General features: G+C 50.0%; 41 protein-coding genes (2 of these 41 running past the window's edge). 25 read left to right on the forward strand and 16 right to left on the reverse strand.

Annotation, left to right across the window (positions count from 1 at the left end; translation table 11 throughout):
* Positions 1-118, forward strand: partial view of an inositol monophosphatase family protein gene (locus ACYZZ0_RS20825; RefSeq protein WP_461538591.1) — the end only. Its footprint begins 692 nt before the window's first position; 118 of the gene's 810 nt are visible here — the last part of the coding sequence; the start codon falls outside the window, past its left edge; it ends in the stop codon at positions 116-118.
* Between the two features lie 89 nt (positions 119-207).
* Here ACYZZ0_RS20825 and ACYZZ0_RS20830 read toward each other — a convergent pair whose 3' ends face one another.
* The 8 genes from ACYZZ0_RS20830 to ACYZZ0_RS20865 all read right to left on the reverse strand — a co-directional run bounded on the left by ACYZZ0_RS20830 (position 208) and on the right by ACYZZ0_RS20865 (position 10,373).
* On the reverse strand, positions 208-1,077 hold the full coding sequence (locus ACYZZ0_RS20830; RefSeq protein WP_461538592.1) for an ABC transporter permease: 870 nt from the start codon (positions 1,075-1,077) through the stop codon (positions 208-210).
* Positions 1,077-1,916, reverse strand: coding sequence for an ABC transporter permease (locus ACYZZ0_RS20835; RefSeq protein WP_461538593.1), 840 nt, complete (start codon positions 1,914-1,916; stop codon positions 1,077-1,079). Before ACYZZ0_RS20835 ends, ACYZZ0_RS20830 begins: the two co-directional genes overlap by 1 nt.
* A gap of 108 nt (positions 1,917-2,024) precedes the next feature.
* Positions 2,025-3,176, reverse strand: coding sequence for an extracellular solute-binding protein (locus tag ACYZZ0_RS20840; protein ID WP_461538594.1), 1,152 nt, complete (start codon positions 3,174-3,176; stop codon positions 2,025-2,027).
* Between the two features lie 40 nt (positions 3,177-3,216).
* On the reverse strand, positions 3,217-4,305 hold the full coding sequence (locus ACYZZ0_RS20845) for an ABC transporter ATP-binding protein (protein ID WP_461538595.1): 1,089 nt from the start codon (positions 4,303-4,305) through the stop codon (positions 3,217-3,219).
* Between the two features lie 137 nt (positions 4,306-4,442).
* Complete coding sequence (iolE, locus tag ACYZZ0_RS20850; RefSeq protein WP_461538596.1) at positions 4,443-5,339, reverse strand: myo-inosose-2 dehydratase; 897 nt, start codon at positions 5,337-5,339, stop codon at positions 4,443-4,445.
* Between the two features lie 22 nt (positions 5,340-5,361).
* Entirely contained in the window at positions 5,362-7,215 is a 1,854-nt protein-coding gene (gene iolD, locus ACYZZ0_RS20855) for a 3D-(3,5/4)-trihydroxycyclohexane-1,2-dione acylhydrolase (decyclizing) (RefSeq protein WP_461538636.1), read from the reverse strand.
* Positions 7,215-9,149: a bifunctional 5-dehydro-2-deoxygluconokinase/5-dehydro-2-deoxyphosphogluconate aldolase gene (locus tag ACYZZ0_RS20860; RefSeq protein ID WP_461538597.1), complete on the reverse strand. Its 1,935-nt coding sequence runs from the start codon at positions 9,147-9,149 to the stop codon at positions 7,215-7,217. The genes iolD and ACYZZ0_RS20860 overlap by 1 nt, the downstream gene beginning before the upstream one ends.
* Positions 9,150-9,152: 3 nt before the next feature.
* Entirely contained in the window at positions 9,153-10,373 is a 1,221-nt protein-coding gene (locus tag ACYZZ0_RS20865) for a Gfo/Idh/MocA family protein (protein WP_461538598.1), read from the reverse strand.
* Positions 10,374-10,720: 347 nt separating this feature from the next.
* Here ACYZZ0_RS20865 and ACYZZ0_RS20870 point away from each other — a divergent pair, with 347 nt between their 5' ends.
* From ACYZZ0_RS20870 to ACYZZ0_RS20900, 7 genes are all read left to right on the forward strand, one after another.
* Positions 10,721-11,569, forward strand: a complete 849-nt coding sequence (locus ACYZZ0_RS20870; RefSeq protein ID WP_461538599.1) for a TIM barrel protein — start codon at positions 10,721-10,723, stop codon at positions 11,567-11,569.
* 21 nt (positions 11,570-11,590) lie between these two features.
* Entirely contained in the window at positions 11,591-12,502 is a 912-nt protein-coding gene (locus tag ACYZZ0_RS20875) for a sugar ABC transporter substrate-binding protein (RefSeq protein ID WP_461538600.1), read from the forward strand.
* Positions 12,503-12,576: 74 nt separating this feature from the next.
* Complete coding sequence (locus ACYZZ0_RS20880; protein ID WP_461538601.1) at positions 12,577-14,142, forward strand: sugar ABC transporter ATP-binding protein; 1,566 nt, start codon at positions 12,577-12,579, stop codon at positions 14,140-14,142.
* 50 nt (positions 14,143-14,192) lie between these two features.
* Positions 14,193-15,218 (forward strand): ABC transporter permease, encoded by a 1,026-nt coding sequence (locus ACYZZ0_RS20885; protein ID WP_461538602.1) that lies wholly within the window; start codon positions 14,193-14,195, stop codon positions 15,216-15,218.
* Positions 15,219-15,249: 31 nt separating this feature from the next.
* Positions 15,250-16,059 carry a 5-deoxy-glucuronate isomerase gene (gene iolB, locus ACYZZ0_RS20890; protein ID WP_461538603.1) on the forward strand — a complete coding sequence of 270 codons (810 nt, stop codon included), beginning with the start codon at positions 15,250-15,252 and terminating at the stop codon, positions 16,057-16,059.
* Positions 16,060-16,117: 58 nt separating this feature from the next.
* Positions 16,118-17,176 carry an inositol 2-dehydrogenase gene (gene iolG / locus ACYZZ0_RS20895; RefSeq protein ID WP_461538604.1) on the forward strand — a complete coding sequence of 353 codons (1,059 nt, stop codon included), beginning with the start codon at positions 16,118-16,120 and terminating at the stop codon, positions 17,174-17,176.
* Positions 17,173-18,000: a sugar phosphate isomerase/epimerase family protein gene (locus ACYZZ0_RS20900; protein ID WP_461538605.1), complete on the forward strand. Its 828-nt coding sequence runs from the start codon at positions 17,173-17,175 to the stop codon at positions 17,998-18,000. Before iolG ends, ACYZZ0_RS20900 begins: the two co-directional genes overlap by 4 nt.
* Positions 18,001-18,049: 49 nt before the next feature.
* Here ACYZZ0_RS20900 and ACYZZ0_RS20905 read toward each other — a convergent pair whose 3' ends face one another.
* Together ACYZZ0_RS20905 and ACYZZ0_RS20910 are read right to left on the reverse strand one after the other, a co-directional pair.
* Positions 18,050-18,673 (reverse strand): hypothetical protein, encoded by a 624-nt coding sequence (locus ACYZZ0_RS20905; RefSeq protein ID WP_461538606.1) that lies wholly within the window; start codon positions 18,671-18,673, stop codon positions 18,050-18,052.
* A gap of 358 nt (positions 18,674-19,031) precedes the next feature.
* Entirely contained in the window at positions 19,032-20,144 is a 1,113-nt protein-coding gene (locus ACYZZ0_RS20910) for a hypothetical protein (protein ID WP_461538607.1), read from the reverse strand.
* Between the two features lie 646 nt (positions 20,145-20,790).
* On the opposite strand from ACYZZ0_RS20910, the gene megL reads away from it, so the two are divergent.
* Both megL and ACYZZ0_RS20920 read left to right on the forward strand, forming a co-directional pair.
* Positions 20,791-21,984 (forward strand): methionine gamma-lyase, encoded by a 1,194-nt coding sequence (megL, locus tag ACYZZ0_RS20915; protein ID WP_461538608.1) that lies wholly within the window; start codon positions 20,791-20,793, stop codon positions 21,982-21,984.
* Positions 21,985-22,171: 187 nt separating this feature from the next.
* Positions 22,172-23,656, forward strand: coding sequence for a carboxypeptidase M32 (locus ACYZZ0_RS20920; protein ID WP_461538609.1), 1,485 nt, complete (start codon positions 22,172-22,174; stop codon positions 23,654-23,656).
* A gap of 207 nt (positions 23,657-23,863) precedes the next feature.
* Here ACYZZ0_RS20920 and ACYZZ0_RS20925 read toward each other — a convergent pair whose 3' ends face one another.
* From ACYZZ0_RS20925 to ACYZZ0_RS20950, 6 genes are all read right to left on the reverse strand, one after another.
* The gene (locus tag ACYZZ0_RS20925) at positions 23,864-26,380 is read right to left on the reverse strand and encodes an ATP-binding cassette domain-containing protein (protein WP_461538610.1); all 2,517 of its coding nucleotides are present in this window, start codon (positions 26,378-26,380) and stop codon (positions 23,864-23,866) included.
* 1,278 nt (positions 26,381-27,658) lie between these two features.
* Positions 27,659-29,329 (reverse strand): ABC transporter ATP-binding protein, encoded by a 1,671-nt coding sequence (locus ACYZZ0_RS20930; RefSeq protein WP_461538611.1) that lies wholly within the window; start codon positions 29,327-29,329, stop codon positions 27,659-27,661.
* A 2-nt stretch (positions 29,330-29,331) separates the two neighbouring features.
* The gene (locus tag ACYZZ0_RS20935; protein ID WP_461538612.1) at positions 29,332-30,723 is read right to left on the reverse strand and encodes an ABC transporter permease; all 1,392 of its coding nucleotides are present in this window, start codon (positions 30,721-30,723) and stop codon (positions 29,332-29,334) included.
* A 24-nt stretch (positions 30,724-30,747) separates the two neighbouring features.
* Positions 30,748-31,725, reverse strand: a complete 978-nt coding sequence (locus ACYZZ0_RS20940) for an ABC transporter permease (RefSeq protein WP_461538613.1) — start codon at positions 31,723-31,725, stop codon at positions 30,748-30,750.
* Positions 31,726-31,757: 32 nt separating this feature from the next.
* Complete coding sequence (locus tag ACYZZ0_RS20945; RefSeq protein WP_461538614.1) at positions 31,758-33,929, reverse strand: ABC transporter substrate-binding protein; 2,172 nt, start codon at positions 33,927-33,929, stop codon at positions 31,758-31,760.
* 294 nt (positions 33,930-34,223) lie between these two features.
* A complete protein-coding gene (locus ACYZZ0_RS20950) occupies positions 34,224-37,034 on the reverse strand; it encodes a M16 family metallopeptidase (RefSeq protein WP_461538615.1) in 2,811 nt (936 codons plus the stop codon).
* Positions 37,035-37,662: 628 nt separating this feature from the next.
* Here ACYZZ0_RS20950 and ACYZZ0_RS20955 point away from each other — a divergent pair.
* From ACYZZ0_RS20955 to ACYZZ0_RS21025, 15 genes are all read left to right on the forward strand, one after another.
* Positions 37,663-37,881, forward strand: coding sequence for a hypothetical protein (locus tag ACYZZ0_RS20955; protein ID WP_461538616.1), 219 nt, complete (start codon positions 37,663-37,665; stop codon positions 37,879-37,881).
* 738 nt (positions 37,882-38,619) lie between these two features.
* Positions 38,620-41,187: a TonB-dependent receptor plug domain-containing protein gene (locus tag ACYZZ0_RS20960; protein WP_461538617.1), complete on the forward strand. Its 2,568-nt coding sequence runs from the start codon at positions 38,620-38,622 to the stop codon at positions 41,185-41,187.
* 99 nt (positions 41,188-41,286) lie between these two features.
* A complete protein-coding gene (locus tag ACYZZ0_RS20965; protein ID WP_461538618.1) occupies positions 41,287-42,090 on the forward strand; it encodes a DUF3450 domain-containing protein in 804 nt (267 codons plus the stop codon).
* Between the two features lie 2 nt (positions 42,091-42,092).
* Positions 42,093-43,544, forward strand: a complete 1,452-nt coding sequence (locus ACYZZ0_RS20970) for a MotA/TolQ/ExbB proton channel family protein (protein WP_461538619.1) — start codon at positions 42,093-42,095, stop codon at positions 43,542-43,544.
* Between the two features lie 9 nt (positions 43,545-43,553).
* Positions 43,554-44,075, forward strand: coding sequence for a MotA/TolQ/ExbB proton channel family protein (locus tag ACYZZ0_RS20975; RefSeq protein WP_461538620.1), 522 nt, complete (start codon positions 43,554-43,556; stop codon positions 44,073-44,075).
* A 130-nt stretch (positions 44,076-44,205) separates the two neighbouring features.
* A complete protein-coding gene (locus ACYZZ0_RS20980) occupies positions 44,206-44,610 on the forward strand; it encodes an ExbD/TolR family protein (protein WP_461538621.1) in 405 nt (134 codons plus the stop codon).
* Between the two features lie 13 nt (positions 44,611-44,623).
* The gene (locus ACYZZ0_RS20985) at positions 44,624-45,244 is read left to right on the forward strand and encodes a TonB family protein (RefSeq protein WP_461538622.1); all 621 of its coding nucleotides are present in this window, start codon (positions 44,624-44,626) and stop codon (positions 45,242-45,244) included.
* A gap of 3 nt (positions 45,245-45,247) precedes the next feature.
* On the forward strand, positions 45,248-46,501 hold the full coding sequence (locus ACYZZ0_RS20990; RefSeq protein ID WP_461538623.1) for a tetratricopeptide repeat protein: 1,254 nt from the start codon (positions 45,248-45,250) through the stop codon (positions 46,499-46,501).
* 175 nt (positions 46,502-46,676) lie between these two features.
* Positions 46,677-48,638, forward strand: coding sequence for an alpha/beta hydrolase family protein (locus ACYZZ0_RS20995; protein ID WP_461538624.1), 1,962 nt, complete (start codon positions 46,677-46,679; stop codon positions 48,636-48,638).
* Positions 48,639-48,679: 41 nt separating this feature from the next.
* Positions 48,680-50,500 (forward strand): M3 family oligoendopeptidase, encoded by a 1,821-nt coding sequence (locus tag ACYZZ0_RS21000; RefSeq protein WP_461538625.1) that lies wholly within the window; start codon positions 48,680-48,682, stop codon positions 50,498-50,500.
* Positions 50,501-50,582: 82 nt separating this feature from the next.
* A complete protein-coding gene (locus ACYZZ0_RS21005) occupies positions 50,583-51,029 on the forward strand; it encodes a GNAT family N-acetyltransferase (RefSeq protein ID WP_461538626.1) in 447 nt (148 codons plus the stop codon).
* 638 nt (positions 51,030-51,667) lie between these two features.
* Positions 51,668-53,473: an ABC transporter transmembrane domain-containing protein gene (locus tag ACYZZ0_RS21010; RefSeq protein WP_461538627.1), complete on the forward strand. Its 1,806-nt coding sequence runs from the start codon at positions 51,668-51,670 to the stop codon at positions 53,471-53,473.
* A 90-nt stretch (positions 53,474-53,563) separates the two neighbouring features.
* On the forward strand, positions 53,564-55,354 hold the full coding sequence (locus ACYZZ0_RS21015) for an ABC transporter ATP-binding protein (RefSeq protein WP_461538628.1): 1,791 nt from the start codon (positions 53,564-53,566) through the stop codon (positions 55,352-55,354).
* A gap of 16 nt (positions 55,355-55,370) precedes the next feature.
* Positions 55,371-55,874 carry a GNAT family N-acetyltransferase gene (locus ACYZZ0_RS21020; RefSeq protein WP_461538629.1) on the forward strand — a complete coding sequence of 168 codons (504 nt, stop codon included), beginning with the start codon at positions 55,371-55,373 and terminating at the stop codon, positions 55,872-55,874.
* A 34-nt stretch (positions 55,875-55,908) separates the two neighbouring features.
* Positions 55,909-57,671, forward strand: the 5' portion of a protein-coding gene (locus ACYZZ0_RS21025) for an efflux RND transporter permease subunit (RefSeq protein WP_461538630.1). Its footprint extends 1,354 nt past the window's final position; the window shows 1,763 of its 3,117 coding nt (coding positions 1-1,763); it begins with the start codon at positions 55,909-55,911; the stop codon falls past the right edge of the window.

The raw sequence follows: 57,671 nt of genomic DNA on the forward strand, positions 1-57,671 counted from the left end.
TGGCTATGTAAACCACTTCCTGGAAGGTGAGGGGCTGCAGAAAGGTAATCCGATTCTGGCTTCAGGGCCGGGTGTTAAAGCAGAACTGGAAACTCTGACGGATTTGCAGCTGAACTGACGTATATCTGGACAGGTCTGTTTCACAACTAAAAAAGGCAGAGTTATCAACTCTGCCTTTTTCTTTTTGCTTTCTATTATCTACTTTCGCTATTTGCCTATTCTGGCCAGAGTATCCGGCCGCATAAACTTCTCGACGACCAGCATAAACAATACTGAAGGCACCAGCAGAATCAGGGCAGTAATCGATGCAATCTGGTAGTTACCTTCCATGCTGGCGTTATACAGCAACATTGGCAGGGTAATCACATCCGGTGCGCCGACAAAGAAGGTGCCGGTGAACTCATCCAGTGATTCCAGAAAGACAAAGATACAACCCGCCAGAATGCCTGGCAGCGCCTGGGGCAGGGTAATGGTAAAGAATGTTCTCAGCGGTGAGGCGCCCAGGTTTCGGGCTGCCTTTTCCAGGTCTTCATTAACGCCACTGAAGGCTGCGACGGTAATCCAGACCGAAAATACCAGTCCATGTACGGCGTGAACCAGTACCACCCCTGCTATGGTGCCGTTTAATCCCAGGTCGTAAAACAGCCGGGCGACATTGATATAGACCGCCAGATTGGGAAAGGCCTGAGGCATCAGGAACAGTAGCATGACAAATGCCCGAGCCGGCAGGCTGCGGCGGGCAAGAGCATAACCGGCAGGAACTGATACCAGCAGGCATACGACCACCGTAGTCAGAGCGATAATAATACTGGTAGAGAGTGAAGCCATGGCATCACTTTGCGGTCCAAAAACCTGTGCCCAGTATTTGGTGCCATAAGTCACTGGTAGTTTATAAGGAAAGTACCAGACTTCTGCCACAGCCCAGAGGATCAGGTTCAGCAGTGGGCCGAAGATCAGCAGTGCCAGTACCAGTATCAGCAGGCCTTGTAAAATAACGCCCGCAATCCCGCCTGGTAACAAGCGGGCCAGCAGGTTCCGGGCCGGCATCTGCCGCCCGTCCATTGTTGAAACCAGCATCAGTGGTGGGCTCCTGCAGTGTTGTTGCGCATGGATTGCTTCAGGTAGTACCAGGCCAGTCCGGCCACCATCAGCCAGGAAATCACACCCAGGGCATTGGCAACGCCGTAATCACCGTAAGAGCTGATTCTGAAGGCCATATCAGCGGTGAGCATGGTCGGTGTTCCGGTACCAATCATCAGTGGCACGCTGAGTACTGACAGCATGGTGACAATCGACAGAATCAAGGCCACACCCACGGTACCGGTCACCTGGGGCAGGATAATCTGGAACAGGATCCTGACCCGTCCGGCGCCCAGGTTGGATGCAGCCTGAATATGGGATTTGTCCATGGCAGCCATGGCACCGGCAATCATCAGGGTTGCGAATGCGGTCTGTTTCCACACAAAGGTGAATACAATTCCGCTCCAGTCGAGAAACGAGACGGCTTGCAATGGAGTGATCAGGTCGGCCGACATCAGGGCGTTATTCATCAGGCCGTTTTTGGCCAGAAAGGTACGCATACACTGGGCGGCGACAATAAACGGAATAAACAGTGGCCAGCGATAGAGCGCTGACAACAGGGAAACCAGACGACGGTTGCCGGAGAGTGTAAGAATGCCGGAGATAGTAATCGACAGCAGGGCAATAATCAGGGCAGAGAGCCCGACGATACCCATGGTAAACAGAATATCCCGGCCATACAGTTCAGCCGCTTTCTGAAAGTGATCCAGCCCGTAACGGTCACCGACCGCAAAGGCTGATTCAACAGATGATAACAGTGGAATAACAAACAGTCCGACCACCATCAGCAATGCCGGACATAACATCATCAGGGTGAAAATTCGCGATTGCTTCATAGTGATAACTTCAAGGAGTTGAGGATCGGGATGCCTGACAGGCATCCCGGCTTGTAGCGTGAGTGAGCGTTAAAAAGCGTCAATCAGAGTTGATTAAAAACGCTGCTGTCAGTTGGCGACTTTACGCTCGTAACTTTCCTTGATGTCGTTAAAGTAAGAAGCAATCGGGAAACTCTTGCCCTTGGTGGCCAGATCTTCAGGGGTGATTTCCAGGAACAGCTTGTCCCAGTCAGCGGCATCAAGCTCGTTTTTAACATGCTGGGCATCGATACCCGGATACCAGTTGAAGCGCTTGACGATGCCTTCTGCCTGTACCTGCGGGCTGGTGGCCAGCTCGATAAAGTCCCTTGCCAGCTTCATGTTCTCAGCCCGTTTTGGCAACACATAGTACATCGGCTGTCCCGGCATACCCGGTGCAATCAGCTGCAGTTTGACACTGGGCGGCAGTTTGCCCTGGGCTTTCCAGGTGTAGAACATATCCACCCAGACCGGACCCATATAGATCTCGCCACGGTTCAGCATATCGAGGGTTCCGGCATTGCCCGGGGTAAAGGTAACGTTTTTATTGAAATCCTTAAGGTCGGCCAGTGCCTTGTTCCAGCTGTCTTTTACCTGAGGGTCATAAGGGCCTTCAGTCAGTTTTCCGGCATCGGAACCATAGGCGTATATCCATCCGGTGACAAAGCTGACACCGGACATACCGTTCTTGATGCCATTGTAACCAAAGGTCTTGGGATGTTTTTTGGTAAACGCGATCAGTTCATCATAGCTGGAAGGTGGATTAGGAATAATGCTGCTGTTGTAGGCTAGGGCGGTCTGGCTGTGGAACATCGGCATAACATAGCCGGTGACATTGGAGCCAAGTGCATTTTCGGTAGTCGCCCGGGTTGCCAGTTCACCGGTGCGGATCTCATCCTTGTAACGCGACAGCAGGCTTTCATTAACCATCTTGCCACCGAACTTCTGGTGCACCACTGCAACATCAATGTCGTAGTTGTTGGCACCACTCCTTTCCTGCGCAACCAGCTTTTCAAAAATCTTGTTGGAACCGGAATCTCCCGGTCCGGTACCTACAACCCGGACTTTAACCCCGGGATGGCTCTTTTCAAAACGTGGTGCCAGATATTCTTTGACGTAGTCCACCATATTCTGGCCACCGGCGGTGGTGACATTAAGTACAGTCTCGGCACTGGCGAAACTGGCAGAGAGTCCCAGAGCAACTGCCAGACAGCTGCCGGCAACGGCTTTCAGTTTGAACATTATTATTTCCTCGGTTGTTTTATTACTCTTCCGTAAGCATTTATCCGGCGATAGCGCTGTTTTCGCGTGCCGGGTAGATATGCAGAGCCTCCGGTGGCAGATTGATCTGCACCAGACTCTGTTCATCCAGGGCCTTGTCATGGTCGACTATGCAGGTTGCATCACCCAGCTTGATGCTGTGTCGATAACCCTGACCCATGTAGGATCTCTGTAATACGATGGCTTCGGCGGGGAATCCCTGATCGGCTGTATTGGCTTCAGGCGCCAGTGAGACTTCATTACTGCGGAAATACACGTCAACCCTGCCTTCATAGCTGCTGGCCGAGGTATAGGGAACCGGCAGCGGGGCATCACAATGATCCAGCTTGAGCCAGTCCTTGTCCTGTTTATGGTAAACGGTACCTGTCAGTTTATTCTCTGCGCCCATAAAATCGGCAACAAAAGCAGAAGCCGGCGAGCAGTAGAGTGACTCCGGTGAACCAGCCTGTTCAATTTTGCCCTGGTTGAGAATAATGACCTTGTCAGCCATCGACATGGCTTCTTCCTGGTCATGGGTCACCATAATGGCGGTGAAACCGAGTTTTTTCTGCAGGCTCTTGATTTCATGTCGTACCGAGGCACGAACGCGGGCATCAAGATTCGACAGTGGTTCATCCAACAGCAGGATGGACGGTTCTACTGCCAGTGCTCGGGCCAGTGCAATCCGCTGCCGTTGACCGCCGGACAAACCGGTGACCGGGCGATGCTCATATCCTGTCAGATTTACCAGCTCCAGTACTTCGCTGACTTTCTGTTCAATTTCAGCTTGAGATTTTTTCCGCAGTTTCAGGGCATAGGCGATATTCTGAAACACGGTCATATGGGGCCACAGGGCGTATGATTGAAACACCATGGCCATATTGCGGTGCTCAGGCGGCAGGTTAGTGATATCGGTGGTATTGGTAACGAGACTGCCCGATGCAGGTTTAAGAAAACCGGCCAGTACCTGCAACAGTGTTGTTTTTCCACATCCGGATGGACCCAGCAGGGCAACAAACTCCCCTGGCTGAATGGAAAAGGAGATGCCATCAAGGACTGGCGTTTTGCTATAACCTGCAACCAGATCGGTTACTTGCAAGGAATCAGACATTACTTATACGACTTTTATTATGGTTATTCTGATTTGACTGTTTCGTGCGGCATTATTTGCAGCAAGAAAACAGTCGGTATCGTGAATGACTGCTGTATGTTTTACGCCCTTAAAGTTAAGGGCGTATGACAGAAATATCAGACTATGTTCAGTCCGGCTTGCTGACAATAGTTTTTCAGGTTTTCTGCTCCCATGGTTGCATAAGTCAGCGGATGGGCAATTACAGGGTCCTGTTCGGCTTCAACAACCAGCCAGCCCTGATAGTCACTCTGACTTACATGCGGAAACAGCGCGGGGTAATCGACAGAACCATCACCGGGCACGGTGAAAACACCATTCAGAACTGCATCCAGAAAACTCAGGTTGCGATTCAGGGCATCATCCAGCACATGACTGCGCACGTCCTTGCAGTGAATATGGTTGATTCTGTCTGAGTGTTTGTTAAATACCTTGACTGGATCTCCACCGGCATAGGTCAGGTGCCCGGTATCAAGCAAGAGGCCGACCGCTGATCCGGTATTTTCTATCAACAGATCAATTTCCTGTTCAGTCTGAATAACGGTGCCCATATGGTGGTGATAAGCAATTTGTACACCACGGGATTTGGTGTATTCAGCCAAAGCCGTTAACTTTGAACCGAATTCCTGCCACTGTTTCTGAGTCATGACCGGGCGATGAGAAACCGGTGCAGTCTGGTCACCGTGAATACAGCCGGTGACTTCGCAATAGACCATCACGGTTGCTCCCAGGGCTTCCAGCAAGGCCAGATGATCTTCGATGGCAGCAATTTCTTCCTCAACCGAATGCTCTAACAGGCGGCCACTGAACCAGCCGGAAATCAATGCCAGACCGTGATTATTAAGAATGGGACCCAGAGTTTCAGCCTGACGGGGAAACTTGTTACCCAGTTCAAAGCCTGAATAGCCCGCCTGCTTACCCTCGGACAGACAAACCTCCAGCGGGGTGTCTGCTCCCAGTGATGGCAGGTCATCATTGGTCCAGGTCAGTGGATTTATACCAATTCGTACGCTCATTATTATTGTTGTCCGTTAGCTTCTAATAGGGCTGATTCTGTTTGCCTGCGGTGTAGTTTTCCCGGGCCTGGTTCACCTCGGTCCGCTCGGATACTTCGGGCACAGCTACATCCCACCAGAAACCACCTTCAGAAGTGCAGAAGGGATCGGTATCCAGGGTAATAACATAGGAGCGGTCTGCAGCCCGGGCCCGACCTACGGCAGCTTCCAGATCATCAAGACTGTCGACCTTTTCGGACAGGGCACCCATTGCCGCAGCGTGGGCGGCAAAATCAATTTTCGGTGCGCCTTCGTCCACTGACTGGCAGTTTTCCAGCAGGTTGTTGAAGGAAGCCCCGCCGGTGGCATTCTGCAGCCGGTTAATACAGCCGAACCCGCGGTTATCCAGTACGACAACAGTAATCTTGTGACCCAGCATCACGCTGGTGGCCAGCTCGGAATTGAGCATCATGTAGGAGCCATCACCGACGACTACAATCACCTCGCGTTCGGGATTGGCCATTTTGACGCCCATACCGCCGGCTATTTCATAGCCCATACAGGAGTAGCCATATTCAAGGTGGTAGCCCTTGATATCATCCGTACGCCAGAGTTTATGCAGTTCGCCGGGTAAACCACCGGCAGCGCAAACGACGATGTCTTTCTTGCCTGAAGCACGCTTTACTGCCCCCAGTACCTGGGCATCGGATGGCAGACCGGTTTTTGTCTCGACTGTTGTTGCCGTGATCTCATCGTAATAACGGTTCCACTGCGTGGTCAGGGCTTGAGCCTGCTGTTGCCATGTTTCACTGATATGCCAGTCAGACAGTTGTTGCCCTAATACCTGTAGCCCCAGTCGTGCATCTGTTACCAGAGAAAAGGCATTGTGTTTGATAGCATCAAAACCGGCGACATTAAGCTGGATCAGTTTCACATCCGGATTGCTGAACAGGGTACGGGAAGCCGTGGTAAAGTCCTGCAGCCGGGTACCTACGGCAAGTACCACATCAGCCTGCTGCGCCAGTTGGTTGGCGGCTTCTGAACCGGTTACGCCAATAGCACCGGCATTATTGGGTGAATCCCATAGTAAAGCCCCCTTTCCGGCCTGGGTCTCGGTGACCGGAATACCGGTTTGTTCGGCAAACTTCTTCAGCTCTTCAGTGGCTTCTGAATAGTGAACTCCGCCGCCGGCAATCAGCAGTGGCTTTTCTGCATTGGCCAGCAGTTCGACAGCGGTTTGTAGTTCCCGTTCGTCTGCAGCCTGACGACGCATGTAGTGCACTTTGGGGGCAAAAAAGCTTTCAGGATAATCATAGGCTTCAGCCTGAACATCCTGACAGAGCGACAGGGTAACAGGGCCACAGTTTGCCGGATCAGTCAGGGTCTGAACGGCAACTGGTAGGCTGGTGATAATCTGTTCCGGGCGGGTGATCCGGTCAAAGTAGCGGCTGACCGGGCGAAAACAGTCATTGGTTGTAACCGTGGGATCACCGAAGCACTCGACCTGTTGCAGAACCGGGTCCGGAGTCCGGTTGGCAAAGGTGTCTCCAGGCAGAAACAATACCGGTAGCCGGTTAACATGAGCCAGTGCTGCGGCTGTGACCATATTGGCAGCCCCTGGGCCAATAGATGTCGTACAGGCCATCATTCGACGGCGGTTGTTTGCCTTGGCAAATGCAATAGCGGCATGAGCCATGCCCTGTTCGTTGTGGGCCCGGAAGGTGGGGAGTTGCTCCCGGCTCTGATAAAGCGCTTCTCCCAGACCGGCGACATTGCCGTGACCAAAAATAGCAAAGACGCCTTCAAACAGGGGGTGAACCTTGCCATCAATATCAACACGCTGGGCCGACAGGTATTTGACCAGAGCTTGCGCCATGGTCAGGCGTATTGTTTTTATCATACTTGCTCCGTTCTGCTGCTACGCCATGCTGCAACCAGCTGACTGTAATTGGCAGCTACTGCATCAATAAACTGTTGATCGTTTATTTCACCGGCGAACCACTGTCGACTGGGAGCTCCAAACAGGGTGCGGCCGACAGTAAACCCTTTACAGATATCGAATCCGGCACTTTGTCTGAAACAGACCGTCAGTTCGTCCAGCGGTGCATCCAGGCCCAGCATAACCACACCACGACAATGGGGGGAACGATTTTTGATAACGGCACTGACCTTTTCCCATGCGGCGGCAGGCATCGCTGGCAGCTTCCACCAGTCGGGACGGATACCCAGGTTATAGAGTCGGGTCAGGGCATCAGCCAGGGTGTCGTCATTCTGCTCGCTGCCTGCCGGTGGAATGATTTCAAGTAACAGCTCATGGCCTGACATACAGCAGGCCTGAAATAGTTCTGCCAGCTGTCGCTCCTGCCTGAGTCTGAGCTCATGCTGGTCTGCGGTGTGATAAAATACCAGACACTTGACTACATGTTCCTGAGGCCAGTTTTTCAGGCGGTCACCGATTGAATGACCTCCTTCAAGTTCCAGCGGTCGGGATGAAGGTAGTTCAACCGGGCGTGCAATCCACCATCCGTTACCGGTCACTTCATTCAGTGCATCCTGACCGTAAGTGTCGTCTATAAGAACACCGATACTGTCGCTGACACCGTTATTTTCAGCCCCGGTTTTTACCGCACTGATGAGCAACTGCTTCAGCTTGTGAATACGTTCCGGATCGGCGCCCATCTCGGTTGCCATTTCCAGAAACTGTTTGCGATGGTCAAATGCCAGACCGCAGATTTCCTGCCATTCAGGCTGAGAGCGGGTCGTTACCCGGTGCAGATAATTCAGCTCGTTGTCCAGATCCGGTCTGGGAATCGATGCGGCATGCTCGATGTAATAATCCAGCTCCTCGGATGAGGGAATAGCAGGGGTGCAGCCGTGACGGGAAACCACCAGAGCACCACAGGCATTGGCATAGGTGCAACTGGCCTGATTTGATTCATCCCGTAACCAGCCGCGTAGAAAACCAGACAGAAAAGCGTCACCGGCACCCAGTACATTCAGTACATCAACCCGAACCCCGGTAAATACTTCAAACTCATCACTGTGGTCGGGAATATCTGCATCCAGTACAGTGCAGCCAAGAGGGCCCAGCTTCAGCACAATAGTGGCATTGGTCAGTGTGCGTATGGTTTTCAGGGCAGTGATGGTATCGGTGCTGCCACCTGCAATATGGATTTCTTCTTCGGTTCCAACCAGCAGATCAAGATCGGGTAATACCGACTGCAGATGAGAAGAGACACTGCTGGATGATATAAACCGGGTTTCACCATCTCCATGCCCGGTCAGTCCCCACAGCACCGGACGGTAATCAATATCCAGAATAACCTTGGTACCTGCTGCTTTTGCAGCGGCAATTGCGGTCTGACAGGTGGCGTAAGTCTGCTCGGTAGAAAGATGGGTTCCCGTAATCAGCAGGCTCTTGCTGGAGGCTATAAACTCCGGCGTAAAGTCGCTGCTGTCCAGGGCCATATCGGCACAGTCGTTACGGTAGAATATCAGCGGAAAGGTTTCCTGATCCTTGATTCCCAGAATAACAAGTCCGGTCAGGCGCTCCTTGTCTGTTACTACATAACTGGTATCGACGCCTTCACGAGCCAACTGTTCGCGTACAAACCGGCCCATGTGCTCATCCCCGACCCGGGTCAGCATGGCTGATTTAAGCCCCAGTCTGGCAGTGCCGCAGGCTATATTCCCGGATGAGCCACCAATGTATTTGGCAAAGCTGGACATATCTTCCAGCCGGCTGCCAATCTGCTCTCCGTAGAGATCTACGGCAGCCCTGCCAAGACAAATCACGTCCAGCGGTCTTGAGCCGGAATGACTGTTTTCCATCACTTAATTTACTCCCACTGGATTACGTCCGGATAATACCCCGGTCGTCTGTTCTGATTGTTTGTTGTTGTCTTTTATACTGCCTGCAACAGTTACTGAGGCAGGAATCTTTACCCAGCGCTGTTCACGACAGGAGGCTTCTGCTGCATCGAGCACCAGATGATCCTGATAAGCAGCCCGGAAGTCAGGCCATATTGGCTGGTCTGCAGCAACACCCTGCAGCAGATCCCGGACTTCAACTGCTTTCATATCGTTGTAGCCCAGGCCATGGCCGGCGCTGACGCAGAAATTCATATAATCCGGATGTTCCGGTCCGGTCAGAATCCGTTTGAAACCCTGGCGTGCCTGTTGCTGTCCGGCCTGGTAGATATGCAGCTCGGACAGTCTTTCCTGGTCAAATATCAATGAGCCTTTGGTCCCGGTCACCTCAAACCAGAGGCCATTTTTGCGTCCCCAGGCAATGCGTGATGCTTCAATAGAGCCCGTGGCACCATTACTGAAGCGCAGCATCATCTGGATCAGATCTTCATTTTCGACCTCGGCCTGATTATCTGGCTGACCGGAGAGCGAGCGCTGCCGGTGAACTGTGCGTGAATCTGCACAAACTTCATTAATGGGTGCAACAAGGTGCTGGGCCAGATTGACTATATGCGAACCGAGGTCATTCAGTGCTCCGGAACCGGACAGCTGTCGCTTCAATCGCCATGAAAACGGGGTGTCAGGGTCAGCCAGATAGTCTTCATTGAAGACGCTCCTGAAATGGACGACTTCGCCGATCTCTCCCTGTTGGATAATTTCTCTGGCCAGTTGAATAGTCGGGTTCTTGGCATAGTTGAAACCCACCAGAGTTTTGACACCGGCCTGTTCGGCTGCAAGTGTTATCTCCAGTGCATCATTGGCGCACATGGCCAGCGGTTTTTCACAATACACATGTTTACCTGCAGCAATGGCAGCCAGCGCCATATCCTTGTGCAGATAATTGGGAGAACAGATATCAACAATATCGATATCCGGATCAGTGACCAGCTGTCGCCAGTCACCGGTTGAACGTCTGAATCCCAGTTCGGATGCTTTGGTGCTGGCAAGGTCATCATTGACCTCGGCCAGCATTTCAAAAGTCACTTCAGTGTCCAGACTGAAAACGGCAGGTGCCGTTTTGAAGGCAATGGCATGGGCTTTACCCATATATCCCGTGCCGATAAGACCTATACGGATTTTTTTCATTATTATTTTTCCGCTGCTACAGGTGCTAGCACATTCAACGCGTGCTGTGTCTTACTGTCGCTTATCTTCGACGTCAGGTTTCATAAAGTATCGAAATAGAATTTATTTTTCAAAATTATTTTTAATGAAATATAAAATTCTTATGAGTTCGCAGCTTTCTGCGGCAACAGGTTGTCATAACACCGATAAAGCTGTTGACATGATGTCGGTTTTCAAGCGAAAGTGGTGACGGAATTTTTATTCCATATTTTATTTTTTGAGAATATATTTTATCTCAATCTTGTGTAAGGCCATTCAGGCCGAATACAAATCTGTAGTGATCAGCTGTTAACCAAAAGAATAAAAGTATGAATCTGCAGTTTTCACTGAACCATATGGCAGCGGCTTCTATGCCGCTCACTGATTTTGTGGCGCTGGCCAGTGAACTCAAAATCAGCCAGATCGAAATCCGCAATGATATAGCAGGCCAGGCGATTGCTGATGGTATATCAGCAGAGCAGGTCCGGGCTGTGACCGGCAGTAAGCGGATTCTCGCTATTAATGCACTGCAACAGTTCAATAACTGGAATCAGCAACGGGAACAGGAAGCGGAACAGCTGATCCGTTTTGCTGCCGACTGCGGTGCCCGTGCGCTGGTGCTGTGTCCGGTCAATATTGCCGGCTGGGAGCCAGAACAAACCGAGCGTGATATCAAACTCCGGCAAGCATTATCCGAGCTGAAGGGCATGCTGGAATATTTTGGTATTACCGGGTTGGTAGAACCCCTCGGGTTTCCCCAGAGTTCGTTAAGACTGAAACAGCATGCAGTCGAGGCCATCAAGGCTGTTGACGGTGAACAGACTTTCCGGATTCTGCACGATACCTTCCATCACCATCTGGCCGGGGAGCAACAGTATTTCCCTGAGCTGACAGGGCTGGTTCATATATCGGGCGTCAACAACCCGGAGCTTGATACTGGCAGGATGCAGGACTGCCACCGGATACTGATTTCGGAAGCCGACTGCTTGGGTAATATCAAACAGCTCGCTGCTCTGATCAAGGGTGGTTATCAGGGCGCATTTTCTTTCGAGCCATTTGCGGCTGAGGTCTATGACCACCCGCAGCTGGCAGCTGAACTGAAAAAGAGTGTCGCATTTATCGAAGACGCGGTGTCTTCAGCCATCACCAATAACGCAACACACACAACAGTAGCCTGATAGACCAAGAGGATAATAATAATGAAACGTCTATTACTGGGAATCGCTGCATCTATGGCCATCAGTATGTCGGCCTATGCAGAAACCAAGATTGCAGTGTCTATGTCGTATTTTGATGACAATTTTCTGACTATGCTGCGACAGTCTATGGCCAAATCAGCAGCTGAAAAACCGGATGTCAGTATTCAGTTCGAGGATGCACAGGGAGATATCGGCCGTCAGCTGAACCAGGTACAGAACTTTGTCGCTCAGGATGTTGATGCCATTATCATCAACGCGACTGATACTGCAGCAACTGCCCGTATGACCAAACTGGCAAAGAAAGCCGGGATTCCACTGGTTTATGTTAATAAAAAGCCGGATCAGGAGCTACCTGCCGGTGTTGTTTATGTCGGTTCTGACGAAGTGGTTGCCGGCCGTCTGCAGGGGGAGCAGTTGGCCAAATCACTGAACGGCAAGGGCAATGTGGCCATTATGCTGGGTGAGCTCTCTTCCAGTGGTACCCGTGGTCGTACCCAGGGCGTTAAGGAAGTACTGGCCAACTATCCCGATATCAAGATCGTGGAAGAGCAGACTGCGAACTTCCAGCGCTCCGAAGCTATCGACCTGATGAACAACTGGATTGTGTCCGGTATCAAGATCGATGCGATTGCAGCCAACAATGATGAAATGGCGCTGGGAGCACTGCTGGCCATGAGACAAGCCGGAATCAGTCCGAAGGATATTGTTGTGGGTGGAGTGGATGCAACTTCCGATGCGCTGAGCTCCATGGCTGCCAAAGAGCTTGCTGTGACAGTATTCCAGAATGCTGCCGCTCAGGGCGAAGGTGCGGTAACAGCGGCCCTGAGCCTGGCAAAGGGTGAGCAGGTAGACGGTACTGTCTGGGTTCCGTTTGAGCTGGTGATGCTGGAAAACATGCACCAGTATCAGTAATTCCAACCCGAACACAGTGGTCCGGCTGGATATCACACCTGCAGCTGCAGGTGTGACTCCGCTGGGAGGTAGATATGTTGGCAGAAACTGCAGAACGGGTTGAAGCTGCGAAGCCGCACGGGCAGGTTTCACCGCACTCACAACAAGAAACAGACAGACAATATATTTTTGAAGCCCGCAATATTCGCAAGGAATTCCCCGGTGTTGTCGCACTGGACAATGTCGAACTTAAAGTCAGCCCGGGTCGTGTGTTGGCCCTGATGGGAGAAAACGGTGCGGGCAAATCAACCCTGATGAAAATCATCTCCGGTGTCTATACCCCGGATGCAGGCTCCCTTTCTCTAAGGGGACAGCCTTATAACATCAAAGGCCCCCTTGATGCACTGGAGCAGGGGGTGGCCATGATTCACCAGGAACTGAACCTGATGCCGTTTATGACGGTGGCAGAAAATATCTGGATTCGGCGTGAGCCCCTGAATAGTTTTGGCTTTGTTGATCATCAACGGATGTACCAGCAGACTCAGGAATTGTTTGAAACCCTGAAGATCGAGCTGGATCCACGGGCTGAAGTACGTGATCTCAGTGTTGCCAACCGCCAGATGGTGGAGATTGCCAAAGCAGTTTCCTATGACTCGGAAGTGCTGATTATGGATGAGCCCACATCGGCACTGACTGAGCGGGAAGTGGAGAGACTGTTTTCTATTATTGCCGACCTGAAGGCAAAGGGTACCGGCATCGTTTATATCACTCACAAGATGGATGAAGTCTTCACCATTGCTGATGATATTGCCGTGTTTCGGGACGGGCAGCATATCGGTACCGATCTGGCCAGCAAGCTGGATCGGGAGGCGTTGATCAAAATGATGGTTGGCCGGGAAATAACCCAGATGTTTCCCAAAGAGGAAGCCGAGATTGGTGAAACCGTGCTGGCGGTAAAAAATCTCGGGCTGGATGGTTATTTTAAGGATGTCAGCTTTGAGCTGCGAGCCGGAGAAATACTCGGACTGGCCGGACTGGTGGGGGCCGGACGAACCAATCTGGCGGAAACCCTGTTTGGTGTTACCCCGGCGACACAGGGCACGATTGAGCTGCATGGTCAGGAGGTTGTAATCAGTCAGCCGCATCAGGCGATGGAGCAGGGCGTTGCACTGCTGACTGAAGACAGAAAAGAGACCGGCTGCTTTCTGCAGTTGTCGGTATTGCAGAACATGGAAATGGCGGTTCTGACCGACAGTTATGTTGAAAAGGGTTTTGTTCAGCAGCAGCAAGTCAATGAACTGTGTGAGGAAATGAAACAGCTGCTGAAAATCAAAACGCCTGATCTGGATGAGACTATTGGCAACCTTTCCGGAGGCAATCAGCAGAAAGCATTGATTGCCCGCTGGCTGATGACCAAACCCCGCATCCTGATTCTTGATGAGCCGACCCGGGGCATTGATGTGGGTGCCAAAGCCGAGATTCACCGGTTGATATCGTCGCTGGCTGCAAAGGGGCTGGCGGTACTGATGATCTCTTCCGAGCTGCCGGAAATTCTGGGTATGAGTGACCGGGTCATGGTGATGCATGAAGGTACTGTAACCGGCATTCTGGAACGGAATGAAGCCACTCAGGTTGCAGTAATGAAACTGGCTTCGGCCTGAGAATAATAAAAATCACTGCTGTGCAGTATGGCAACAGGCAGGCGTTAAAAATGAATACGACAACACATCCAGCTCCGGCCTCGGTGCCGGAGGAAAGAAAACGTTTCAAGATGCCCCAGGAAGGCAGCATTCTGCTGGTACTGGTTGGCATTGCGGTATTGTTTGAAATACTTGGCTGGGCAGTCAGGGGGGATACCTTTCTTTTCAACGCCCAGCGACTGCTGATTATTGTACTGCAGATGTCCATTATTGGACTGCTGGCCATCGGGGTAACCCAGGTCATTATTACCACCGGTATTGATTTGTCCTCCGGCTCGGTGCTGGCGCTTTCAGCCATGATTGCTGCCAGTTTTGCCCAGACATCGGACTATGCCCGGGCAGTCTTTCCCATGTTTACCGATATGCCGGCGGTTGTCCCGATATTACTGGGGGTATTGGCCGGGGGACTGGCAGGGCTGGTTAATGGCGCCTTGATTGCCAGAACCATGATTCCACCTTTTATTGCCACGCTGGGCATGATGGTAACCGCCAGAGGACTTGCCCGCTGGTATACCGACGGTCAGCCAGTCAGCTTGCTGTCAGATGAATTTACCTGGTTTGGATCAGGTTATATTCCGGTGGTCGTCTTTATTGTAGTGGCGGCTATTTTCCATATTGCTTTGAAATATACCCGTTATGGCAAGTTTACCTACGCTATCGGCGCCAATATGAATGCTGCCCGGGTGTCCGGTATTAACGTTAACCGACATCTGGTTATTGTCTACAGCATAGCAGGGCTGTTATCCGGTCTGGCCGGGGTTCTGACAGCTGCCAGAGCGGCCAGCGGTCAGGCAGGTATGGGTATGGCATATGAGCTGGATGCCATTGCAGCGGCTGTTATTGGCGGTACCAGTCTGGCTGGCGGAGTTGGCCGAATCACCGGAACGGTTATCGGCGTCATTATTCTGGGGGTTATGACTTCCGGCTTCACCTTCCTCGGCATTGATGCTTACGTTCAGGATGTCGTTAAAGGCGCGATTATTGTCGCTGCCGTGGTGGCTGACCAGTATCGCCAGAAAAAGCGCAAGACTGCCTGATCCGACGATTCAGATATGGAGTAATGACTGTATGTCTCATTTATTATCTCGTCCCACAGAACCTGACACGCAGGGTCGTATTCAGCAAATTACGCCGGAATCGGCTGGCTGGGAATATGTAGGCTTTGAAGTCTTCAAGCTTCAGCCTGGTCAATCGCTGGAGCAGCAGACCGGTAATAAAGAAGTCTGTCTGGTGCTGGTCAGTGGCAAGGCCAGTGTTTCAACCCGGCATGAAAGCTGGAGTCAGATCGGTGACCGGACATCGGCTTTTGAACAGAAAGCACCTTATGCGGTATATATTCCACCCGCTGATTTTTACTCGGTTGTAGCAGAAACAGAGCTGGAGCTGGGTGTTTGCTCTGCTCCGGCAGAAGGCCAATTGCCGGCGCGACTGATTGAGCCCAAAGAGTGCGAATACCAGACCCGGGGAACCGGCACCAACCAGCGCCATGTGTGCAATATCCTGTTTGATAAAGGTACCGCGGAAAGCCTGCTGGTTTGTGAAGTTATTACGCCCCATGGTCACTGGTCGAGCTATCCGCCGCACAAGCATGATCAGGATGCCGAGCCAACAGAAACCCTGCTGGAAGAAACCTACTATCACAAAACCAATCCGCCTCAGGGCTTTGCATTTCAGCGGGTTTATACTGACGACAGAAGTCTGGATGAGGCCATTACCGTTGAAAACGACTGTGTGGTAATGGTGCCAAAAGGATATCACCCGGTCGGTGCTGCCCATGGTTATGATCTGTACTATCTCAATGTGATGGCCGGTCCGAAGCGGAACTGGATTTTTAAAAATGATCCCGAACACGAATGGATTGTTGAAGCGGGCAAGTAATATCTGGCAGTGTCATTAACGGACTGAACCCGACAAAAATAACAAAGAGAAAATAATAATGCTTAATTTCGCCATGTTTGGGGCCGGGCGTATCGCCAATGTGCATGGCCAGACCATCAGTGAACACCCGGATGTACGTCTTGTTTATGTTGTTGATCCGGTGCAGCAGGCTGCTGAAACTATTGCCAAAAAATTCGATGCCAAGGTCAGTGATGCCGCTACAGTGTTTGCCGATGCGTCGATTGATGCGGTTTTGATTTGTAGTTCAACGGATACCCATGCCGACCTTATTGAACAGGCGGCACGGGCCGGGAAAGCCATCTTCTGTGAGAAACCTGTTGATCTGGATATTAACCGCGCCCGTCATGTAGCGGACGTAGTGAAGGAGACGGGGGTTACCTGTTTTCTGGGCTTCAACCGGCGGTTCGACCCTACCTTTAACGCACTGCATCAGGACAAGCTGGCAGGCCGTATCGGGAATCTGGAGCAACTGGTGATTACCAGCCGTGATCCTTCTCCGCCACCGGTTGAATATATCAAGGTATCCGGCGGATTGTTCCGGGATATGATGATTCACGATCTGGATATGGCGAGATGGATGCTGGGTGAAGAGCCAGTTGAGGTTCATGCTACCGGTAGTTGTCTGGTTGACCCGGGTATTGCCCAGGCCGGTGATATCGATTCGGCCATGGTGATCCTGAAAACCGCCAGTGGCCGACTGTGCCATATCAATAACAGCCGTCGTGCGGCATACGGCTACGATCAGCGAATCGAAGTGCTGGGTGACAAGGGCATGCTGCAGGCAGGCAATCACCGGGAAAATGAAGTGCGCTACCTGGGCGCCGAAGGCGATGTCACCGACAAGCCGCTGTACTTTTTCCTTGAGCGCTATATGCCGGCTTACCGGAACGAACTGCGGTCGTTTATCAATACCATCACTACCGGAGCCCAGTCGGAAGTTACTATTGATGACGGGGTAAAAGCACTGGAGCTGGCTGATGCCTGCTATCAGTCGCTGCAATCCGGTAAAACAGTCCATTTGCAGTCAAGTGAGTGTGAGTCCCAGAAAGAAATCCCCTTTGCTGCTGCAGACCAGTCTGTAAAGGTATCGGCATGAGGTATGAAACCGGTGTCTGCACCTGGACCTTTGGGGATCTGTCGCTGAAAGAAATATTTCAGCGGGTTTCAGCGCTGGGTTTTGACGGAGTTGAACTGCATGGTGATTTGCAGTCCTTTACTCCGGCTTATGTTCGGTCGCTGATGGATGAGCATAATCTGAAAGTGTTTTCGCTGACCCCGGATAATGTTGATATTGTTCATTCAGATTCTGTTATCCGTAACAAGGCGATGGACTACTATCGGCAGTTAATCGACTTTGCTGCCGAGCTGGGTAATCCGGTTGTCTCCTGTCATGGTGACGTGGGCAGGGTAAAAGCCCTGACCAGTCAGGAGCAAGAAGAAGCGCTGCTGGTGGAGAATGTTCAGATCCTTGCGGACTATGCCGCTGACAGAAATATTCGGTTGGTGTTTGAAGTGCTTAATCGCTACGAAAGTCACCTGATTAACAGGGCAGGACAGGCAAAAGCATTACTCAAGGCTGTTGGTCGCCAGAATCTGGGGGTTTTACTTGATGCCTATCATATGAATATTGAAGAGCCGAGTCTGGCCAAAGCGATTAAGACAACTGATAACCAGCTGGGGCTGTTTCATATTGCCGACTCCAACCGGGAAGGTATCGGCTATGGCCATACTGATTTCAAGGCTGTTTTTGCAGCATTGGATGATATTGGTTACCGGGGGCCGGTTATTATGGAAACCACTGCACGGGGGCCGAATCCGTTTACACCGGTGAAAGGTAATGCCTATCTGCAGCAGTTGGAACAGTTTTTACAGGCTTCGCTGGGTTATATCAGAACATTATCTCCTTTAAGTATTCATTAATTGATCTTCAAACCAAAAGAAGGGTTCAACCCTTCTTTTGGTTTTTTATTCAGTGATAGGTAATCTCTTCTTTATTTCTCAGCTCTTTAAGATCATCTTTCAATTGGCTCATCAAAAACAGTGAAAACTGAGAGTCAGATTCCCACATCTGGCTATTAACGAGCTGCCATTCAAACTGATCATTGCTTTGCTCCTTGATGCCAACGTCAACGTCTTCCCACATAATCCAGCAGGAACAGATGTAAATGATACAGGCCAACAGCGAATCAACGGTGCATACCAGCTCGGTTTCCGATTTGCATTCAAGATCACCCAGATAGTCAAAATCAGGCTTGACCTCTTTCAACACCTCATCTTTTGAAGTCTGTAGTATGTAAAGCCGCTGGTGCTGTGCTTTCAGCAAGACAAGAGCCCGGAATATCGTAGCATCAAGGTTGGTTACCTTGCTGTTATCCTCCAGCATTGAGAAGAACTTGTAGGCATACTCACGCAGGAAATCGGTATCATTGTCTTTAACGATGGCATGAACAGTGGTCAGTGTCATCATATGCACCGAGTATTCGTCATAGGCCTCAATATTGGTTGGACTGACCTGTTCAAAGGCTTGCTTTAACTCGGGTTTGTCTGACAAATAGTTAGTCAGAGTGATCTCATCAGAAGTGCTACCTGGCATCGAGTGTCCTTTTATAATGAGGTAGTATCAGCAGGTACAGGGAAGCCTAACGGTGACCACATTTCATTGTCAATGAAAAAGAAATGGTTAACAGATAAAGCAAGTGCTCACTTAATAAAGCCAAAAATATAATAGTTTTATTATGTAATCATCTTGATCATCTTTGATAATGGTTTTTTATTGATTGTGCTGACGGCCTGATAAGTGGAATCGAATTATAAGGATGTAATTGAAACTAATAATATAGAAAAACTAGGACAACGATATGCTGTCCCAGTTATTTTTATTGGAGAAATTTATTAGTAACCACACCTGAAACTGATGAATCGAAATGCTGGGTTTCAGGGAGGTTTTGTTGTCATTCATTATCGCGCAGACGAAAAACGTCCAGTTTTAATTTTGAAGTAGGGTCTATACCGACCATGGCAGGATGCCTGATTAAAGTCTCCATTTCAGGCTTGGGACGTCTGGCTTCTTCATTATTAACGGCGCGTAAGGTTTCGACACACTTATTTTCAGCCATGATCCTAATCTGGTCAAAATTATGTATCGTCAAATTTATAGCGAAAGGAGTTAAAATTACACCGGGTTTCATGGCTCTTCTAACGTGTTGCACAATCAATGGAGCTCTAACTTCCCTTAACAAAGACAGAAAAGATATTGTTTTGGGCTCGAGCCGTTCTACTTCCAGACTTAGTCTGTCAAGTAAACCTGAAACTATGGCTAAAATCTCTATTGAGCTGTCTGACATAGTACGTGGATCGGGATATATTTCTGCCCGTTCGAGCCCTCCCAACCTCATACGAGCATCCGATTGAAAATAGATGAAATCATACAGGGATGCTGTGCTATGTGCCCATCCATAATTATTCAGCTCGACAATACACTCAAGCAGTTGGCGGGCAAACAGTCGAAAAACAGAATCACTTTTTATTCCTTTTAGCATCAGGTTTGCCCCGTAACAATCTCCATCAGATCCGGGAGTAACAATAATGGTAATGTTTTCATGTTGGTACCAGCCTTTAGGTCTGACCAGAAATTTCGCATCAACATGACGAAGAATATCAAGCAATTCAGTGTTCAGAGTACATTCGCCTTCAAGTAAGGATTCATCTATCAATTTTAAATCGCAGGGGAGTCCATCTAAAGTATGAACTCTGTAAATATCAAAAAAACCGGCCCGCTCGAAATTTGAGCGTTTTGGTAATGTGTACTCGTCCTCCGGGTATGGAAAAAGCTCCAAACATTCAGGGGCTACTCGAAGGTTTTGGGACGTTCTGTGTGGTAATGGAAGACCCCAGATCATGTCCTGAGATTCGGGCATCATCTTGATCATACTGCAATATTCTTTCGCTGCTTTTTCAGCAATGGGTGAGTATGATGCAGTGGTTGCGTATGAATATTCAGAAAGTAGAAAAAATAAAAGGCAGTAAAAAACATGTATAAGATGTCTATCTTTTTTATATTGCACAATGGCCTCCAAAAACAACTGTTTCTTTGAATTAATCATGTATAGGGAGTTAGAGGTTTTATTAAATTTGAAAGTAAGGTATTGCGTCCTTGAATATAACGATTGATTTTAAATGCCCAGATTGATAGCCAATTCGTCAAGGTGTTTTATAAGCTTACAGTTTCAAAAAGTTTGTAAGAATAAAGTTATACAAAATCTGAGCTTTAAAACTTATTCAGTTAATAGCAGAGTTTTTTAGTTATCGTTAAATCTAACTGATGACCAGTAACAACAGCTGTCTGAATGGTTTGTTGATGTCCTGAAGTCACTGAATTAAGTCATGATGCCCTATTTCAGGATTGTTTTGAATATATAAAAGTTTCAGTGAATAAATAGTCATAATTTTGATATACAGGTAGTTTGTCTTGTATTGATTTTAAAAAGACACATTTTTTTTGGTATTACATATAATTTAAATCCCATACAAAAAGTTACAGATAATAATCTTGTCCTGAATCAACTCTTCATGCTTTGATAAGCGTTAGCCTGCCTGAGACATTTCAGTAACACTTCTTTGAAGTTGTACTCTTCTTGAAGTAAAAAATAACAATACAAAAACTAAACACAGGTATTTTGTCTAGGGCAAAATGCCGGGGGAGATCATTCTATGAGTGATAACAAGAAGTTGGGATTTGACACCCGGGCTATTCATACCGGCTATCGGCCGGAAGACCATCAGATGGCATTGAACCCACCGGTTTATATGACATCCACCTATTCATTCCATGATGTTCAGCATGGTGCTGACCTGTTTGCCGGGGTTGAGAAGGGGCATTTTTACAGCCGTATCTCCAATCCTACCGTCAGTGTGCTGGAGTCACGTCTTGCTGCGCTGGAAGGGGCAGAAGAAGCCATTGCTACCTCATCAGGAATGGGGGCTGTTTCTGCGCTTTGCTGGACGCTGCTCAAGGCCGGTGACGAGATTGTTGCCGACAAAACCCTGTATGGTTGTACCTTCGCCTATTTCCAGCATGGTCTGAGCCGGTTCGGCATCAAGATCAAATGGGTTGATATGGCCAATCTGGAGGAGGCAAAAGCAGCGATTACGGCTGAAACCCGGATGGTTTACTTTGAAACACCGTCCAATCCGAACCTGGGGCTGGTCGATATTGAAGCTGTTTGTGCCCATGCCGGCAAATTTGAAAACTGTAAGGTCGTAGTCGACAACACCTTTGCTACCCCGGTGCTGCAAAATCCGCTGGCGATGGGGGCTGACTTTGTCATTCATTCCATCACCAAATACCTGGGCGGACATGGTGATCTGATTGCCGGCTGTGTGGTCGGACGCAGTGAAGATATCAGTGAAGTGCGGCTGGTAGGCGTCAAGGATATGACCGGTGCTTCGCTGACACCGATGCATGCTCACCTGATTATGCGGGGCCTGAAAACACTCTCGATGCGGGTTGAACGTCACTGTAACAATGCTGAGGCAATTGCTGACTATCTGGAGCAGCATCCACAGATTGAGACAGTCTATTATCCCGGTCGGGAATCCCATCCCCAGCACGAACTGGCTTCACGCCAGATGAAGCGTGGTGGCGGGATGATCTGCTTTGAACTGCGTGGCGGGCTGGAGCACGGTATCAAACTCATGAACAGCCTGGATCTGATTACTCTGGCGGTCAGTCTGGGTGATGCCGAGTCACTGATTGAACATCCGGCATCCATGACACATTCGGCGTACTCTCCGGAAGAGCGGCAGGCATTTGGTATCAGTGATGGTCTGGTGCGATTGTCTGCCGGACTGGAAGATATTGAAGATATTCTGGCTGATCTGGATCAGGCGCTGTCACAGCTTTAAATTCTACCCGAAGATACATACTATTCAGATAAACTGGCTTGAGCAGGGAAAGATGTTCTATCTTTCCCTGTTTGTTTTTATCACACACCATCTGCCTGTCCCATGTGTTATCTGATTGACTGGAAGAACTGATAAAAACAGAGCTGGTTGTTTCATTTATAAAAAATAGAGTCACAAAAGGCACTGAATGTCCGCACTCAAGAAGTTAATCGACCATTCCCGTAAAGTTTCCCGTTTTGAACACCTGGATGCTATCTGCAGCTGGGATGCCGCTGCAGTCATGCCTGCCGGAGGCAATGAGGCCCGTTCTGAGGCCATGGCCGAGCTGTCGGTACATCTCCACCATCTGAAAACCCAGCCACAGCTGGCAGACTGGTTTGCCGAAGCAGAAGCCGAAGATTTGAACTTGCAGGACAAAGCTGTTCTGCGTGAGCTGAAACGTGATTGGCAGCAGGCCAACGTGTTGCCTGAATCGCTGGTCGAAGCCAAATCACTGGCAGGTTCAAAATGTGAACATGCATGGCGTACCCAGCGTGGAGAAAATGACTGGGCCGGTTTTGAGAAGAACTGGGCGGAAGTGGTCAAGCTGGCCCGTGAAGAAGCACAGATTCGTGCTGAAGCAACCGGCCTGTCGCCCTACGATGCCATGCTGGATGTGTTCGAACCGGGCACCAGCTCCGCTTCCCTCGATAGTCTGTTTACGGATGTGAAATCCTGGCTGCCGGAACTGATTGATCAGGTGATTGAAAAGCAGCAGGCTGAAGCGTTGATCACTCCTGCCGGCAAGTTTGAAGCAGCTCGCCAGAAAGCGCTGGGCCTGGATGTGATGAAGCTGCTGAAGTTCGACTTTGAACATGGTCGGCTGGATGAAAGCATGCACCCTTTCTGCGGCGGTGTTCCGACTGATGTGCGAATCACCACCCGTTATGATGAAAACGAGTTTGTGCAGTCGCTAATGGGTATTGTCCATGAAACCGGTCATGCCCGTTATGAACAGGGGCTGCCCAAGGCGCTGGCCGGTGTTTCCGCAGGTCAGGCACGCTCCATGGGGATTCATGAATCCCAGTCGCTGTTCTTTGAAATGCAGTTGGGCCGTGGTGAAGCATTTATCGAGCATCTGGCACAACTGGCAGGCAAGCACTTTGAAGGTCATGACCCACAGCTGTTTGCCCAGGATAACCTGCTGAAGCTCTATACCAGAGTCAAGAAAGACTTTATCCGGGTTGATGCGGATGAACTGACCTATCCGGCACACGTGATCCTGCGATATGAGATCGAACGTGATCTGATTAACGGCAAGATCAGCCATACCGATGTGCCTGAACTGTGGAATCAGAAAATGCAGGACTACCTGGGACTGTCCACACAGGGCAATTTCAAGGACGGTTGTATGCAGGATATCCACTGGACTGACGGTGCATTTGGTTACTTCCCGTCGTATACCCTGGGTGCCATGTATGCGGCACAGTTTATGGCGGCAATGAAGAAAACTGTAGATGTTGACGCTACAGTGCGCAGTGGTGATCTGTCACCGATCTTTGGCTGGCTGGAAAGCAATATCTGGAGCAAGGGCAGTCTGCTGGAAACCGATGAGCTGGTAAAGCAGGCGACAGGTGAGACCCTGAATGCAAGCTTCTTCAAGGAGCACCTGAAGTCACGTTATCTGGCTTAAACTGGCTGATTCCGGCTTTCGAAACCCCCGGAAGCCGGAATAATTGTGAGGAAAAAATAAAGTTGTAAAATAAGTCAGCCATAAAATGGCTCTCTACAGAGAGCTGGAAAGAGCTTGTGAAAATAAAATTGTAAAATAGCCGCAGCAGTTGAAGCTATGATCATCAAAAAGCAAATAACTGGCTTATGCTCTCAATCTCAGTATTCCTTATAAATCGGAACCCAGAGTTGTTTTTGTTTCTGCCCCAAGAAGCCTGCTCAAATATCTTCCAGTCACACTGGCATCGCACCCAACGATATCCTCAGGCACACCCTCAGCTACAACTGTCCCACCGTTTTTACCGCCGCCCGGGCCAATATCGATGATCCAGTCTGCTGCGGCAATGACGTCAAGGTTATGTTCAATGATGATAACTGAGTTCCCGGCTGCCAGCAGCCGCTCCACTATCGCGAGCAGGCGACTGATATCCTGAGGATGTAAACCTGTGGTTGGTTCGTCCATTACATAGACTTGGCCTGACTTACGCAGCTCGGCAGAGAGTTTCAGGCGTTGAGCCTCTCCTCCCGACAGAGTCGATAGAGGTTGCCCCAGCTTCAGATAGGAAAGTCCAACCTCTGATAGCAGCTCCAGTCGTTCAACAATTCTGGATTCACCGCATGATTTACCGACTTTTTTACTTGGCTTGCTGGATTTCTTTGGTGCTTTGCTTGTTTTATCACGAGTCAGAGGCCTGAAAAAATTCAGAGCCTGCTCAACCGTCATCTCAAGCACATCATGGATTGATTTATCATGATAGGTATGGACAAGAACATCATCACGGTAACGCCGTCCCTGACAGCTGGCGCAGTCAAGAACAACATCATCCATAAAAGACATCTCCATACTGACGAACCCCCTGCCTGTACACTCAGGACAGGAGCCTTTGGAATTGAAACTGAAGAGTCCGGCACTAGATCCTGTGGTCTCTGCAAAAGCACTACGGATAAGGTCAAAGATACCGATATACGTTGCCGGATTCGATCGATTTGTTTTACCTGCCGGCTTTTGGTCAATCACAATGACTCCCTCCATACCGGGTTCCTTCATCATGACTATGAATTCACTGATCAGAGAACTTTTGCCTGATCCTGCCACACCGGTAAGACAAGTCAGCACACCTTTCGGAATCCCGACTGTTACATTCCGGAGATTGTTGGTCGTAGCATTTTCGATATACCAGACTTCAGACCAGCAGCGGCGCTCGCGATAGGGTGTTTTTTCTTCTTCTGTCCGCAGGGCTTGCCCAGTCGGTGTATCCGCTTTCAACAACCCCTCAAACTGACCTGAATAAAGAACATTGCCACCTTTTTCACCGGCAACCGGTCCAACTTCAACCAGCCAGTCTGCAGCACGCATAATGCTGGTATCATGCTCGACGACAAGTACTGAATTACCCGCGTTGCATAGTTTTCTCAGCATACCGATCAAGTGTTCAATATCACAGGCATGTAAGCCAACCGAGGGTTCGTCCAGAATATAGATCAGATCGACCAAACCACAGTCGAGCTGACGGGCCATTTTAACCCGTTGGCTTTCCCCTCCCGAGAGTGTATTGACGCCACGGTTGAGGGTCAGATAGCCAGCACCGATATCAATCAGGTGACTGAGTGACGAGCGCATTTTTCCAACAATGGCCTCAACCGCCTCTCTCATGTGGGCATAGTCAGGATGATCTGCCAGACCCTCCAGCACCTCATCCAGTTCGGTCAGTTCCAGATCAATCAGATCACCAATCCGGTGACCACTGGCCAGTTTCACCGAAAGTGCTTCCTGTTTCAGCCGAACACCATTACAGTCAGGGCAGATGGTCGCGTGAAACAAGCGGTCATAGGCTTCGCGGATTGTGCCTGCAATCTGGTCTTCGTCTTTATCGACATGCAGCTGTTCCAGCTTACGTACGACACCATCAAACTTTTTCTTATAAAGCTTACCCCGATCCCTGTATTGGATTGGAAGCTGATCCGCATAAAGCAGGCGATCCATATCTTCTTTACTCATTTCGCCCAGTTTGGTATCGAATGGAACCACATCGGACCAGAGTATTTCCCGCCAGTACCACTTCTCGATATCGTAGTTGGGGTGCAGAATCCCACCCTCACGGATTGACTTTGATAAATCCAAGAGCTTTTCTATATCGACAGTCATGCGCTTACCCAGCCCTTTGCAGGCCGGGCACATACCATCCGGGTTATTAAAAGAATAGTGGTGGCTCCAGCCGATGAAGGGATGTCCGGCACGGCTGAACAGCATACGCATATAAGTGTAAATCTCGGTAGCAGTTCCGACAGTTGAACGTGATGAAGCTCCCAGCCTTTTCTGATCGATTACTATGCAAGGGCTGATGCCTCGAATACTCTCGGCAGGTGGACGGGTAAACTGCGGCAGCCGACGGCGGGCGAAAGTCGAAAAGGTTTCAATCAGTTGCTGTTGAGCTTCCGGGTAGATTGTATCAAATACCACAGATGACTTGCCGGCACCGCTGATGCCTGAGAATACGACGATTTTATGTTTGGGTATGTCCAGGTCGATGCTTTTGAGGTTATGTGTCTTTACACCTCTCAGCTCGATATGGCTCATTGATTGTGTGGTGACGGGATGCTCCTGCAGCATTTCTGGTTCAGGAGGATCGGGCTTTGCAGCAGAAGGTGTTCGCGCTTTATGAGGATGTGTTAGCTGCTCATCCATAAAAGGCATCATCTGATCTAGAAGCAAGCCATATTGATCACTTGAAAATCCATAACCCGCTTCTGTTTTTCTCTTCTTTAAACATGGCAGAAGGTGTGCCATAAACACCGACTGCTCAACCTGCTCCTTGCACCCCTGACATACGACCTGATGACAGCAGCTTCCCAAATGATTTGCAATCTCTATCAGCTGTTTAGGAATGCTACATATGGGACATACGACAGTTACTTCACCAATTGTTTTTCTTATTTCAGAATCAGCAAAAGGTTTACCTGGGCTGTTACATTTTGGACAAGCTAACTCGTCTGTTTTCGCCTCCTTCTCTATTTTCTCAATGCAGCACTGACAGACCACAACACCACAATCGCAGCCAGCTGACAATGAATACGGATTTGCGATTAATTTCCGGCAAACCGTACATTTAAGCTGCTCGGGAGCCTGACAACTCAGAATATATTGCGTGCTGTTCCCCGCTTCGTTGCCAGATACAATACAGACATCACATGTTCCTGCAGTTGACAGTCCTGTTGCATCTGTTTTTTCTTCAACCTGATAAACACCATGCACTATCTGGTTTTTGAATCCAGCTTGGGCACAAACAGAAAAAATCAAACTGCCCAGTAATGTTTTGCTTAAAAAATCAAATAACATGCATATAAAAACAGCATAAGTTTATATACGCTCTGCCAAGCCAATACTTTGATTCAAAGATCCACCCAGAGAAACGTCTACGGTTCCTGCAAAGGTAGCGCTGGTGACTCCCCGTTTCAAACAGTACTTTTCACAAGACTGCAGTACACACAAGATATTTCAAGAATTGCCATAACGCACAAAAAGCATCATGGCACCAAACCAGTCAGGCGAAAACAGTCGTAACCAGCACAGCTGAAACATCATCCTTGCATCTTTGGCAATTTAAAAAGTAGTGCTGTGGTTTAAAGGAAGCTGTTCTCGAATATCAGCGGTGATATTCGACCACTCTAAAAGATAGAAATAGCTTGCTTCAAGCTTAGAAAGGCAATGATGGGGGCTGTAACCAGTTTTCCAGCCTGGCACTCGGGTAGTAAAACCGATGGAATTGATATCGTGAGCCAGAATCCAGGGAAAATAATTTCTTCCTGAACCCTGTCCGAGACCCTGGGACTGTAGCGTCTCAATCTCTTCCTGATTGAAGCAATATTTCCGCTTCACCATAACAGAGGCAGGTGTATGGCCTGAAACAAACCATACACCTGCCTCTTATCGTTTTAAAACTCTATTTTTTGCCTACAATAATTATCAGTGTTTTGGTACAGCACTCAGCAGTTTTTTGGTGTACTCATGCTGCGGTGCGGTCAACACTTCTTCGGTATTACCCTGTTCCACAATCTCCCCGCCTTTCATAACAGCAATCCGGTGTGCCAGATGCGGCATGATGGACAGGTCATGGGTAATAAACAGGTAAGATACCTGTAGATCCCGCTGCAGTTCCAGCAGCAGATCCAGTACCTCGGCCCGAATGGATACATCCAGTGCGCTGGTCGGTTCGTCACAGATAATCAGATCCGGTTCTACTGCCAGAGCACGGGCAATAGCGATCCGCTGGCGCTGACCGCCGGAGAACTCGTGGGGGTAGCGATAGCGGTGTTCTGGCTCCAGCTGAACCCGGTTCAGCAGGGCTTCAACCCGTTCCTGACGCTGGGCTTCAGTCAGGTTCAGACCCAGGTTGATCATGCCTTCCTCAATAATATCACCCACTGTCATTCGAGGGTTCATGGAAGAGAACGGGCTCTGGAAGATAACCTGAATCTTTTTCCGCAGCGGCAGCATATCTTTGCGGGTCATCTGGTCGATACGGTTGCCGTTGTACCAGACCTCACCACCAGTTGCCGGTTCCAGATTCAGAATGGCACGGCCGGTAGTGGACTTGCCACAGCCGGACTCACCTACCAGCGCCAGGGTTTCACCCTTGGCAATGGAAAAACTGATGCCGTTAACTGCTTTGGTATAACCCTTGACCCGCTGCAGAATACCCTTGCGAATCGGGAAGTGAACCTGCAGGTCCTTGACTTCCAGCAGTGGCTTTTGATCCGGCAGCGGGCGATATTCGTCCATATCCGGCAGACTGTCGATCAGGCGACGGCTGTATTCAGCCTGGGGGTTCTGGAAGAAGTCTTCACACAGACCTTCTTCAATAATCTCACCCTTGTACATAACACCGACACGGTCAGCCGTTTCACGTACCACACCCATATCGTGGGTAATCAGTAGTACGGCCAGATTGCGCTTGATGGTCAGCTCCCGGATCAGCTCCAGAATCTGTTTCTGAATGGTCACATCCAGCGCGGTAGTCGGTTCATCGGCCAGCAGAATATCGGGCTCGCAGGCCAATGCCATGGCGATCATAACCCGCTGCTGCTGACCACCGGACATCTGGTGCGGGAACCAGTCGATACGCTTTTCCGGTTCCGGAATACCCACTTCACTGAACAGGGTAATGGTCCGCTGACGAATGTCTTCGCCTTTCAGGTCAGTGTGAATCTTCAGGGTTTCGGCAATCTGGTCACCCACCCGCTGTACCGGGTTAAGTGAGGTCAGGGCGTCCTGAAAGATCATTGCGACCCGCTTGCCGCGGATGTCACCCATTTCCTGTTCGGTCAACTTGAACAGGTTAGTGTCGGCTTCAACTACTTTACCATGGGTGATTTTAAGGGCGTCAGGCAGCAGTCGCATAATTGACAGGGCGGTCATGGACTTGCCGCTGCCGGACTCGCCTACCAGAGCGAATACTTCACCCCGGTTCAGCTCAAAGCTGACACGCTTGAGAATTTTGGCGTCGGGGTTGTGTGCCAGACACACATTCAGCCCGGAAACTTTCAGGGCAGTCTGCTTGGCTGCCGCCTGGTTTACTACTGCCGGCTGTTCCCTGTTCGAGACGGCAGGCTTGGTTTCAATTGCTGTTGCACTCATGATCAGGCCGTCTCCAGTCGTGTTTTCGGGTTAAAGGCGTCGTTCACCAGATCGGAGAACAGGTTAACCGCCAGTACCAGGGTAAACATCAGGAAGAAGGCACCTGACAGGTTCCACCAGATGGAAGGCTCACGGGACAGCTCGGTGCTGGCCAGATTGATCATATTGCCCCAGCTGGCCATGGCCGGATCAACACCAATACCGATGTAGGCCAGTACCGCTTCAGCCAATACCATGCCACTGAAGTCCAGTACGAAGGTGATCATGATGATGTGGCTGAGGTTGGGCAGGATATGCTTCCACAGAATCTGCAGATGGCTGACACCAAAGGCATGAGCCGCCTGAACATAGTCCAGCTGGCTCAGCTTCAGGGTTTCTGCCCGCAGCAGACGACAGAGGCTGGCCCAGCTGGTAATACCCAGAATAAAGCACAGTGCCAGGAACTTGCCGTCAGCCTTTTCCAGACCCACTTCGAAGTAACCCGGATTGTTATCAACCCAGACCTGGAACAGCAGCACCAGCGCTGCAATCAGCAGGATGGAAGGAATAGAGCTCAGAGTGGTGTAGATATACTGCACCGCATCATCAACCCAGCCCTTGAAGTAACCGGCAGAGATACCGAATACGATGGCAAACGGCAGGGTGATAATGGTTGCCAGAGAACCGATCAGTACACCGGTACGAATGCCTTTCAGGCTTTCATACAGAGTATCGTTACCGGCCTGGTCGGTACCAAGCACGTGATACAGGTTACCCAGGGAAATCAGCCAGGTCATAAAGGCGATAATGATCGCAAAGGTGATCCAGGCGGTACTCCAGGGCAAATCGTTCAAAGTGCCGCGACGTTTCAGCCACAACCGGTGTACGGCAATCAGTGCCAGTGCCAGTGCCAGACCTTTGGCCAGCGCCAGCAGTGACTGCATCAGAATATCTGCAGCCTGACCGTCACCTTCTTCAAGGTGAGCACCGGCATGCTTCAGTTCCGGGTAATCACGGACAGTGGTGCCGTCGGACTGTTTGATATTTTCCTTGTTCCAGGACTTCAGTGAGAAGGGGGCAGAATAGGTACGCTCATTGTTATCACCCATTTCACCCAGCATCAAATCCAGCACACTGTTTACATCATTGCTGTAGTAAACCTGAGTACTGGTCTGACCTTCAACCGGTGGCAGCGCCTTGCGGAAATGAATGGAGTCCAGCAAGGCTACGCCAACATAAGCAAGAATAATGATAAAGGTGCTCATTCCCAGTTTGGTAGAGAACACCGCCTTCCATTTTTCACTGTTCTGCGGACTTTTACGCAGACTCAGCATGAAAAACACAATAATTGCGACCATGAACCAGATCAGATAATCGGTCCAGAGAACGGCCGTCTTGAAAGTTTCAAATTCCATCGTCGTACTCTCTTAACCCGTCCCTTAGCTCAGCCGTACCCGGGGATCAGCCCAGGTGTAGGAAATATCGGTCAGAATCAGACCGGTGATATACAGCACGGAGCCGAGGAAGACCATCGCACGCACAATAGAGAAGTCCTGGGCACGAATGGAATCGAGCATATAGCTGCCGAGACCGGGAATACTGAAGAAGGATTCCATAACCAGACTACCCATAAACAACATCGGGATAACAACCACGATACCGGTCAGAATCGGCAGCATGGCATTGGGCAGAATATGGTGGAACAGTACGCCGGTTTCACTGACACCCTTGGCGCGGGCAGTACGGGAGAAGTCCTGACCCGACACCTCGATAAACAGGGTGCGGTACAGGCGGGCACCGGAACCGATACCGGCCAGCACAGAGATCACTACGGGCAGAATCAGGAATCGCCAGCCATCGAGTCCGTCATTAAACCCGGACACCGGCACCAGTTTGGATACCTTGGCAATAAAGTACTGTCCGACGATGATGTAGAACAGATAGGAGATCGACATCAGACCAACAAAAACTGCTACAGTCGTTTTGTCCAGGCGGCTGCCACGGAACATCAGCACCATCAGCGCAACACAGATGTTGACCCAGACACCGATCAGGAAGCTCGGGATAGCCAGTGCCAGACTGGGGCCCATTCGATCGACGATATCTGAACTGATATCACGACCGTCATCAGACTGACCAAAGTCAAAGGCAAACAGTTTGACGGACTTGTCGTAAAACACAGTGTCAGTCAGTTTTTCAACACCTGGTGCTTCATTGTTGAAGAACATCGGGCCATCGTAGCCTTTGTCAGCAATCCAGTTTTGAACCGCTTCTTCAGTGACGTATTTATCACCAAGGTGTGCCCGGGCCATATCTTCCGGCGTGTTGACGATGAAGAACAGGATAAACGTCAGCAGGTTTACCCCGATCAAAATTGGCACTGCGTACAGCAGGCGTCGAACAATATATGCAAACATGATTATTTTTCCCTGAATCTTTCTCTAATTGATTACTCTTCAGCCTTGATGGTCAGTTTCTGTCGACGGCGATAGAAGCTGATTCCGGGAAGAACAATGGCCAGCAGCAGGCCGGTAGCGCCAAACAGTGGCAGTACATTGGGTGAGTTCCAGGCCACCTGCTGGTGAGCACGGGCTTCCTGGTCCAGACGGACATATTTCAGGGTGCCCTGGCTGATACCGTGACGCTTGGTGTTTTTCACCCAGTTATTGGCCAGGTAGTAATCCTTGCGGTTGAAGCCCCAGATCCACGGGCTGTCACGCTGGACGATTTCAACCATCTGCTCAATAGCCGCCAGACGTTCCGGGCCGTTAGGCAGGGTTTTCACCTGGTCGTACAGATTATCGAATTCAGGGTTGTCATAGTTGGTAGAGTTACTGCCGTCACACTGACATTTCACCAGACCCTGGCGACTGTCGAGCAGGAACAGGAAGTTTTCCGGATCAGGGTAATCGGCCAGCCAGCCCCAGCCAAACATCTGGGTATTACCGGCACGCATTTTCTCCTTGAAACGGGGGTAGTCGGTAACGCGGAACTCGAGCTGAATATTGATCTTTGCCAGCTGCTTCTTGATCCAGTCAGAACGCGGACTGGCATCGGAAGCGGTGGTGTCCATATAAAGGATCAGTGGTTCACCGGTTTTGGCGTTACGGCCATTCGGGTAGCCGGCTTCTGCCAACAGCTTGGCCGCATATTCAACTGATTTGCGCTTCGGGCTCTTGGTTGTTTCATCCCAGTCAAAGATGTAGGTGTTCATGCCTTCCTTGCCACCTTTGTAGCCGTACAGGCCGGGCGGAATCGGACCGTGAGCCAGCTGGCCAATACCGTTACGGAAGATATCGATATATTCCTGATCGTTGTAAACGATACTGATCGCCTGACGCAGCTTGCGCTTGTCTTCGGTATAGCCGCCGACAACCGGGTCACGCATGTTGAAGCCGGTGTAGAAGATGGAAGGACGGATCTCTTCGTCAACAATAATATTGCGGCTTTCCAGCTCAGGAGTTAGCTCCAGCCCGTCCGGACCCACGGTAAAGGCCTGGTCAAAAGTAGCGGTGTTGATGTTGGAATCGCCATCACCGGAGCGATCGTAATAGCCCTGGGTGAATTTGCTCCACATGGATGTGGCGGCTTTCTCATGGCGGAAAATGGCCTTGTCGATAAACGGTAGCTGTTTGCCGGCATCAGCCAGATAACCACGCTCTTCATCGCCGGCAGAACCTTCGGACGGATAGACGTCCTTCCGATAATTAGGGTTCTTTTCCAGGATGATTTCCCGGTTCGGACTGTTGGTGGTCATCATAAACGGACCGGTACCAATCGGGTTCCAGTCCAGAGTCAGGTTCTTATCCTTGAATCCCGGGTTGTGGTAGAAACGATCAGCTTCCCACGGAATCGGGGCAAAGAATCGCATTGCCAGCCAGTACTTGAACTGGGGGTAGGTGCCTTTGATGCGGATGTTGAAGGTCAGGTTATCAACCTTTTCCAGACCTTCCATTTCAAATTCACGCAGGTCCAGCCATTTATCACCGTCACGGGCTTCCTTGACCATCTTGCTGAAATCGCGCATACCGACAATATAGTCAGACATCAAACCGATCAGTGGCGATTTGTTGATGGGGTCGCCCATCCGCTTGATCTGGTAGATAAAGTCGTCTGCGGTCAGGGTCCGGCTGGCGGTTTGGGGGAAATCGCTCAGCAGGGTGTACTGGGTGCTTTCGCTGGCAGAATCAAACAGATAAAGCGGCTTGCCTTCGGAATTTTGGGCAAAGGCCGGGTGAGGCTGGTATTGAGTGCCAGGCTTCAGATGAATAGTTACACGACTAAAGGCGACTTCTTCGCCTTCAGCTGCCGGCTCCAGCTGATCATTCAGCAGGGTAACTTCCGGCAGTGAGGTTGCGGTGGCAGGCTCCAGCTCATAGGGCCGCTTCAGGAAATGATACTGCAGGGGCGGTTCGTAAATCTGATCCAGGAACAGGCCTTCTTCGGCGCTGTAGGAACGAACCGGGTCCAGGTGTTTGGGCCGGGTGGTAAAACTGCCGAAGTAGGTCTGTACTTCGGGGTCTGCCGGCGGATTGGGATCATTCCAGGGTCCGGAACATCCCGTCAGCAGCAGTGTGGCTGTAATTGTCGCAGCCAGCGTCCTGATGGGTTTTATGCGCATGGTCACTTCTTCTAGTTATATTCACTAGCCTCGTGATGATCCGGTGATAACCGGTTCATCAGCCTGTGGCAACAGCGGTCGTTATGATTATATTTTTGAAGCTCTCCGACCGGTTTTCCCTGATACAGGTTTTCCTTGGTAAGAATCGGCCGAAGGCTTCACGACATCGGTCTTCAGTAGCCATTTGCACCAGACAGTTTCAAGATCGGGTGCAAATTTTTATTGCAAGTTTGCGGATTCTACTGATTTGTGATGTTTTCGTCACTTATTCCCGAATATGGGTTTAAATTGTCGTCAACCTTCAGGATTAATGACTTCTACTTCACCCAGACCAAGAGCCCGGATCTCAGCCTCAACCTTGTTCAGGTCTCCGACGATAATCCATGCCATGGTATCGGGATCAATCAGGGTGTCAGCAGCCTGTCTTACCGTACGGGTGTCGACGGTCTGCAACAGCTCGCCGTATTGCTGCAAATAGTTTTCCGGCAGTTTGTAGGTAACAACCCTGCTGATAGCACTCAGTAGACTGTCGTTGGTCTCATAGCGTCCAGCCTGTTCTTTCTGGCGATTACCCCGATATTTGGCAACTTCTTCCGGTTGGGCCGGATTGCTGGCAAACACCTGTTGCAGTTCCTTGCGAATTTCATCCAGTGCAGGGCCGGTTTTATCTGTCTGAACAGAAGTACTGATCACAAACGGGCGCTGGCCTCTGGCATCGGCACTGTAGGAGCGGGCGCCATAGGTCCAGCGCTTTTCTTCCCGTAGATTCATATTGATGCGGGAAGTGAACTCACCACCTAGCAAGTCGTTGAATACCTGGAATGAAAGCTCTTCATTCAGGTCGTCTCCGGAGGTTGGCGGCAGCAGTTGGGCTACAGCAATCGTAGATTGTTGGGCTGCAGGCTGATTCAGCAGGTATACCCGGGGTTTGGATGGCTGGGCAATATCCGGGAACTTCAGTGCTGGAAGGGTGGTTTGAGGTGCTTTCCAGTTACCGAAGCTGGCTTTCAGCATGGGCAGCAACTGTTCCATAGTGGTATCACCAACAACGATCAGGGTTGCATTGTCCGGCCGGAACCAGTCGTTGTAGTAGCCTTTTACTGTATCAGCATTGATCGTCTTCAGGGTTTCGGCATCACCGGTACCGGTTCCCGGGGTGGCATAGGGGTGATCGGCTTTGCTATACAGAACCTCTGGCAGTTGACGTCTGATCAGCGAGCGAGGCGTAGCATTCTCTTGCTCCAGTTGCTGCAGGCGTCGGGTTTTCAGTTGTTCCACTGATTCAGCATTAAAGGCCGGATTGGTAACCATATCGGCCAGCAGCTCAAGGCTTGGCTTGAGGTTGGTGCTCAGGGCGCTGCCATAAATAGAAGACAGATCTCGGCTGGTGTTGGTAGATAACTCGGTACCGAGGCTGTCCAGCGCCTGCTCCAGTTCTGAACCTTTGAGGTTATTACTACCCTCTTCAAGCATTTCAAGGGTAAAGGCCGGAATACCGGAGCCGTAGGCACCATGGCTAGAAAGACCGCCATTGAACTGTAACTGGAATGAAATCAGCGGTGTATTCGAGCGTGAAGCCAGTACTACATTGATACCGTTTGCCAGTTGTACTTTTTCGATTGCCGGCAGGTTCAGCTCGGGGGAGCCATTCACTTCCGGAAGCTTGCTACGGTCAGCACCTGCAAGGCCAGCCTTATATTCAGGGAAAGGCACGGTGGTTTGAACATAGACACCATCATTCAGCCACTCACTCGCTGTCGCCTGAACCGAGGCTGGTGTCAGGGCTTCCAGTTGCTGAATATACGTTTGATAGTGGCCTGGATTATTATGATAAACCTCGCCACTGGCGAGAATATCCGACTTGCCACCAAAACCGCCGACACGCTCGGTTTCACGGATAAGCTGAGCCATGCCGCTGAAGCGGGTGCGTGCCACCTCTGCCGGCTCAATACCCTCGTCGATAACGCGCTGCAGTTCTTCCCGGATAATGGCTTCTACCCGTTTCAGATCAGCATCAGGTTTGGTATCCGCAGAGATCATAAACTGACCCGCCAGCTGACGCCCGTAAGCAAAGGCGGACACTTCTGTAGCCAGTTGTTCCTGTTCTACCAGACGTTTGTATAGGCGAGAGCTTTTGCCATCGCCCAGGATAGAAGCCAGCACTTCCAGTTCAACCAGTTCTGAAGTACCCAGCTGGGGCACATTCCAGCTCAGGGTCAGCTGCGGTTGGGGTACGTGGTCCTGCATAATGCGACGCTTTTCACCTGTGCGTTTGGCAATCCAGGCTTCAGGTTTACTCAGTGCCGGTCCGGGCTCGATATCAGCAAAGTACTTGGAGACTTTTTCGCGCGCAGTTTTTTCGTCAATATCGCCAGCTAAAACCAGCACTGCATTGGAAGGTCCGTAGTAGGTTTTGAACCAGTCTTTTACATCATCGAGGCTGGCAGCATCCAGATCGGCCATGGATCCAATAACCGACCAAGAATAGGGGTGACCTGCCGGGAATGTATCTTCTGCCATCTGTGACCAGGACTTGCCATAAGGCCTGTTCTCACCCTGACGTTTTTCGTTCTGAACCACACCGCGCTGGATATCGAGCTTTTCCTGGGTCACCGCATTAATAAAGTGGCCCATCCGGTCGGATTCCATCCACAGCGCCATATCCAGCGCCTGAGTCGGAACCGTTGCAAAGTAGTTGGTGCGGTCATTATTGGTGGTGCCGTTCATATCGGTAGCACCGGCACTCAGGAAAGGAACAAAGAAGTCCTGATCAAAGTTTTCCGAGCCGTTAAACATCAGATGCTCAAACAAATGAGCAAAGCCGGTCTTGCCAAAAGGTTCATCCTTGGAGCCGACCTTGTACCAGACATTTACTGCAACAACCGGTGCCTTGTGATCTTCGTGGACAATGACAGTGAGGCCGTTATCGAGCTGAAACTTTTTATAGTTGATTGCAACTGATGGCAAGGCCGTCCGGGTTGCTTCAGCAAGTTTGCTGGTCTGGGCTGAAAGCGGAGTAGGCTGGATAGCCTGTTGGGTGCAGCCACCTAAAAGCAGGGCTGCAGAAAGTAGCATGGAAGCTTTTCCGATTGATTTACGACTCATCTTTATCCAAATGCAAATTGTTGTTTTTGAATACTGTCTGAATGTGAAGCGATAAAAATATAAAGAAGGCTTCATTACAGCAGTAAAGGCTTCAGAAACCTGGTCCGTGTTCCGGGTGTTTCTGAGAAAAACGTTGTAAAAAGCAATGTGTTTAGAAGACAGACTGCAGGCATGTATACCTGATTAGCAGGCAATGTTAAAGAGTTTGTTATTTACGATATGTTTGGTGTTATTGCTGTCTTTGGTGGTTTGTTTGAATATTTTTTCTTTATTTTTGTTTTTTTCGATAAATTTGGCGCATTGAGAACGATCTGTGGCAGTTATTCATTCACATCAAGGAGCTGATATATGCAAGGATGATAAAAATTTTGCACAAATAATTGATTTGCTTTCGGTGTTGTTGATGTATTGATTGAAGTTGAGCCTGTGGGGGGGGATCCAGTGTATTTCAGATAGATGGCAATTAAGAATCAATATCTGTGAATGGGTATATATGCAGGATTATGCTGTTTATCCAGAAATAGTTAAGAAAGCAGTAAAAAATATTGATCTTTAGTGTTAAATAAAAATCATCATCTATTGAATAAATATTTATTTAGTGTGAATGAAGGACATGATACTCCAACCATTGAGCATTCATATTGCTCTTGGGCTCAAACTGACATTATTAAAAGTAGTGGGTCGTAGCAAAAGTCAGGCTGGTGGTTTTGATAGTAAAACGGAGCCTGCTTGTGAGGCTGGCGAATTTTGTCTGCCAGGAAATTTCATGGAAGCAATCCAGAGACCAGAACATCTGCTTATATGGAGTGATTTTATCTACGGTAATCAGCAAGCAGTCGCTCATTGAAACTGTTTTAAAGCTGGTTTGCTGGTAGCAATCCTGTTTTGATGATTTGTTAGACCATGGTGCAATATTTCATATTTAAAGCATGTCCTGCCCGTCTGCCTTTGGTTTGTGAATTGTACGCTCACTGTTTCGTTTAACGTGGTTTGATGTTGAGTGCCAGGTTTCAAAAAAGTGATAAAAAACGGAAAATTGCTTTTTTTGCAGATTTTGTCCGTGCCAAACGTTTTATGCGCAATAAAAAACCATTGTCGCGAAGCAAAAGCAGAATATTTTTGGTTGTGGTTAATACCTATTTTCTTCTGCGTAATGTTGCTTTTTTGTAAGGACTTGATTTACATTCGGGTCGTCATGAATTTGAAACAGCCCTGTAGGCACTAGCTTACCTGCTTCTGATTACAGATTTGTTGCTGTTTCTGTAGTGTGACATAGCCGTAAAACTATAATAAACGGCGCCCGATATTCAGGAGAGAGATCTCTTCGGGATTGAGGGTTTGACCAGATAAAACGCTGGTCTGCGGTTGTATAAAGGAAGTGTTTAAATCGGGTTTGTACTTTAATTAAAAAAATAAACCCAATTTGATCAAATAGAGTTTGATTGTCTTTTTGATAATAAAAATTCTAACCCCCTGCATATATATTCCGCCCTTGAAGCCTGATATGGCGAAGTACAGCAAAGTAATAACAATACTCGCTGGCCAACAATAAACACTACAAGTGATAGACAGGAATAAAAACAAGATGTTTAAGAGAACAGCGCTTAGCACGGCGGTTGTCGTTGCTTTGGGGGTCTCGGCTGGTTCTAATATCGCCGTGGCTGAAGAAGTAGAAAAGCTGGAAAAAATTCAGGTAACCGGTTCCCGCATCTCCCGCGTGGACGTTGAAGGTGCCACCCCTGTTACTGTTATCTCCCGTGAAGATATCGAGCGTAGTGGTCAGTTGACTGTTGCGGACGTGCTGCGTAACTCCACCTACAACTCCTTCGGTTCTTACTCCGAGCGTTCAGGTTCCTCCTGGCAGAGTAACGCCTTTATCAATATGCGTGGTCTGGGTGCCAGCCGTACTCTGGTACTGTTGAATGGCAAGCGTATGCCACAGGCCGGTGCCCGGGGTGACGGTGCGGTTAACATCAATGCTATTCCGGCAGCTGCTGTAGAAAGCATCGAGATTCTGGCTGACGGTGCATCTGCTGTTTATGGTTCTGATGCGATTGGTGGTGTTGTAAACATCATGCTGAAGAAGGATTTTGAAGGTATTACTGTAGAAGTTGGTACTGCAAATCCGAAGCTCAAGGGTGGTGATGAAGCCAACTTCTCTATCACTGGCGGTACCTCAAATGAGAGGGGCAATATCCTGTTCTCATTTGAGCATGATGAAAAAGACATCATTTACTCTCGCGACTACAAGCCTTCAAGTTCTGGTCTGAGTATTTATGGCCGTAATATTCAGGGCTATGTGGGGGGAGTAAAAACTGACCGTAAAGCACTGGCGGGTGTTGATTGTAGTGGTCTGCTGGTACCTTCCGGCGGCGAATGTATGTATAACTACGCTAATGCCAAGGCTGAAACAGCTGAATCCAAGCGTGACCAGTTTGTTATCAGCTCCAACTACTCCCTGACCAATGATATTGAATGGAGCAACGAGGCTGTTATCGGTCTGAACCGCAGCTTCGGTCAGTATGCGCCTGCTGCAGGTTTCTTCACTGTCAAGCAGGGTACTGTTGGCGGTGCTCCTATTCTGGCAGCCAATGGCTTTGACGCCGACAAGGATGCCACCATGTTCTACCGCTTTAATAAGGTAGGCACCCGTGATAATGAAGTTAAGGACCTGAGTGCAATCTTTACCAGTGCGCTGAACGGCTCTGTAGAAACTTCTTTTGTCGGTGATGTGGACTGGAACCTGGCAGTACGTTACTCCAAGGCCCTGAGTGATGAAAAGGGTACCGGTTACGTTCTGCGAAATGTTGCAGAAGAAGCTCTGAACGAAGGTAAGTACGGTGGTTTTGATCCGGCAACCGGCGAGTTCTCTGACGAAGCAACAAGACAAATGTCCTACGACACCTCCCGTGATATTGAAGTGTCCTACGCTGATATCAGCGGTGGTGTGCAGTTTGACTTTGGTGAGCTGTTTGGTAATACCCTCAGCTGGTATGTTGGTACTGAATTCTCCCGTCAGGACTATAAAGACAAATACGATGCTCAGTCTGCAGCAGATAATGTAATTGGTTCTTCCGGTAACAGCAGTGGCGGTGACCGCAAGCAGAAGGCATTCTTTGTTGAAACTCTGATTCCTCTGCACGATATGGTTGAGCTGAACCTGGCTGCCCGTTACGACAAGTACGATGACTTTGGCAGTGCGGTAAGCCCGAAGGCTTCTGTCCGTGTTCAGCCACTGGATAATCTGGTACTGCGTAGCTCCTTCGCTAAGGGCTTTCGTGCCCCGGGTCTGACTTCCCTGTATCAAGCAAACGCCAACTCTGCAGATTACGCGGTTGACTACGTTAAGTGTGCTAGGGATAGTATTACTGCCTGTGACGGAAACAAAAAGTATGATCGACAATATGACACTGTCCACGCTTCCAACAAGGACCTGAAGGCTGAAAAATCGGAATCCTTTAACTTCGGTGTTGTTTACACCCCGATTGAAGACCTGAACCTGGGTATCGACTACTACAACATTGAAGTAACTGATGTTGTTAACACGCCTACTCTGCAGGAACTGATCGACGCTGAAGTAGCAGGCAAAGGTACTGATGGTCTGATTACCCGTGATGCGAACGGTGAAATCACCGCAGTAACCATCAAGCCGATCAACCAGGGTACTCTGAGCACTTCCGGTATCGACCTGAAAGCTGATTACAACCACGAGATGCCATTCGGTACTCTGACTTACGCAGTAAACGGTAGCTATGTCCTTGAGTACAAGCAGCCTGCATACTACAAGGGTCCGGAAAAAGATATTGTTGGCGGCAATATCGGTAACGATGCATTCCCTGAGTACCGTGTAAATGCTGACCTCGGCTGGATCTCCAACGACGGCATGCACAAGGTTAACTTTGGTCCTCGTCACGTAGCCGGTTACACCTACAACAAGGGCAAGTCCGGTGAGAAAGAAGTTTCCAGCTGGACCAGTTGGGACCTGAACTATCAGGTATCCCTGCCATGGGAAGGTGTTGTGAAGGTAGGTGCCCGCAACCTGTTCGACCGCGATGCACCGCTGCCGACCGATTCCCTGCGTAGTCAGGACCAGCTGGCTAACTACGACTGGAAAGGTCGTACCCTCTACGCCAGCTACACCCAGAGCTTCTAATTACATCTGACTCTGGTTCTGAATGAACACGGCTTCGGCCGTGTTCATGTCTCTATAACAACAATGATTACAGTCAATCATCATGGGAAATGGCAGTCCATGAAATATATAAAAACAAATACCCAAAAGGTACGAGGCCTGTGTGGTCGGCTCGCACTGAGCGCCGCAATCTCGGCTTCACTGATGGCGCCGGCTTTTGCCGCAGATGATCCTCTGAACAGCGCTTTGCAAGCTCAACAGAAAATTGATAAAGCCTCCCAGGTATCCCAGGTGAAGGTTGATAAGCTGTCCGACACCACCCGCGAACTGCTGGGTGAGTACAAGGCAGTGATCCGTCAGGTTGAAGCACTGAAAGTCTACAACCGTCAGCTGCAGAAAGTGGTTAATGCCCAGCAGGCAGAAATTGACTCCATGCTGGCCCAGATCAAGACCCTGGATCAGACCAATATCGAAATCACTCCGCTGATGTTGAAAATGGTGGATGGCCTGGATCAGTTCGTTGAACTGGATGTACCGTTCCAGCTGAAAGAACGTCGTGAACGTGTCGAGCGCCTGCGTGCGACTATGGATAGCCCCAACGTTACGACCTCTGAAAAATACCGCAAGATTCTCGAGTCTTACCAGATTGAAAATGACTTCGGGCGTACCATTGAGGCCTATGAAGCCAGTCTGGGTGAGGGCGATGAAACCCGCACCTACAACTTCCTCCGTATTGGTCGTGTAGCCCTGCTGTATCAATCCCTGGACGGTGCTGAAACCGGTCAGTGGAACAAGCAGACCCGTCAGTGGGAAGTACTGCCGGAAAGCTACCGTGCCGGCGTCAGCCAGGGCCTGAAGATTGCCCGCAAGCAGGCACCGCATAACCTGATCAAACTGCCGGTTCGTGCAGCGGAGGATGCATAATAATGAAGTACCTTCACTCCTTAAAGTCTGCAGTCAAGCCGCTGGCGACTGCACTGGGTCTGACTGTTGCCATGGGCGCTGCCCTGCCGGTCGCTGCTGAAGAACAGGGTCTGACTGCACTGCAAGGTCTGCTGCAGCAAATCAAGGCAGATGGTGTCACTGAGAGCCGTGAAAACAAGGCACGTGAGTCCCGTTTCCTGTCTGACCGTAATAACCAGCGTCAACTGCTGGCCGATGCCAAGGCTGAACTGAAAGCCCAGGAACGTCTCAGCGACAAGCTGCTCAAGCAGTCAGATACCAACGAACAGTCACTGAAAGAGGTTAATAACACCCTCGATATTCGTTCCGGCGAACTGAAAGAGCTGTTCGGTGTTGTACGCCAGTTTGCAGGCGACAACCGTGGTGTATTCCAGGCATCCATGATTACTGCCCAGTACCCTGAGCGTACTGCATTTATGGCAGAGATGGCCGAGAGTAAGAAACTGCCGACTACTGCCAAGCTGGAACAGTTCTGGCACGAAGTCCTGCAGGAAATGGTCGAGTCCGGCCGTGTTGTTGAAATGCCTGCCACCGTTGTTTACGGCGAAGGTAATGAAGCAGAAAAGAACATCATTCGGGTTGGTACCTTTAACGCCATTGCGGATGGCAAGTACCTGAACTACTCCCCGGCCGTTGGCAAGTTCCAGGAACTGTCCCGTCAACCGGATTCTTCAACCTTGTCTGATGTAGCAGGCCTGGAAGCGGCTCAGGAAGGTTACGTACCTTTCTACCTCGACCCTTCTCGTGGTCAGATCTTGTCCTTGTTGGTTCAGAGCCCAAGTGTTCTTGAGCGAATCAATCAGGGTGGTTATGTCGGCTATGTAATTCTGGGCCTGGGTGTCCTGGGTATTCTGCTGGCATTAGGCTTCTACCTCAACCTGACCCGCATCGGTCTGGGTATCCGCAAGCAGCAGAAGACTGAAGAGATCATCAAAGGTAATCCGCTGGGCGACATCATGAAAGCCTATCAGGATAACCGTAAAGCTGATCTGGAAACCCTGGAGCTGAAGCTCGACGAGATCATCATGAAAGCAGCGCCGTCTATCGAACGGGGCGTGGGCTTCATCAAACTGATCGCATCTGTAGCACCGCTGCTGGGTCTGCTGGGTACCGTTGTCGGTATGATCGCAACCTTCCAGGCTATTACCCTGTTCGGTACCGGTGATCCGAAGCTGATGGCTAACGGTATCTCCGAAGCGCTGGTAACTACCATGCTGGGTCTGGTTGTTGCTATTCCGACCCTGTTCGCTCACAGCCTGGTTCAAAGCAAGAGCCGCAGCCTGATTCAGGTGCTGGAAGAGCAGAGTGCCGGCTTTATTGCCAAGCACCAGGAAAATGATCTGAACAAAGGCGCTCGTGAGGTTGTTCAGAAGGTGACAGCTTCTGCCAGCCAAAAGGAAGCGCAGCCAGCGTAAGGAGTACATATGCTCTGGTTACTGGAAGAGCTTGAATCCATTCGTCGTTTCCTCGGTGTGGGTGGCGACGTGCTGATGATGCTGTTTGTGCTGACGTTTCTGCTGTGGGTGCTGGTATTTGAACGCTATCTGTTCTTCTTTACCGAGTACCCGAAGCTGTTCAAGCAGACTGTTGCTGACTGGGAAAGCCGCGAGGACAAACTGTCCTGGACCGCGAAAAAAATTCGCCTGGCGATGATCTCCGAGATCTCCCTCAGCGTGAAACGCGGACTGCCCATGATCAAGACATTGATCGCCCTTTGCCCCCTGCTGGGGCTATTGGGCACCGTAGTGGGCATGGTGCAGGTATTTGACGTGCTGGCCGTAACCGGAACCGGAAGCCCGCGGGCGATGGCATCCGGTATCTCCAAGGCCACCATCCCGACCATGGCGGGCATGGTTGCAGCACTGTCAGGACTGTACTTCAGCGCGCTGCTGGAAAAGCGTGCTGACCGCGCTACTCACCAGATCGCAGATTCGCTCAAGCACTGAGCCGCAGCAATCGAGCAGGCCGCCGGCAAAAATATGAACTGACAAGTGGTTCATGTTCGATATAAAGAGCCCGGCGGCTCACAGGAACAGGATACTCATTCCGGCAGTACGGGAATGGGAGGAATAAAAAATGAGAAGACGCTATAGCAACGGCGCACAGGAAGATGCTGGCATAGATATGACCCCGATGCTCGACATCGTGTTCATCATGCTCATCTTCTTCATCGTAACAACGTCGTTTATTAAAGAAGCCGGTATCGATGTAAACCGGCCGACCGCCAACTCTGCCCAGGTCGTCAAGAAAGGCAATATCATGATTGCCGTCAGTGACACCGGAGCAGTCTGGATCGACAAGCGCCGGGTAGAAGTCGGTGCGGTACGGGCCAACGTTGAGCGACTGAAGGCTGAAAACCCGGAAGGTGCGGTCGTTATCCAGGCGGATAAGGAAGCCAAGTCCGGAATCGTGGTTGAGGTCATGGACCAGGTAAGACTGGCCGGGGTTTACAGTATCTCGATCTCCGCCAAAAACGAGTAAAGCCGGAGGGCCCATGCGTTATTTGATATCACTGGGTCTGGGTTTTGCTGTAGCACTGGGTCTGTTCGGAATTATGAACGGCCTGGTGAACAACAACCGGCATGAACTGGCGAAAGCGGATGATACCCGTATCAGTGAGTTTATCCGGTTGCAGCGGCCTGAGACCGTAAAAGAGAAGAAGCGGGAAATTCCCAAGCCGACACCGAAGAAGCCGCCACCCCCGCCGGAAATGAAAATTTCCCAGCAGGTGGACAAGCCGGTTATCGAACAGGTGAAGATGGACATTCCGAAAATGGATGTTGATCTGGATCTGGCAGTAGGTGATGGAGCTGGATCATTTGCTTCCAGCGGTGTGGCTGCATCCGGTGGACCTGTTCCTTTGAACAAGTTTGCCGTGCAACACCCGAGGAAAGCGCTCAAGCGTGGGATTGAAGGCTTCGTCCTGTTTAGATATACAGTTACACCTCAGGGACGGGTAACTGATATCAAGATACTTCAGGAAAAGCCCAGAGGATATGGCTTCGCGAAGGCTGTTAAAAAAGCTGCAGCTAAATGGAAATTTAAGCCAGCGATGGAGGACGGTAAGCCTGTTGCCAGAGTTCAGGAACAGCCTTACGAGTTTGTACTGGAGTAAACCATGAACGGAATGAAGCGAACGTTTAAAAAGAAAGCCGCGCTGTCATTGCTGGTTCTCGGTTTGAGTGCCGCACTGACCCAGCCGGTCAGTGCCAAGGCCCCGGAAAAAGCTCCGGAGCTGCGGAAGATTACCTATAAGTATGTCCAGAAAGCTCAGGAACAGATGGCGGAAGACGATTATGTCGGTGCCAGAGAAAGTCTTGAGCATGTATTGTCGAAAGTAGGTAGCAAAAAGTTTGACCGGGCGGCTGTGCACCAGATGCTGGGTGTTGTTTATGCCAACCAGGACAACTTTGATAAGGCTCTGAAACACTTCAAACTGTCACTGGCGGATGATGCATTGCATCGTCCGGCAGCGCAGCAAGTGCGCTATAACCTTGCTCAGCTGCAAATGATGCGTGGCGAGTATAAAGATGGTATCGCTACCTTGAAGCAGTGGATAGCTAACCTTGAAGAAGGTGTAGCTGTTCCGGCCAGGGCCTGGATTATGCTGGCTAACGGTTACTCCCGTCTGGAACAGTGGAGGGATGTAATTGAGCCGGCGAAGAAAGCGATTGCCGCGACAGATAAGCCACAGGAAGCCTGGTATACATTGCTTCTGGCGGCTCATTATGAGTTGCAGGACATTCCCCAGGCTATAAAAGTGCTGGAAACACTGGTGATGATTGCACCGCAGAAAAAACAGTACTGGTTGCAGCTTTCGGGCATGAATATGTCCATCAAGAAAGATGCAGCAGCACTGTCTGCATTGCGGGCAGCATATCGGCATGGTTTGTATAACAAGGAAGCAGACTATACCCAGCTGGCCAACTTCCTGACCTTCAGGCAGGTACCATATCAGGCGGGAATGGCCTATCAGGAAGGTATGGACCGTGGTGTGGTGGAAAAGAATTATGCCAACTATAAAAAGCTGGCAAATTTCTGGTCACATGCCAAGGAATCTGACCGTGCAATTGCAGCCTTTAATTCAGCCCTTGAACTGGATAAAAAGCCTGAGTTGCAGATCAAGCTGGCACGTATGCTGGCTCAGGCTGAACGCTTTGACGAACTTCTGAAGCTGGCGGCAGATCCAGCTGAAGATATGACCGAGAAGCACCGTGGTGAACTGCTGTTCCTGACAGCAATGGCTCACTACCAGCAGGGCAACACTCGTAAGGCACTTGAGCTGATGCGTACTGCAGCCAAGATGCCGGGCGGCAAGAGTCAGGCGGGTACCTGGATCAGTTTCCTGGAGCAGGATCTGGCCAGCAGCTGATCATATCAAACAGGGAGCTTCGGCTCCCTGTTTGTTTATTACGATTGATATCGAATTTGTAAAACCGTTTTCATCCTCCCTCCCTCGTACTGCCATTCGGGCGCATACCCGAGTGGGAGGGAGGATTTTCTGCTTTAAACAACGAATAACAACAATAAAGAAGAAAGGAAGTTAGATGCATAAAAGCATTGCCGTCCTGATTGCAATGTTGCTCAGCAGTGTGTGCTTTTCCCTGAATGCAAAGCAGCCATCTATTGATGACTTTGTGACATGGGGTAAGTATCGAAATATAAAAATATCTCCGACAGGTAAATACTTTTCTGCCACCGTTCGAGAGCAAGGTAAAAATAAAGTTGTAGTGATTAACCGGAAGTCTATGCAAGTGACAGGGGTCATTAACTTTAGTGGCCGCTCTCAGCCAGGCAAGACTTTCTGGGTAAATGATGAACGTATCGTTGCTCATGTTCTGAAAAGTACTGGCAGTCTGGATACGCCACGTGATTTTGGCAATGTGTTTGCCATGAATGCGGATGGCAGTCGTAAAAAGTATATTTTTGGCTATCAGTCTGAGCATGGACGCTCAACAGATGGTTTGATGTCTGTGTTGTCCTGGCTGAAGGATGATCCTAAACATATTTTGGTAGCGTCTACTGCGTTGAGTTTAAACTCTTCCAACCGTGTTACAGCATACAAGTTGAATGTTTATACCGGTAAAAGAAGGAAAGTAGCGAAGTCTCCGGCAAGATACGGTGGTCTGCTGGCTGACAGTAATGGTCAGGTTCGTTTTGCTACAGGAAAGTTGGTTGAGGGAGAGAAGAACTTTCAACTGTTGCACTACCGCAAAGATAATAACAGCGACTGGGAACTGTTGAAAAAGTCAGAAGAAACCAGTGCTGATATCTCGCTGATTGGATTTTCAGATGATAATAAAAAGGTGTATCTGACATCATCCCGCAAGCATGGCGATGAAACTGCAGATACCAACGGATTATTCAGTTTTGATGTTGAGTCCGGCCAGTGGGATCTTGTCTATCGCCATCCCCGGGTTGATATAGAGTATGTCGAATATTGGCAGGATACGCCTGAAGCCGTTCATATCACTCCGGATTACAGCAAGGTTGTAGTGCTGGATGAACAAAGTCAGGTTGGTCGCTGGTATTCCGTGCTGCAAAAGAGTTTTCCCTATTCGGAAATTATGGTGACCAGTGCAACCAGGGATCGCAAAGAAGCTATTTTGCATGTCCGTTCTGAAAAAGATCCTGGTACCTATTATCTCTTTAATGCCGAAAAACAGACACTGGCACAAATCTTTTCGACGGCACCGAAGCTGGAGTCAAAGGAGCTGGCTGTTACCGAGGCTTTCAAGTTGAAAGCAAGAGATGGTGAAGAGCTGTTTGGATACCTTACTCTGCCTGTCGGTCAGCAACAAAACCTGCCAATGATAGTGATCCCCCATGGTGGCCCCCATGGTCCAAGAGATACCTGGACTTATGATCCTGAGGTGCAATTGCTGGCCAGTCGTGGGTATGCCGTTTTGAAAGTCAACTTCCGTGGCAGTGGTGGTTATGGTGCCCGGTTTGAGCGTCTGGGTTATGGCGAATGGGGCGGCAAGATGATTGACGATATGACCGACGCCACTCAATGGGCCATATCGCAAGGTATTGCAGATGAAAGCAGGGTCTGTATTTACGGCGGTTCCTATGGTGGTTATGCCTCACTGATGAGTGTGGTGAAAGAGCCCGACCTTTACCAGTGTGCAGTGGGGTATGTTGGTATTTACGATCTGGAGCTGATGTTTCAGGAAGGTGATATCCAGAGTTACTGGATGGGTCTTAACTATTTGAAGAAAGTACTGGGAAAAGATCAGGATAAACTCACTGCATTTTCTCCTGCAAAGCAGGTTAACAAGATCAAGGCAGACCTGTTTATTGTGCATGGTGAAGCTGATGAGCGTGCACCTTTTGAGCATGCCCAAGTATTGAAAGCAGCTCTGGATAAAGCCGGTAAAGACTATGAGTGGCTGACTAAGGAAGATGAAGGTCACGGTTTTGTTAAGAAAGAAAACCGTCGTGAGCTTTACCAGAAAATGATCGCTTTTTTTGATAAGCATACAAAACCCGTTAAAGCATCTGAATGACTACTTTTAAATTTTGATATTTCATATTCAGGAGTCCTGTTATGACAGTAAAAAATGATAAATCGATTCCTGTCTGGGATAACCGACATATTTATGCTGATCTGAGTGATTCGAAAATCCAGCAGGATTGCGAAACTGTTCAGGGATTAGTGCAGCAGCTTGAAAAGCTTGCTCAGAGGCTGGCCAGAGTCACTGATGATGAGCATGGGGTCATTACCGAAACCCTGATCGAAGCCTTGCAGGTACATGACAAGGCGGTCGAGTTGGTCTGGACCATGGATGTATTTGCCTACAGCACCAGCAGTGTCGATGCCAAAAATGAAGCGGCTGCCAAGTTGATAGCCAAATCCGGTGATCTGGGCTCCCTGGTCGAACAGGCTTATAAACCGGTTGAACTCTATCTACTGCGGGCACCGGAAGCATTTATCGATACATTCCTGGGTCTTGATGAGATCAGGCCATACCGCTTTTATATTGCCAATCAACGTAAGCAATCGGCTCACTTGTTGTCTGCAGATGAAGAAGTGACGATTACTGCACTGTCTACGGATGGCTTTCATAGCTGGGGGCGCCTCTATGAAGAACTGTCCGGCAGTTTGCGTTGTAACGTCGATGGTGAGGAGTTGGGGCTGGCCAGCGCCTTTAACTTGACCCTGCAGCAGGATGCGGAAAAGCGTCGTACCGCCTGGGAAGCGATCCAGAATGCATGGCGCAGCCGGGAAGAGACTGCTGCCGCAATTCTGAATGCGATCAACGGCTGGCGCCGGGAAGAGATAAAACTGCGCTCGAAGCAGCAGCCGCAGCATTATCTGGATGTTACCTGTCATCACCAGCGTATCGAACGCAGTACCCTTGATGCACTGATGCAGGCAACAGAGGAAAGAAAAACCCTGGGGCATCGTGCGTTGGCCGGCATGGCAAAAGGTTTGGGCATCGACAAACTGGGACCGCAGGATATTCTGGCGCCTTGCCCTCAGCCTGAAGGTGAACAGGGTTATTACAGTTTTGAGAAGGCAGTAGATCTGGTTGTCCGGGCCTTTTCCCGCTTTGATCCGGAAATGGGTGACTTTGCCCGTCAGATGTACGACAACAACTGGATTGATGCCAAACCTACTGAAAACCGTTCAACCGGAGCCTACTGTACCCAGTTTGCCAATGTGCGTGAGCCGCGAGTATTTATGACCTGGGATGGTTCGGTTGGTAATGTTATTACTCTGGCTCATGAGCTGGGTCATGCCTGGCATAACTGGGTAATGAAAGATCAGACCTGGGTCGAGTCTGATTACCCTTCAACCCTGGCCGAGACGGCAAGCATCTTTGCTGAAACACTGGTGCGGGATGCGCTGTTTGAAGAAGCTCAAAGCGATGCGGACCGAATGGAAGTCGCCTGGCAGGATGCAGAAAGTGCCGCTGCTTTCCTGGTGAATATTCCGGCCCGGTTCGAGTTTGAAAAGCGTCTGGTTGAAAAGCGGGATGAAGGTTACTTGCCTGCAGCAGAGCTGAGTGAGCTGATGGAGCAGAGCTGGGCCAAGTGGTATGAAGACAGTATTACTGAATATACCCCGATGTTCTGGGCCACCAAACTGCACTTCTCGCTTACCGGGCTGAGCTTCTACAACTATCCGTACCTGTTCGGCTATCTGTTCAGTCTGGGAGTTTACGCCCAGAAGGAACGGCTCGGTGCTGAATTCAGCAAGGCCTATGTCGCACTGCTGCGTGATACCGGCACCATGACCGCGGAAGAGTTGATTCAGAAGCATCTGGGTCGGGATATTCGTCAGCCTGAATTCTGGCATGACAGCCTGGATCTGGTTGAAAAGCTGATGATCCGGTTTGAGCAGCTACTGGAACAAAAGCAATAATGGAAAGAAGTAATATCTGGTCAGACAGGGAGCGTGTATTGAGCTGTCTGACCAGCATTTACTCAGGAGTATTTGCCAACGAATGATTGAACTCAGGGAAGTCGACAAGAATAACTATCTGGACTGTCTGCGGCTGAGATTATGGCCTGATCAGGAACATAATCTGGCGCCCAATGGTGACACTATTGCTCAAGGATGTTTCGAGCCACATCACCGGGTAAGAGCTATTTACCGGGATAATAAAGTGGTAGGACTTTTATCTTTCTGTCACGAAGATGAACCTGAAGATCTGGAGCTTTACTGGCTGTTCCGGTTTATGGTGGACAAGTCCTGTCAGGGGCAGGGAGTCGGTTCCACAGTGCTGGAGCTGTTGGCTGAAGAAGTCAGATCTCTGGGTGGCAAGCGGTTACGTACCATGCATAAACCATCCAATACGGTAGCCGGCAAGGCTTATCGTAACTTTGGTTTCCGGGAAATCGGTGAACTGGATGATGGGGATACTCTGCTGGAAATGGATATTGCAGAATAATCCTGATTCTAAAAAGGAAAACTTGTGAAATTCTATTGCACGACAGTTTTACATACTTAATAATGGAATATCCTTATGCGCAATTATGTCTGCCATAAAAGAGACATCGCTGGCTATATCGATAGCTTTTGCTGAAGGATAACAATACACAGCCATAAGCGTGAATGCTGCGGATTATGAAATATAACAACACTTGCATAATTCCTGCTGACAGCATTTTGAGATAAAAAAACACCATAAAACGGCCAAAAGCCCACTGCCGGATCAGACAGTCAATTTTGTCGGTCACAGCGGCAATGGTGAAAGGAAGTAGGAGAACGTTCTAATGATGATTACCGCCCAAATGACAATCTCCGGGTCAAATGCCATTGCCGCAACATATAAAAATGTGTGCGTGGTGGCTGGTGTGGGCGGAATGCTAATGGTCCCCCTGCCTTGACGACCCTTCGGGTTGGCCCTGACGGCCAACAGTCCATTTCAACAACTACAACTCGCCGCTACTGAAAGCTGCTTCGCCGCTGCGCGTTCGTTGCACCTGTCTTACGGCATAAAAACTGATTTTTTTCTGCGCTGATTCTGTCAGTGCGCGGGCTTGTACCTGCGTATTGGCTGCATGGGGTCGGCGTCTGGGGGACATAATGGACATCTTTCTTCGCCTTGGATGGTTTTTTAAACGGCACTGGATGCGATATCTATCCTGTGTCGGGCTGCTGGTGCTGGTATCACTGGCTGACTTGTTTCCACCCTGGCTGATCGGACAGCTGGTGGATGATATTCAGGCTGGAACATTTACTTCTGCCGATATTGTTCGTTCCGTATTGCTGATTGGCTTTACGGGATTATTGATTTATCTGTTGCGTAACGGCTGGCGCATTCTGTTGTTTGGCAGTGCGATTGAGCTGGGTAGGGTGTTGCGTACTCGGCTGTTTCATCATTTCACCCGGATGTCGCCGGAATTTTACCAGCGTTACAAGACCGGTGACTTGATGGCGCATGCTACCAATGACGTAAAAGCGGTTGAGTCTACTGCTGCGGAAGGTGTGCTGACCCTGGTGGACTCGGTGATAGCCGGTGGTGCCGTGATTATTGCCATGGTATGGATCTGCGGTTGGGAACTTACGGTGGTGGCACTGTTGCCGTTTCCGGTGATGGCCTGGTTGATCTATCGCTATGCCTCATTGCTGAGAACCCGTTTCGGACAGGCTCAGGCGGCATTTTCTGATCTGAATAACCGGGTGCAGGAAGCGGTTTCCGGTATCCGTGCAGTGCGGGCTCATGCCCTGAGCAGTGCTCAGCGGCAGCATTTTGGTGAACAGTCAGACCGTAATGTCAGCACTAATATGCAGGTCGCACGTGTTGACGCCCTGTTCGATCCGACCATTTCTATCTGTGTTGGTTTATCGATGCTGTGCAGTCTGGGCTTTGGCGCCTGGCGGATTCAGTCCGGCATGATGACCGTGGGTGAGCTAACGACATTCACTATTTACCTGGGGCTGCTGATATGGCCGATGTTCGCCTTTGGCTGGCTGTTTAACATAGTCGAGCGTGGCAGTGCTTCGATGAAACGTCTGGAATCATTGTTGGGTGAACTGCCGGATGTTACCGACAAGGCGGCAGATGCCCATGATCAGTTACAGGGCGATATTCATATTCAGTGTCAGGGGTTCACTTATCCCGGGGCTGAACGACAGTCGTTGCAGCCGCTGGATATTACGATCCAAAAGGGGAGTTTTGTCGGCCTTTGCGGCAAAACCGGCAGTGGCAAGACCTCATTGTTCAGACTGCTGCTGAGACAGTATGACAGTGAAAACGTCAGCATTTATATCGGTGACAGAGCCCACGATTCCGTCAGCCTGGATGCGTTAAGAAGCCGGTTTGCGCTGGTATCCCAGGAGCCGTTTCTGTTTTCGGCCAGTATTGCTGACAACATTGCTTTTGGTCGTCCGGAAACCACTCAGGAAGAGATCGAACAGGTGGCCAAGTTGGCCTGTATTCATGAAGATATTCTGGGCTTCAGTGAAGGTTACGAAACCCTGCTGGGAGAGAAGGGCGTGAACCTGTCCGGTGGCCAGAAACAGCGTCTGACCATTGCCCGGGCCCTGTTACTGGAAGCTGACATTCTGCTGCTGGATGATGCTTTCTGTTCGCTGGATATGAAAACCGAAGCACGCATTCTGGATAACCTGATGCGCAGCGAAAAGAACCCGACTGTAGTGTTGATTACCCAGCGTCTCACCAACCTGCATAAAGCCGACCAGATTATCGTGATGGAAGCGGGGCAGGTTGCCGAATCAGGCAGCCATACCGAGCTGATGGATGGGCAGGGCTGGTATGCACGAATATTCCGGCGTCAGTCAATGGAAATCAGTGCAGCGCAGGCGCGGGCTGAGCAGTCTGAAGCAATACAACAAAATACAACAGAAACAGTGGCAACTGAAAGCTAGTGATCCGTCGTAAATAAACGGATTTAAACACTGTATCGAAAATAAGAAATTTTGCAGCGCAGGACGGATCCCTGCGCCGGGGGAAATGGTTTGCAAAGGTCTGATAAAAGACAGCAGTTCAAGCGCCTGCTGCGCTACGGACTGCCTTATAAAAAACAGCTTGTTTCAAGCTTTATCCTGCTGCTGGCAGGTACGGGTGCCGGGCTGTATGCACCGGTGGTAATGAAAAGCTTTATTGATGACCATGTGGTGCCGGGCCACTGGATTGCCAGTGATATCAGCTGGCTGGCAGTGATGTTCTTTGTACTGACAATCCTGTCTGCCGGTACTGCCTGGATTCAGTCGGTGATGTTCCAGCAGGTTGCGTTGTCGGTGGTTCACGATATTCGACAGCAGGTGTTTTCTCACTTGTTGAAATTGCCCATGGCTTACTTTGACCGTGAACCGGTCGGGCGACTGGTATCAAGAGTGACCAATGACACTGAAACGATCAGAGATCTGTTTGTATCGGCGCTGCCGGAAACACTGAAAGGCATTGTTACAGTAACTGGCGTCATTATTGCTATGTTTCTGCTGGATGCCCGACTGGCATGGTTCAGTCTGGCTGTGTTGCCGGTGATTGCAGCTTGTATTGTGCTGTATCAGAAATACAGCCATCCGGTATTTCATTCTTCCCGCACAGTGCTGAGTGATATCAATACCCGGATCAACGAATCGATCCAGGGAATGGCCGTTATTCAAATGCTGCGCCGGCAACAGCATGTTGCTACCCAGTTTGAAGAAGTCGTAGGAGAGTACAAGCAAGTACAGAATCGGCTGGTAATGATCAATGGTTTATTGTTGCGACCACTGGTTCATTTTACTTCGGCAGTAGCACTGGCATTGTTGGTCGGTGGATTTACCGGTCAGGCGCTGACCGGGCCGATTGAAATCGGCCTGCTGTATGCCTTTATCAACTATCTGGACCGGATGTTTGAGCCGCTGATGCATGTTTCCATGCAGGTTCAGGTATGGCAGCAGTCGGTAGTGTCAGCCGAGCGGGTATTTGAACTGCTGGATGAAGCCCCGGAGGGTGAAGCCAGAGCCGATACATCGTCCCGTATTGGTGCCGGCAAGATTGAGTTCAGCGATGTGGTGTTGTCGTACGACGGCAATAACCGGGCACTGGATGGCATCAGTTTTACCGCTGAACCGGGTCAGTTTATTGCACTGGTGGGTCATACCGGCAGTGGCAAGAGCTCGATTGTAAACCTGTTGATGCGGTTTTATCGCTATCAACAGGGACAAATAAAAATTGATGGTGAACCACTGGAGACCTTTTCCGAAGTTGAGCTAAGGCAGCAGCTGGGGCTGGTATTTCAGGAGCCGTTTGTATTTCAGGGAACTGTTGCTGAAAACATCAGTCTGGAGCAGGGCCATATCAGCGATGAGGATGTCAGGAGTGCAGCCCGGCTGGTACAGGCCAGTGGCTTTATTGAAAGACTGCCGGGTGGTTATGACGAAGTGCTGGGAGAAAGGGGACAGTCCCTTTCCAGCGGAGAGAAGCAATTATTGTCGTTTGCCAGGACACTGGCGCAGGATCCCCGGATTCTGATTATGGATGAGGCAACCGCCAATATTGACAGTGAAACCGAGCAGGCGATCAAGCAGGCACTGTTTACCCTGAGACAGGGGCGTACAACGCTGGCCATTGCTCACCGTCTGACCACGATTGAAGATGCTGATCAGATTCTGGTGATGGACAAGGGAAAAATTGTCCAGCGCGGTACTCACCCTGAGCTATTGCAACAACCCGGATTATACCGGGATATGTATCAGGCCCAGCGTAACTTTATTGAAGAAGAAACAGCCAGTGATGTACAGCCGGAGCCGGCTATCTGAAGTGGGGGAATAGCGAATGAGTGAGATTACTGTGCGGGCACTGGAAGACGAAGATGTGCCGGCGATGAAAGCACTGCTTGAGGGACCTTCAGCCTTTGCTGGCACCCTGCAATTGCCCATGCCTTCCCGCAAGATGTGGAAAGAACGGCTGCAGGCTCCGCGCGCCGGGGTATACCACTATGTGGCAGAAATTGATGGCCAGCTGGTGGGGCATATCGTCTTTGATAACTTCCAGAATCCCCGCCGCCGGCATGTGGCCAGCTTTGGCCTTGCTGTCAAGGATGAATACCAGAATCGTGGTGTGGGCAGTGCCCTGATGGAAGCAGTAACCGATCTGGCGGATAACTGGCTCAATCTGCGTCGGATTGAATTAACTGTGTTTACCGATAATGAGTCGGGTATCCGGCTGTATAAAAAATTTGGTTTCAAGGTTGAGGGTGAATCACCGGATTATGCTTTCCGTAATGGTAAGTATGTCGGGGTTTATCATATGGGCCGGATCCGGCCGGAAGATGCCTGATACGATTTTAAAAAAATAACAACAGACAAGGATTATGAATCTAACCCGTTTTTCCATAAATAACCCGGCAGTTGTCGCTATTGGCGTAGCGCTGATCTTTCTGTTCGGGTTTATCAGTATCCGGGTGCTGCCAGTGCAGCTGTTTCCGGATATTGACCGGCCGGGTATGTCGGTCGAAGTGTTCTGGCGTGCTGCAGCGCCGGAGGAGATGGAGTCCGAGATAGCCGAGCCGCTGGAGAAGGCGCTCAAGGGTTTGCCTGGCCTCAAGGATATGGATAGTGATTCAGGCAGTGGCCGGGTCGAGATTGATCTGGAGTTTGCCCTGAATACGGATATGCAGGCAACCATGCTGGAAGTCATTAACCGGATTAATCAGGTATCCGGCTTGCCTGATGATATTTCCGGGCCGTTTATTGATAACGGCAGTTCAAATGACAGCTTGACATTTCTTTTTATACAGCAGCTGCCGGGTAATGAACGATCTATAAAAACCTATCAGTCGCTGATTGATACACAGGTGAAGCCGGTACTGGAAAGTATTCCGGGTGTGGCCGGGGTCAATGTGCGTGGTGAAGGTGATCGCCAGCTGGATATTATCTTTGACCCCTGGCGTGCTGCGGACCTCGGAGTAACCATTCCTGAACTGGCTCAGCGTGTTACTACCGGTTTTGATGTTTCCGGCGGTGCACTCAATATTGGCCGCAAGGAATACAAGCTGCGTCTTGCAGGTAAATACCAGATTGAGCAGTTGGGTAACCTGGTAGTGACCTGGCGGGACGGCAAACCGGTTTATTTGCGGGATGTCGCCGAAATTCGTGAAAGTCGTGGTAAGGAACGTACCCTGCGGATCCAGAATGGTAACCCTGCTATTGGCTTGCAGGTTTTGCGGGAATCCGGTGCTAACGCACTGGAAGCGCTGCTGGCAGTAAAGGATGAAGTCGAAAGGTTGAACGAAAAAGTACTGCGACCTGAAGGTATTCTGATGGTGCAGTCGTTTGATGCTTCGGTATTTATCAAGCGGGCTCTGAACATGGTCAGTACCAGCCTTTTGTTCGGCATTTTGCTGGCAATTGGTGTGTTGTGGGGTTTTCTTCGTCGCTGGCGGGCAACCCTGATGATTGCCATGGCAATTCCTATTTGCCTGATGCTGACGGTTTGTTTACTGAATTTTGCCGGCCGAACCTTGAATGTTATATCACTGGCTGGCCTGGCCTTTTCTGTAGGCATGGTGCTGGATGCTGCAATTGTTGTGCTTGAAAGCATTGTCCGGCAACGGGAGAAGGATAAGGGGCCGAAGGCAGAAAGTGCTGCACTGGCGGCAGAAAAAGTCTGGGCGGCGTTGTTGGCCTCGACCATGACGACGGTAGCCATCTTTTTGCCTGTGTTGCTGTTGAATGATGTGGAAGGTCAGTTATTTGCTGATCTGGCTTTGACTATTGCTGCTTCGGTTGCCATGTCACTGTTGATTGCCATGACGGTGTTACCAACCGCAGCATCGGTCTGGTTGCCGGATCAGAAGTTCAGGGATCATTATCATGGCCTCTGGCAGAAGATAGCCGCTGTCATTATGCGTCTGACAGCAACTGCCAGACGTCGTTGGGGCATTATTTTGCTTTTGATGGGGTTGCCTGTTGTTCTGACCCGTGTAGCCATGCCACAGATGGATTATCTACCGGAAGTAAAACGGGATGCAATTGATGTGTGGTTCAGCTTCACTCCGGGTACCAGTGTTGAGGCAGTCAAGACCGAAATTATGCCGGAACTGGTCAAGCGACTGGATCCTTATATGAAAGGTGA

The sequence above is a fragment of the Spongorhabdus nitratireducens genome (assembly GCA_947387575.1).
In the GTDB taxonomy this organism is placed as follows: Bacteria; Pseudomonadota; Gammaproteobacteria; order Pseudomonadales; family Endozoicomonadaceae; genus CANDOC01.

Coding starts and splice junctions, on each gene's coding strand:
- ACYZZ0_RS20980 (WP_461538621.1), top strand. CDS start 44,206: ATGAGAAGACGCTATAGCAACGGCGCACAGGAAGATGCTGGCATAGAT.
- ACYZZ0_RS20905 (WP_461538606.1), bottom strand. CDS start 18,673: ATGCCAGGTAGCACTTCTGATGAGATCACTCTGACTAACTATTTGTCA.
- ACYZZ0_RS20930 (WP_461538611.1), bottom strand. CDS start 29,329: ATGAGTGCAACAGCAATTGAAACCAAGCCTGCCGTCTCGAACAGGGAA.
- iolB (WP_461538603.1), top strand. CDS start 15,250: ATGTCTCATTTATTATCTCGTCCCACAGAACCTGACACGCAGGGTCGT.
- ACYZZ0_RS20870 (WP_461538599.1), top strand. CDS start 10,721: ATGAATCTGCAGTTTTCACTGAACCATATGGCAGCGGCTTCTATGCCG.
- ACYZZ0_RS20845 (WP_461538595.1), bottom strand. CDS start 4,305: ATGTCTGATTCCTTGCAAGTAACCGATCTGGTTGCAGGTTATAGCAAA.
- ACYZZ0_RS20885 (WP_461538602.1), top strand. CDS start 14,193: ATGAATACGACAACACATCCAGCTCCGGCCTCGGTGCCGGAGGAAAGA.
- ACYZZ0_RS21005 (WP_461538626.1), top strand. CDS start 50,583: ATGATTGAACTCAGGGAAGTCGACAAGAATAACTATCTGGACTGTCTG.
- ACYZZ0_RS20875 (WP_461538600.1), top strand. CDS start 11,591: ATGAAACGTCTATTACTGGGAATCGCTGCATCTATGGCCATCAGTATG.
- ACYZZ0_RS20995 (WP_461538624.1), top strand. CDS start 46,677: ATGCATAAAAGCATTGCCGTCCTGATTGCAATGTTGCTCAGCAGTGTG.
- ACYZZ0_RS20830 (WP_461538592.1), bottom strand. CDS start 1,077: ATGCTGGTTTCAACAATGGACGGGCGGCAGATGCCGGCCCGGAACCTG.
- ACYZZ0_RS20900 (WP_461538605.1), top strand. CDS start 17,173: ATGAGGTATGAAACCGGTGTCTGCACCTGGACCTTTGGGGATCTGTCG.
- ACYZZ0_RS20965 (WP_461538618.1), top strand. CDS start 41,287: ATGAAATATATAAAAACAAATACCCAAAAGGTACGAGGCCTGTGTGGT.
- ACYZZ0_RS20945 (WP_461538614.1), bottom strand. CDS start 33,929: ATGCGCATAAAACCCATCAGGACGCTGGCTGCGACAATTACAGCCACA.
- iolG (WP_461538604.1), top strand. CDS start 16,118: ATGCTTAATTTCGCCATGTTTGGGGCCGGGCGTATCGCCAATGTGCAT.
- ACYZZ0_RS20835 (WP_461538593.1), bottom strand. CDS start 1,916: ATGAAGCAATCGCGAATTTTCACCCTGATGATGTTATGTCCGGCATTG.
- ACYZZ0_RS20985 (WP_461538622.1), top strand. CDS start 44,624: ATGCGTTATTTGATATCACTGGGTCTGGGTTTTGCTGTAGCACTGGGT.
- ACYZZ0_RS20990 (WP_461538623.1), top strand. CDS start 45,248: ATGAACGGAATGAAGCGAACGTTTAAAAAGAAAGCCGCGCTGTCATTG.
- ACYZZ0_RS21020 (WP_461538629.1), top strand. CDS start 55,371: ATGAGTGAGATTACTGTGCGGGCACTGGAAGACGAAGATGTGCCGGCG.
- ACYZZ0_RS20960 (WP_461538617.1), top strand. CDS start 38,620: ATGTTTAAGAGAACAGCGCTTAGCACGGCGGTTGTCGTTGCTTTGGGG.
- ACYZZ0_RS20920 (WP_461538609.1), top strand. CDS start 22,172: ATGTCCGCACTCAAGAAGTTAATCGACCATTCCCGTAAAGTTTCCCGT.
- ACYZZ0_RS20880 (WP_461538601.1), top strand. CDS start 12,577: ATGTTGGCAGAAACTGCAGAACGGGTTGAAGCTGCGAAGCCGCACGGG.
- ACYZZ0_RS20860 (WP_461538597.1), bottom strand. CDS start 9,149: ATGGAAAACAGTCATTCCGGCTCAAGACCGCTGGACGTGATTTGTCTT.
- ACYZZ0_RS21000 (WP_461538625.1), top strand. CDS start 48,680: ATGACAGTAAAAAATGATAAATCGATTCCTGTCTGGGATAACCGACAT.
- megL (WP_461538608.1), top strand. CDS start 20,791: ATGAGTGATAACAAGAAGTTGGGATTTGACACCCGGGCTATTCATACC.
- ACYZZ0_RS20840 (WP_461538594.1), bottom strand. CDS start 3,176: ATGTTCAAACTGAAAGCCGTTGCCGGCAGCTGTCTGGCAGTTGCTCTG.
- ACYZZ0_RS20970 (WP_461538619.1), top strand. CDS start 42,093: ATGAAGTACCTTCACTCCTTAAAGTCTGCAGTCAAGCCGCTGGCGACT.
- ACYZZ0_RS20950 (WP_461538615.1), bottom strand. CDS start 37,034: ATGAGTCGTAAATCAATCGGAAAAGCTTCCATGCTACTTTCTGCAGCC.
- ACYZZ0_RS20975 (WP_461538620.1), top strand. CDS start 43,554: ATGCTCTGGTTACTGGAAGAGCTTGAATCCATTCGTCGTTTCCTCGGT.
- ACYZZ0_RS21010 (WP_461538627.1), top strand. CDS start 51,668: ATGGACATCTTTCTTCGCCTTGGATGGTTTTTTAAACGGCACTGGATG.
- ACYZZ0_RS20940 (WP_461538613.1), bottom strand. CDS start 31,725: ATGTTTGCATATATTGTTCGACGCCTGCTGTACGCAGTGCCAATTTTG.
- ACYZZ0_RS20925 (WP_461538610.1), bottom strand. CDS start 26,380: ATGGATGAGCAGCTAACACATCCTCATAAAGCGCGAACACCTTCTGCT.
- ACYZZ0_RS20865 (WP_461538598.1), bottom strand. CDS start 10,373: ATGAAAAAAATCCGTATAGGTCTTATCGGCACGGGATATATGGGTAAA.
- iolE (WP_461538596.1), bottom strand. CDS start 5,339: ATGAGCGTACGAATTGGTATAAATCCACTGACCTGGACCAATGATGAC.
- ACYZZ0_RS20935 (WP_461538612.1), bottom strand. CDS start 30,723: ATGGAATTTGAAACTTTCAAGACGGCCGTTCTCTGGACCGATTATCTG.